The sequence below is a fragment of the Bradyrhizobium sp. 61 genome (assembly GCF_023073075.1).
Taxonomy (GTDB): domain Bacteria; phylum Pseudomonadota; class Alphaproteobacteria; order Rhizobiales; family Xanthobacteraceae; genus Bradyrhizobium; species Bradyrhizobium barranii.
Genome location: NZ_JADPIU010000084.1, coordinates 514,360 through 566,622 on the forward strand (window position 1 = coordinate 514,360; position 52,263 = coordinate 566,622).

31 protein-coding genes and 1 pseudogene (1 of these 32 only partly in view) are annotated in these 52,263 nt (G+C 63.0%); 19 read left to right on the plus strand and 13 right to left on the minus strand.

Annotated elements, in window-relative coordinates; genetic code table 11:
* Both IVB46_RS35810 and IVB46_RS35815 read right to left on the minus strand, forming a co-directional pair.
* Positions 1-154, minus strand: partial view of an O-antigen ligase family protein gene (locus IVB46_RS35810; RefSeq protein ID WP_247344630.1) — the start only. It extends 1,109 nt beyond the left edge of the window; only the first 154 of its 1,263 coding nucleotides appear in the window; its start codon is at positions 152-154; its stop codon lies off the left edge, out of view.
* Between the two features lie 29 nt (positions 155-183).
* Positions 184-2,682 (minus strand): glycosyltransferase family 41 protein, encoded by a 2,499-nt coding sequence (locus IVB46_RS35815; protein WP_247308487.1) that lies wholly within the window; start codon positions 2,680-2,682, stop codon positions 184-186.
* Between the two features lie 248 nt (positions 2,683-2,930).
* On the opposite strand from IVB46_RS35815, the gene IVB46_RS35820 reads away from it, so the two are divergent.
* Positions 2,931-4,277: an oligosaccharide flippase family protein gene (locus IVB46_RS35820; RefSeq protein WP_247308489.1), complete on the plus strand. Its 1,347-nt coding sequence runs from the start codon at positions 2,931-2,933 to the stop codon at positions 4,275-4,277.
* Positions 4,278-4,323: 46 nt separating this feature from the next.
* Here IVB46_RS35820 and IVB46_RS35825 read toward each other — a convergent pair whose 3' ends face one another.
* From IVB46_RS35825 to asnB, 4 genes are all read right to left on the minus strand, one after another.
* Positions 4,324-5,562: an acyltransferase gene (locus tag IVB46_RS35825; protein WP_247308490.1), complete on the minus strand. Its 1,239-nt coding sequence runs from the start codon at positions 5,560-5,562 to the stop codon at positions 4,324-4,326.
* Positions 5,563-5,587: 25 nt separating this feature from the next.
* On the minus strand, positions 5,588-6,973 hold the full coding sequence (locus IVB46_RS35830) for a WcaI family glycosyltransferase (protein ID WP_247344633.1): 1,386 nt from the start codon (positions 6,971-6,973) through the stop codon (positions 5,588-5,590).
* 534 nt (positions 6,974-7,507) lie between these two features.
* On the minus strand, positions 7,508-8,674 hold the full coding sequence (locus IVB46_RS35835) for a glycosyltransferase (protein WP_346016152.1): 1,167 nt from the start codon (positions 8,672-8,674) through the stop codon (positions 7,508-7,510).
* Positions 8,675-8,684: 10 nt separating this feature from the next.
* Positions 8,685-10,469 carry an asparagine synthase (glutamine-hydrolyzing) gene (gene asnB / locus IVB46_RS35840; RefSeq protein ID WP_247308496.1) on the minus strand — a complete coding sequence of 595 codons (1,785 nt, stop codon included), beginning with the start codon at positions 10,467-10,469 and terminating at the stop codon, positions 8,685-8,687.
* A gap of 510 nt (positions 10,470-10,979) precedes the next feature.
* Here asnB and IVB46_RS35845 point away from each other — a divergent pair.
* Positions 10,980-11,957: a hypothetical protein gene (locus IVB46_RS35845; RefSeq protein WP_247308498.1), complete on the plus strand. Its 978-nt coding sequence runs from the start codon at positions 10,980-10,982 to the stop codon at positions 11,955-11,957.
* A 47-nt stretch (positions 11,958-12,004) separates the two neighbouring features.
* The gene (locus IVB46_RS35850) at positions 12,005-13,390 is read left to right on the plus strand and encodes an MBOAT family O-acyltransferase (protein WP_247308499.1); all 1,386 of its coding nucleotides are present in this window, start codon (positions 12,005-12,007) and stop codon (positions 13,388-13,390) included.
* Positions 13,391-13,489: 99 nt separating this feature from the next.
* On the opposite strand, the gene IVB46_RS35855 is transcribed toward IVB46_RS35850, so the two are convergent.
* The 4 genes from IVB46_RS35855 to IVB46_RS35870 form a co-directional block, all read right to left on the minus strand.
* A complete protein-coding gene (locus tag IVB46_RS35855) occupies positions 13,490-15,259 on the minus strand; it encodes a carbamoyltransferase C-terminal domain-containing protein (RefSeq protein ID WP_247308502.1) in 1,770 nt (589 codons plus the stop codon).
* Positions 15,260-15,418: 159 nt separating this feature from the next.
* Complete coding sequence (locus IVB46_RS35860) at positions 15,419-17,614, minus strand: glycoside hydrolase family 55 protein (protein WP_247308504.1); 2,196 nt, start codon at positions 17,612-17,614, stop codon at positions 15,419-15,421.
* 45 nt (positions 17,615-17,659) lie between these two features.
* Positions 17,660-18,574, minus strand: coding sequence for a glycosyltransferase family 2 protein (locus tag IVB46_RS35865; RefSeq protein WP_085402769.1), 915 nt, complete (start codon positions 18,572-18,574; stop codon positions 17,660-17,662).
* Positions 18,575-18,624: 50 nt separating this feature from the next.
* Positions 18,625-19,554, minus strand: coding sequence for a peptidylprolyl isomerase (locus IVB46_RS35870; RefSeq protein WP_247308506.1), 930 nt, complete (start codon positions 19,552-19,554; stop codon positions 18,625-18,627).
* A gap of 537 nt (positions 19,555-20,091) precedes the next feature.
* Here IVB46_RS35870 and IVB46_RS35875 point away from each other — a divergent pair.
* The 7 genes from IVB46_RS35875 (at position 20,092) to IVB46_RS35905 (ending at position 40,053) form a co-directional block, all read left to right on the plus strand.
* Positions 20,092-21,594 (plus strand): substrate-binding domain-containing protein, encoded by a 1,503-nt coding sequence (locus tag IVB46_RS35875; RefSeq protein WP_071915583.1) that lies wholly within the window; start codon positions 20,092-20,094, stop codon positions 21,592-21,594.
* Positions 21,595-21,863: 269 nt separating this feature from the next.
* The gene (locus tag IVB46_RS35880; protein ID WP_247344636.1) at positions 21,864-22,658 is read left to right on the plus strand and encodes a hypothetical protein; all 795 of its coding nucleotides are present in this window, start codon (positions 21,864-21,866) and stop codon (positions 22,656-22,658) included.
* Positions 22,659-22,991: 333 nt separating this feature from the next.
* Complete coding sequence (locus IVB46_RS35885; RefSeq protein ID WP_247344640.1) at positions 22,992-36,593, plus strand: filamentous haemagglutinin family protein; 13,602 nt, start codon at positions 22,992-22,994, stop codon at positions 36,591-36,593.
* Between the two features lie 286 nt (positions 36,594-36,879).
* Positions 36,880-37,092 carry a hypothetical protein gene (locus IVB46_RS35890; RefSeq protein ID WP_071915580.1) on the plus strand — a complete coding sequence of 71 codons (213 nt, stop codon included), beginning with the start codon at positions 36,880-36,882 and terminating at the stop codon, positions 37,090-37,092.
* Positions 37,093-37,420: 328 nt separating this feature from the next.
* Positions 37,421-38,620, plus strand: a complete 1,200-nt coding sequence (locus IVB46_RS35895; RefSeq protein WP_223153637.1) for a polysaccharide biosynthesis/export family protein — start codon at positions 37,421-37,423, stop codon at positions 38,618-38,620.
* Between the two features lie 162 nt (positions 38,621-38,782).
* Positions 38,783-39,199, plus strand: coding sequence for a hypothetical protein (locus IVB46_RS35900; protein ID WP_247308512.1), 417 nt, complete (start codon positions 38,783-38,785; stop codon positions 39,197-39,199).
* A complete protein-coding gene (locus IVB46_RS35905; RefSeq protein ID WP_247308514.1) occupies positions 39,199-40,053 on the plus strand; it encodes a transglycosylase SLT domain-containing protein in 855 nt (284 codons plus the stop codon). The genes IVB46_RS35900 and IVB46_RS35905 overlap by 1 nt, the downstream gene beginning before the upstream one ends.
* Positions 40,054-40,101: 48 nt before the next feature.
* On the opposite strand, the gene IVB46_RS35910 is transcribed toward IVB46_RS35905, so the two are convergent.
* A complete protein-coding gene (locus tag IVB46_RS35910) occupies positions 40,102-40,335 on the minus strand; it encodes a DUF4880 domain-containing protein (protein ID WP_247308516.1) in 234 nt (77 codons plus the stop codon).
* The gene (locus tag IVB46_RS35915) at positions 40,316-41,104 is read right to left on the minus strand and encodes an RNA polymerase sigma factor (RefSeq protein WP_247308518.1); all 789 of its coding nucleotides are present in this window, start codon (positions 41,102-41,104) and stop codon (positions 40,316-40,318) included. The genes IVB46_RS35910 and IVB46_RS35915 overlap by 20 nt, the downstream gene beginning before the upstream one ends.
* A 177-nt stretch (positions 41,105-41,281) precedes the next feature.
* Here IVB46_RS35915 and IVB46_RS35920 point away from each other — a divergent pair, with 177 nt between their 5' ends.
* From IVB46_RS35920 to IVB46_RS35960, 9 genes are all read left to right on the plus strand, one after another.
* On the plus strand, positions 41,282-43,075 hold the full coding sequence (locus IVB46_RS35920) for a ShlB/FhaC/HecB family hemolysin secretion/activation protein (protein ID WP_247344643.1): 1,794 nt from the start codon (positions 41,282-41,284) through the stop codon (positions 43,073-43,075).
* A 54-nt stretch (positions 43,076-43,129) separates the two neighbouring features.
* On the plus strand, positions 43,130-45,016 hold the full coding sequence (locus IVB46_RS35925; RefSeq protein ID WP_247309111.1) for a MotA/TolQ/ExbB proton channel family protein: 1,887 nt from the start codon (positions 43,130-43,132) through the stop codon (positions 45,014-45,016).
* A 4-nt stretch (positions 45,017-45,020) separates the two neighbouring features.
* Positions 45,021-45,425, plus strand: a complete 405-nt coding sequence (locus IVB46_RS35930) for a biopolymer transporter ExbD (protein WP_027534659.1) — start codon at positions 45,021-45,023, stop codon at positions 45,423-45,425.
* Positions 45,426-45,434: 9 nt separating this feature from the next.
* Complete coding sequence (locus tag IVB46_RS35935) at positions 45,435-46,154, plus strand: TonB C-terminal domain-containing protein (protein ID WP_247308523.1); 720 nt, start codon at positions 45,435-45,437, stop codon at positions 46,152-46,154.
* Positions 46,155-46,206: 52 nt separating this feature from the next.
* Positions 46,207-48,006, plus strand: coding sequence for a putative porin (locus IVB46_RS35940; RefSeq protein ID WP_247308525.1), 1,800 nt, complete (start codon positions 46,207-46,209; stop codon positions 48,004-48,006).
* 2 nt (positions 48,007-48,008) lie between these two features.
* Positions 48,009-48,602 carry a hypothetical protein gene (locus tag IVB46_RS35945; protein WP_071915573.1) on the plus strand — a complete coding sequence of 198 codons (594 nt, stop codon included), beginning with the start codon at positions 48,009-48,011 and terminating at the stop codon, positions 48,600-48,602.
* The gene (locus IVB46_RS35950; protein ID WP_247308527.1) at positions 48,599-49,627 is read left to right on the plus strand and encodes a peptidylprolyl isomerase; all 1,029 of its coding nucleotides are present in this window, start codon (positions 48,599-48,601) and stop codon (positions 49,625-49,627) included. Before IVB46_RS35945 ends, IVB46_RS35950 begins: the two co-directional genes overlap by 4 nt.
* Positions 49,628-49,835: 208 nt before the next feature.
* Complete coding sequence (locus IVB46_RS35955; RefSeq protein WP_247308529.1) at positions 49,836-51,287, plus strand: undecaprenyl-phosphate glucose phosphotransferase; 1,452 nt, start codon at positions 49,836-49,838, stop codon at positions 51,285-51,287.
* A gap of 254 nt (positions 51,288-51,541) precedes the next feature.
* Positions 51,542-51,904, plus strand: a complete 363-nt coding sequence (locus tag IVB46_RS35960; protein ID WP_085402783.1) for a helix-turn-helix domain-containing protein — start codon at positions 51,542-51,544, stop codon at positions 51,902-51,904.
* 43 nt (positions 51,905-51,947) lie between these two features.
* On the opposite strand, the pseudogene IVB46_RS35965 reads toward IVB46_RS35960, so the two are convergent.
* Positions 51,948-52,263 (minus strand): annotated as a pseudogene (locus tag IVB46_RS35965) (GDP-L-fucose synthase); the annotation flags it as partial.

Genomic DNA, 52,263 nt, shown 5'->3' on the forward strand with positions numbered 1-52,263 from the left:
GGAAGGAAAGGAGGCCGCACCACGCCCAGAAAGACCCGATAACTGCAATCGTTGAAGGGCTGCGAGCGCGGAAAATTGCGGCAGCACCAGCGGTCAATCGGTGCTTGCCCGGGTTGGTCGTCGATCGATCGACGAAAGATGCTGGCAGGTTCAAGGAAATCGTCCCTCTTGCGGGTGCGCTTGTCAGACGGTGGTTCCCGGCACCCGGACGTGGTCCGGCGGCAATCCCGCCATGTGCCGCTCCATCATGGCCGCGTATGCCGTCTCCAGATCACGCGTGTATTGCTCCGTGTCGTACAAAGGTGTCGTCAGTCGATCGCGGGCCAGCTTCGCTCTCAGCGCCGCGAGCCTGGCGGGATCGTTCGCCAGTTCGATCGCCAATTGTTCGTAGGCCGCCGGCGTCGTCGTGATCAGTGCGGGCAGGCGGATCGCATTGAGCAAGCTCGCCCCGACACGCGCCGCGAATGTTTCGCCGAGGCAGGTCACGACCGGAAGTCCGGTCCAGAGCGCATCGCTGGCGGTCGTATGAGCGCCGTACGGAACTGTATCGAGGAAAAGGTCCGCGCAACGATGCCGCGCTAGGTGCGCGGAGGTGGGGAGCCGTTGGGCGAAAACCAGACGACGCGGCGCGACGCCCCTTGCCTGCGCCTCTCGACGCAAATTGTCCGCAGCCGTTGAATTGTCCTCGAACAGCCACAGCACGCTGTTCTCCACCGCGGCGAGGATCCGCATCCAGGATGAGAAAACGTCGGGCGTGATCTTGTAGTTGTCGTTGAAGCAGCAGAACACGAAAGTGTCATCCGGAAGGCCGTGCTCGGCGCGGACAGGAATCAGATCCGCAATTGCACGGTCGCGATCGTTTGCCTGATAGCTTTCGGGAAGCCAGGCGATTTTCTCCGCGTAGCAATCGAAATCGGGCTCGGGAATGACGTTTCGGTCTGCGACGATGTAGTCGATGAAGCCGGCACCGATGGTGCCGGGAAAGCCGAGATAATTGACCTGGATCGGCGCGGGACGCATGGCGAAGATGCCGGTGCGTGCGTCCTGGGTATATCCTTTCAAATCGACGAGGATGTCGACTTCCAGAGCCCTGACAAGCTCGGCGATTTGAGTGTCACTTTGCGGTTTGGCGTCGACAAAGCGCTCGAACGCGGCTTCGATCCGCCGGCGCATGTCCGAGCCGTCGTTTGGGCCGACCGAGATCGCGGTGATTTCAAAGCGCGTCCTGTCGTGATGTTCGAAGACGCCCGCCATCAGCTGCGAAGTCGCGTGCTGATGAAAATCGGCCGAGAGATAGCCGATGCGGACACGGTCGTGAGTGTAGCGCTCGCCGCGCCAGACCGGCGAACTCTGGAGACGAAAGTTGTTCTCGGCCCACGTGCGCGCGCATTGAAGCTGCTCGGCCGATGTGGACGGAATCGCGACGAACATGAACGGTGAGACGAGCTTCCCGCTTCGGACCGATGACCTGACCGAGGCACAACCACTCTCGAAATCCGTCCAATCGCATTGATGCAACTTGACGCGCAAACAGGCGGCGGCCACGGCGGACTGATCCGGATTGAGGTCGAGAGCCCTGTTCCAGGCGACTAAGGCGTCGTCGTAACGTTTCTCGAGGTAGGCGACCTGACCCTTCGCCAGCCAGGCGCTCACCAGGCCGGGATTCAGGACTGTGGCGCGGTCGAGAGCCGCCGCCGCATCGTGGTGACGGCCAAGGGACAGCAACACAGTCCCGCGCCCGAGCCAGGCCTCGGCGAAAGCGGCATCCGCAGCGATGGCGCGATCGAACGCGACCTCCGCATCGCGCTGACGGCCTGATCGAAGGAGAATATTGCCGTGTCCGGACCAGGCCGACGCGAGGTACGGCCCGATGGTGAGCGCATGGTCGTACGCTGCCGCAGCGTCCTCGAGGCGACCGAGATCGAGGAGCGCGTTGCCGCGGCCAGCCCATGCTTCGGGGAGGTCGGGTTTCAGCTTCAATGTGTGGTCCGCGGCAGCCAGAGCTTCGTCGCGCCGGCCCAGCTGGATCAGGGCGTAGCAGCGGCCGAGTGCCGCTGCCGCAAGGTCGGGCCGCAGCGTGAGGGCGTTGTCATAGGCCGAGAGCGCGTCGTTGTAACGGCAGGTCGCGAAGTGGATCGTTCCCTTATCGAGATGCGCCTCCGCGAGCTGTGGGTTCAACTGCAATGCCTGGTCATACGAAGCGAGTGCCGGTTCATATTGGTGCGACTTCGCCAGCGCCGAACCCAGCATGAAGTAGGCCGGAAAATGCCGGGGGTGATGTGCCAACAGGCGGGTCAGTTGCTCGATGGCCTCGGGATAGCGGCTCATTGCCAAAAGCCCGGCCGAGCTTCCATGCAGAAGTCCGAGGCTGGTCGGCGCGAATTGTAGTCCGTGCTGGCACAGCCGGACCAACTCGTCATGCTCGCCGGCCCGGTGGAGCACGGCCGCGTAATTCTCAATGAACTCCACGTTGACCGGCTTTGACTGCAACGACCGTGTCATCAGCAGTTTTGCGCGATCAATATTTCCCGCCGCTGCCTCGGCCACGCCCAGGAAGTGCACGGCGTGAAGATTATTGGGATTGGCATCGATGATGCGTCGATACAGTTTGGCGGCGGCCGCGATGTCCCCCTTGTCATGCAAGGACAGCGCCCGATCCAATATCCGTCGCTCGTCACGCATCGCTCGAACCGCACACTGCCTCAAAGGCCCGATGGCCGGGACGAACTCCCGCTCTGCTTGACCCGACCCCACTCCTTACGTTCCGAATTGCACAAGACTGTGACATCGGCGGCTGTAACGGCGAGCTATGCGATGATCCGCGAGCTGTCATCGGACCGGTTATGTGAGGTATCAATTCGTGTAACATTGGTCTACATCGGCGCTGCCAGCCGTAGGTTCAGGTAACGACGCCCGCCCCGGAAGACATCATGGTTGAAACAAGTGTCGCGAGCTCCAACGCCTCGGATGGAACGCGCAGCCCTGCGGCGTCTCGATACGGGCTTATACCAGCGCGTGTCGTCGGCTGGGTGAGAGCCGTCCATGGCCAATGGAGGCGGATTGCCAACATCGGGCTGCTGGTCGCCGGGTTCGGCCTCGGTCAAGGGGCGATATTCATTGTCCAGACCGTACTCGTGGCCGCAGGCGAGTACGAACTTCTCGCCGCATTCGGCACGCATTATTCCTTTGCCATTCTGTGCATCGTCCTCGTTGACGCCGGTGCGAGTACGACACTCGCCCGGGCAGTCGCCCGCTTACCGAGCGGCCGAGAGGCACGCGGCGAGGTATGGCGGACATTCTGCGAGACGAGCGCGATAAGGATCACGGTGGCCTTGATCGTCGGTGCCGCTGCAGCCCTGTATGTCTGGCGATTCTCGACTGACGAGTTTTCGCGATGGTACGTCGCCCTTGCGCTCCCCGGATTGCTGCTGTGGGCCGTCAACGGGGTTGGTCTGCTCGACGGCCTGAGACTTAGTGGCATCAGCGGAATCACGGGATCGGTGGCTTACCTGGTCACCGCCGCCGGCCTCGCCCTGGCGGCCCACAAGTCGGCTGCCGCAGCAGGCGCGATCCTGGGCGGCGCCTTTTCCATAGGCTATCTCGTGACGTTGATCGCGCAATGGACGACGCTGGCGCGCAAGGGCTGGTACCCGCGATTTCACAGGGTGACACGTGCGGGCCTGACAAGGGCACTGACGGACGGCTGTGCCCTGTCGTTCCAGATCTTGCCGGGGCAGGTCAACATGCGCGTTCAGTTGGTATTGAGCACGGTCTATCTCGGCGCCGAGACGACCGCCCTTTTCGTGTACGCCAAGCAGATCGTGACGGCATCGACCCAGATCGTAGGGTTCGTGCTGAGGGTGGAATTCCCAAGCCTCGTCGAGAAACTGTCGGCAGCCGGAAAGCAGAGCCTCGGCAATATGCTCGGGGCGCAGAGAATGGCGCTCTATTGCGCGGCGATGTTTGCAATCGGCGTTACCGTCGCCGCCGGCATCGCTGCGCAAGTGCCGGATTTCGGCTTGCACCGGGCTGCGATTGTCATCGCTGGCTTCGCGCCGACGATATTCACGATGTCGCTGTTGCTGATGATGATGCAGGCCCTGGCTGCGACGGGAGCGTATGGCCTCGCCGCCGGGGCTCTGGCGATCGGCTCGGTGGCGGGAATGCTGGTCAGTTACATGCTGGTTTCCATGCTTGGCGTCTATGCTTTCGTGGCGGGAGAGGTCGTATTGAATCTCGTTGGGCTCTATGTCGGATATCGCTATCTGCGCCGATGAGGGACGAGCCGGGACGGCCGAGCCCCGATCTTGTCGTCCCGTGATATCAGCTCACGTCGGCCGGTTTCGGCACCATCGCTATGGGGGGAGCGGAGACTGGCTTGGCTGCGGGCCCCCATGGTAACCGGAATGACAAAGGCCTCAGGAAATTTTCGGCAGCAGCGACGATAACCCTCTTCTTCGCCAGGACCTTCGATTCGACGAGATGCCAGGACAGCGCCGCGAACGCCAAGCTGAGGACATAAGCCATGGCAAAGCTGAGCAGCCAGTTCCTGTTCTCCGGAAAGAGGTGGACGAGGAGCTGCTGCACCGGCAGCCCATACAGGTACACTCCGTAGGAGTAGTCGCCCGTCCGATTGACAAACGTCTCTCGGAAGTTGGAAAGCCCGACGAAGACGGTGGCGTAGGCGATCGGGATCATCGCCAGATATTGCAACGCTCCGCCCCAGAGCAGGGCGTAGGAAAGCACGACCGACAGAGCGAACAGGTCAGCTCGCAGCGGAACCTTGTCCTTGAGCTCGAACAAGGACACGCCGATCAAGAACGCGAGGACGAGAGTCTCGATCTGCACTCTCCCGTCGCCTGCAGACCAGTCCGCCGGCGCATGAATTCCCAGTGCCTGCATTCCCAGCAAGCAGATGAACGTCGCCACGGTGACGAGCGGAACGGTCCGGCGCAGGTGTGCGAGCTGCAGGACGAGCACGGTAGCGAGGATTGCGTAGCAGTACATCTCCGCCGGAATGGTCCAGAGCTGCAGATTCACGACACGCGGCACAGGGTTGTTAAGAAAGACACCAGGCAGATAATATTGGATATCGCCGATGATATTGAGAGGATATGCCCGAAACAGGGGATCACTGAAATACGCGGCCAAGGTGAAGCTGGTCACGAGCGGACCGAGCACCAGCATTGCGAGAAGCGACTCGACACAAAGCGCCGGGATAATACGCAGCACTCTCAGCAACAGAAAGCCGATTGTCGTCTTTGAACGATGCAGACTTCCTGAAACAAGGAATCCGCTAAGGGCGAAGAAAGCCGGCACCACTGCCCAGAGAATTGGCTGGTAGATCGGGGGCTGCGCCACGGAAAACATGCCGACGCGGACCGTCGAGTCAACCAGCGACTTGAAGGTCTGGACATCTGCGCCCAGCGTAAACGTCTTGCTATGGATGAAGAGGACGGCCGTAGAGAGAAGTATCCTGAGGTAGTCGAAGCCTGTTGAATGACCCTCAACGGACTCCATCCGAGCGGAGATGCTTTCTCCCTTGGGCAGCGCGGAAGCCATCAGTACTGATCCCCGTCCAGTCTTGCTAATGCTCAGAGCCGACGCCCCTGGCGCGCGGACGCAAGGGCTCTCTTGAGGGCGGCCACCCTGACGTCTCTGGCCGGCGGCGGCTGCCCGTCGTGACATGTTCGATCGAGCGAACCGGCGTCGCCAATGGCGCGGTGCGCGGAGCAGGTGTGGCGGTCCGTTGCGGAAGGGACATGAATTCGTGTTCGAGCGAACGGATGATCGAGATGCGATCCCATTTCTGTTCGGCGCGTGCGCGCGCGACGGCACCGAGGCGATCCCGCAGTGCCTCGTCTTTGGCCAGCGTCGTGACAGCCGCGGCAAGCGCGCCAGCGTCGCCCGGAGCGATGACGAGGCCGGCACCTTCGGCCTCCGACGCAATGCCCGTACCAGGCTCGGTCATCGCGATGAGCGGTCGGCCAGATGCGAGCATGCCGGCCAGCTTGGACGGCAGAACCAGGTCGGATATCTCGGCCTTCTGCGGCAAGAGCTGAATGTCGGCGGTGCTGAGCAACTCCGAGACCCGATCGAGCGGCTGGAGATCAAGGAAGCGGACGTTGTGCAGACCGGCAGCCATTTGCACCAATGCCGGTTTGACTGGGCCATTTCCGCAGAGAACGAACTTTACCGAGGGCTGGCTGTCCTTCAATGCTGTGGCGGCTTCGATGATCAGCTCCAGTCCCTGCTTGTTCGACATGGCTCCCGAGTAGAGCGCCACGATATCGGTCGGCGCCAGCTGCAGCTCCGAGCGGAGCTGCGTTTGATTGCTTCCCGGCACGACGATGCTGGTATCGATCCAGTTCCGGAACTCACGCAATCTGGCAGGCACGATGCCCTTGTGCTCGAGGCGGCGTACCATCTGTATCGAGATGGTCGAAACACGGTCGAATGAACGCAGTATCCACCGTTCGACCGTACGCATCAGCTTGCGCGTGACGCCGCTGCGGAGCAGCCCGACCTCGAACGCTGCGTCGACTTCGAGGTCCTGAACATGAACCCAGGAGGATGCGCCGGTCATCCTGGCGGCCAATGCCGCCATGGGTGCGGAAAGCAGGGATGGTGCCACCACGAAGACGATATCGGGACGCCACCAGAGCGCGCTCGACAGAACGGGGACGGCTGCCGAAAGCATGAAGGAGGTGTGGTGAAGCAGTCGCTTGAGACCCGAGGGCCGGCTTGGCACGTAGATCGGCGCCCGAATGACGTCCACATCGTTCAGACGTTGATGGCGATACCATCTCGAACGATATCCCGGTGGGATGCTCCAGTCGGGGTAATAGGGCGGGGCCGTGACGACGCGAACCTCGTGTCCCCAACTGGCGAGACTCTCGCAGAATTCGGTGTTGTATTTCGCCACGCCGATCAGATCGGGAGCATAATTTATCCCTATCACCAACACCCGCATGACCGTCCTCATTTTCGGTCCAAGCGAAAGGCTTCGACCGGCCGCGACAAATCCCAGCCCGCCGAGCCGGTTACGGGTTCGGTCGTGGCGCCTGCAGGCCGGAGCGTGTCTTGGGGGTGAAGCCGAGTCCGAGATGATCCTGGATAGGATCGATCTCAGCGAGCATCCTCCTGCGTATTGTTATGTCTGATATCATTTCTTGTGTGACGTTATCGTAATAACGATACGACAAGTAACAGGGGGCGGCGTGGCGCGGCAATCCCGGGAATTGGATCGATCGGTGCAACACACGGCGATCGGAAGCCTGGCTCAGCGCGGGCGGCAAATCCAGATCGGGCCGGGGCGCGGATCGCGGCGGCGAAGTCGGGCGTCGCAGGTGTTGCGAGGCGGCACCGTCACTGCCGGCTACGGCGTTTCGGCAATCTGGATCACGCGTTCCAGATGACGAAAGATCGCGACATGCCAGGGCGGGTCATCGGCAACTTCAGACGTCGATCCGGCCGCCTGAACCGCACCAGATACCGGGTTCTCTCGTCACGAGCGCGGAGAGGCCTGCACCGCACGCACGACATCGATCAATGCCGTCGCCATCCGGTCAACACTGAACCGATCCGCGAACAGATCGTGGGTTCGTCGGCCCATGGCTGCCCGGTCTTCCGGAGACATGGCCAGCCATGCGCGCAGGTTCTTGAGTGTGCCCGCCAGCGAATCTTCGGCGACAAGACCTGCGCCGGCCGCTTGAACCTCGCGCCATATATTGACCTTGTCGGAAATCAGCACGGACAGGCCGCAACCCAGGGCCTCGGCGACCGAGATGCCGAAGTTCTCTTGATGGGAGGGCAGCACGAAGGCCTCGCTGCTGTGGAACGCGCCCCATTTGGCGTCGCCCTGCAACATGCCGGGCCATGAGATGCGATCGGCCACGCCCAAGGCGCGGGTCCGGGCCTTGAGCTGACCGACCCAGCCGGTCTGGTCCGGCCCGGCCATCAGCAGATGCAGGCGAGGCTCCTCGGCCGCCACGTGGGCGAATGCCTCGACAAGCAGATCGCAGCCCTTCTTGGCGTGCAGCCGCCCGAGAAAGAGCAAGACCCGCTTGCCGCGCAACTCGGGATGGGCGGCAAGGAAAGCCTCTCGTAGCGGGGGCGCGTCCTGCGGCGGCAATCGCGTGCCGTAGGACACCACGACCTCCTGCGCCCGGTAGGGCCAAAACGAGCGGCGCGCAAGCAACCGCTCATCCTCGCTCGTGAACAGCACAGCCGCAGCGTCGCGCAGAACCCGGTATTCGGCCCAGGGCCAGTAGAGGCACTTCTTCAGATGTTTGAGCGGATAGTTCTGCTTGAACCACGGATCAAGCATGCCGTGCGTGAACACGACGTAGGGCTGCCTCAGCTCGCGCATGACCTGCCAAACGGCAAAGCTGTGGTACTGCCAGATACCGTTCACAATGACTGCGTCATAACCGCCGGCGTGGGCGCGCAACCATGGCTGGAGCGACGTCGAGAAATGATAGCCGCCACGCGGCGGCCCGAGTGCATGCACGGGTAACGGAAAGGATTCCAGATGAGGCGCCCTGGGATCATCCAGACACGCTACTTCGACCTGGTGACCCATCTCCAACAGTCGCAAGCCACGCTGGCGCACGCCCTCGATGGGCCCGCCATTGCTGGGATCGGCGGAGGAAATGACGTGAAGCAGCCTCACTGGTGCCTCCTCAGGCTGCGGCAAAATGTCGATACAGCGTCATCGCCCAGTCGCGATGCCGCGTGACGCCGCTGCTCGCGCCCGGATTGAGCCATTGATGGATCGGCACCGCAAAGCCGGTCTTGGGCCGGTTCAGCACGCCTTCCGGCAATTCGGGCGCGACGCGCCTGACGATGGTGCGCTTTTCGCTGTTCGCGTCGAAATCCGGAAGCTCCACGAAGTGTTGCAGCAGTTGCAGATCGACCAGGGGCACGCGTATCTCGAGCGAATGCGCCATACCCGCCCAGTCGGCGTCGCGCAGCAACTGGTTGCGCATGTACCACTGCATCTCGAGAGCGGAGACCGCCAGCCGGTCGCTCTCCAGGCCCTCGGTACTGGCATCGAGGCGGTTCATAGTCGCGAGCTCCTCCAGGCCATCTCTGGCCATGGCCGGGTCCATCAGCTGCGCGAGCTCCCACGGCATGTGGAGTGCTCGCCGCAACAGATATGCCCCCGACAGGCTGTGGCCGTATTCGACGAGTCCCGCATATTTGGGCGACGGCAGTGCGGAGGCGAAAGGTTGGGCCAGATGCCGCAGCAGTAGCCCGGTTCGTTCGCCGACCGGTGCGCGCCGCATCAGGCTCACCAGGCGCGGTACCTGCCGGAAGCTCGGGTAAGAGCCGAACAGCTCGTCGCCGCCGAGCCCCGAGATCGCAACTTTCAGGCCTTGCGCGGCCGCGGCCTTGGAGACGAACCAGACGTTGATGCCGTCGATCGAGGGTTGATCCATCGCGTCGATCAGGTGCTGCCGGTCGCACTCGAAGTCGCGGGCTGAAATCCGATGCAGCGCATGTTTTGCGTGGAGCAGGCCGGCGACCTCGTCGGCCAGTCCGGCCTCGTCGTTGGGGCCGTCGGCATACTCGTTGAAGCCCAGGGTCAGCGTGCGCAACTCGCCGGCGCTCGCCGCACAGGCCGCGAGCATGGTTGAATCCAACCCCGCCGAAAGGAAGACGCCAACAGGCACGTCCGCCACCATGTGCGCGGCGACGCTGTCCCTGACCGCTGCGGCGATCTGATCGAGCGCGTCGTCGGTGCGAGCGCCGGAGGCCGTGGGCAGGCGACCCAACGCATCCACGATGCTTGCAAACCGGACCGGACGTCCGGCGCCCGCGGCGCTGAAGCGCTGCCAGTGCCCAGGCGGCAACGCGCGGATGCCGCGGTACAGGGTGTATGGCTCGGGTACTGACCCCCACAGCAGGAAGCCGGCGTGGCCCGCCGGTTCGGGCCTCCGGTCCACCGGGGCTTGCAGCAACGGCTTGACCTGGGACGCGAAGCGAACGGTGGCGCCGTCGTCGGCCACGTACAGAGGCTTGATGCCGAACGGGTCCCGGGCCAGCAGCAACTCGCGCCGACTCGCGTCCCAGAGTGCGAAGGCATACATGCCGCGAAGGTCGGAGAACATCTCTTCGCCGCGCTGGGCGTAGAGCTTGAGCAACACTTCGGTGTCCGATTGAGTTCGCGTCGCAACGCCGTCGTGGTGCAACCGGGCGCGCAACTGCTGGTGATTGTAGATCTCGCCGTTGAAGCAGATCCAATTGCCGGTTTCGGGGTCAAGCATGGGCTGCGCGCCGCCCTCGCTCAGATCGATGATGGCCAGGCGGCGATGTCCGAAGCCGACGCGCCCGTCGGCGGCCATCCACAGGCCGGCGCCGTCCGGACCGCGCGCGAGCATCGCGTCACGCACGCGCAGCAGCTCGGCTTTGTCGATGGGGGCCGCCTCGGCACGGTATGCGAAGGCGCCAGCAATTCCACACATGGTTCAGCTTTCGGTCAGCGAGGGACGTTGTCATGCACGATGATAATTGTGCGACGGTGCGTTACGGCGCCTTGAATCGTCCTCCCTGCGCAGGCCCTCGCGCAATGTGACGGGGAAGCCCGGACCAGCGGCCGGTTTATCTACTCAATGTTACCGTCTTCGGCAATGCGCTGCACGTATCGAGTGCTGCGATCTCGATATCGTCAAACTGTAATGTTCGTTTGATAGGACCTCGGCTGAAACATAACAGAATGATAACAGGGCTGCATGTTCTCCGCTCCCGAACGCACCACGCCGGCGCACGCGCGCTTGCAGTTCGGGCACGGCGAACGGCCCGTCACCACCGCCGGCACCCGATCATCCCAATGCTCTGTCCCGTGAGTTCCGTCGGATATGTACAAGCCTCGCCGGCGCCAACTCTCTGACCGGATTTCACTGGGCTCAGAGATATCGGAACGAGCTACAGCCACGGTCGGCTCGCCTCTGCCATCTCCGGAGGCCGCATCGGCCGTGAATGCAGAAGAGCCGGCCGCGATCGCCGCGCCGTGGCTCAAATCCGTCGTCGTCTTCGGGCTGTTGTTCGGCGCGGTCTGGCTCTCGCTGTACACCGCCTACGCCATGCTGCCCTTTATCAGGCCGGGCTCGGTCGTCATTGCGTACGCAAAATTGGATACCCTTGTGAAGGGCCGGATGTTCGGTCCGCAGGACCGCAATCGGGTAATGGTCTTCGGCAACAGCAAGCTTCTCTCGGCGTTGCGTCCATCCGACCTGGATGCGGCCGTCGGATCCGGCTTCCGATCGTATAACCTTGGGCTGCCCGGCGAAGTTCACTTTCTACCGATTCTTGAAGCCGCGTTGGAAGCCGGCAACGTTCCCACGCACGTGCTATTGACGATCCCTTGGGACGACAAGGGCGCATCCGATAATTTTGCTGATATCCTGCGCAACGATAATTTGTTGGCAAGCACGCTGTTTCCTTTTCGTAATTTGCCCCGTGAAGCAGCGCTGTTCGCTTTTCAGAATCTGGATCGACTGTCCGACGCGCGCCGCGATGTGGAGATCCAGCGCGCTGCAATGCTCCGCGACCGGGGCTGGTACTTCATCAAGTCGCAGAGCCATTACCCGGGCGATCGCCTTCCGGATGACTACGCCCTGCCGACCGATCATCCCACACGTATTGAGTTACGGATGATCCCTGAAAAGTCTCACGCTCGTAATCACCTCGAACGGCTGGCGAGCCAGTATGGCTTCCAGATCATGATTGTTCCGGGCTTCTTCCGCGCTGGCGAGGCTGCTCCGCTGCCAGCCGCTGACGACGCCAGGTCGATGATGATCTCGGATCGGCCCCTCATTCGGGTGTTTGGGCCGGACTATTTCATGTATCCGCCAGCGCTCTTTGCCGATCCGCAGCACATGAATCCGGCTGGGGCGCGCGCCTACACGGCCGATCTGGCCAAATTGCTGAAGGCCACCGGAGCATTCGACTGATGCTCTTCAATTCTTTCGAATTTCTAGCGTTCTTCGTAACGTTCCTGGTGGTGTTCTTCTCGTTGCCGGGGCGGACCCAGCCGCTGGTGCTGCTGATCGCCAGCTACATATTCTACATGAGCTGGCGCCCTTCCTTTGGACTCTTGCTCGGATTGACGACGATCGTGGATTACACGACCGCACTCATGATGGCGCGGGCTCGGACCGATGGCGGACGCAAGGCGGCGCTGATCATCGCGCTGTCGATCAACCTGGGCGTGCTCGGAACGGTCAAATATCTGGACTTCCTGATTTCGAACGTGCTCGGCGTGGTCGGGCTGTTCGGGTATGTGGTGCCGGACTATGCCCTTGGTCTGGTGCTCCCGCTGGGCATATCGTTCTACACGTTTCAGTCGGTCGGCTATACGCTCGACGTGTACAATCGCCGGGTTGCCGCTGAGCGCGACTTTATCACCTACGCCCAATATGTGAGCTTCTTTCCGCAACTGATCGCCGGTCCGATCGAGCGCGCGGCGCACATGCTGCCGCAGTTCCGGATCACGCATCGGCTTTCCTACAAAAATGTCACCGCCGGCCTGTTGCTCGTCGGCTATGGCCTGTTCAAGAAGATGTGCATCGCCGACGTGGTCGCGTCGGTGGTGAACGGGATCTACGCCAATCCGGCGCAGTATTCCGGCAGTTATCAACTGCTCGCGGCGGTGCTCTTCGCCCTCCAGATCTATTGCGATTTTTCGGGGTACTCGGACATTGCGCGTGGCGTGGCACGCATCATGGGCTTCGATCTCATGATCAATTTCGGGCAACCTTATTTCGCCACCAGCCTGAACGAGTTCTGGCGCCGTTGGCATATCTCCCTGTCGACCTGGTTCCGCGATTATCTGTTCATTCCGCTCGGGGGGAGCCGCGGCAGCGAAGGCTCCACCGCGCGCAATCTCATCATCGTATTCGCGGTCAGTGGTATCTGGCACGGTGCAGCGTGGAACTTCGTCGCTTGGGGCACGCTGCATGGGGTCTGCCTGGTTGTCGAACGAGCCTTTATCAGGCTTGCGAAGCCGGAAGCATGGCTCGGCGAGCCGGCTCGTCAACTGCTCGGTTGGGCCTGGATGCTAGCCGTCGTGCTCGTGGGATGGGTCTTCTTCCGGTCGACGAGCGTCGCCAATGCGATCGTCGCCCTGCGGAGCCTGGGCGACTTCGGTCCCATCTCCTATTTCACGCTGAAGATGCTGGATCTCGCGAGCGGCGAACTGGTGATGCTCGCGGTCTCGCTCGCACTTCTGTTCGTGATCGACTTCCACCTGTCGTTTCGGCCGCAGCGCCTTCGTGAACTGTGGGAGGTGCGCTGGCTGCCAACGGCTGCTGGTGTCGCGCTGGCGTATTACATCGTGCTGTTCGGCATTTTTGGACATGCCGAATTCATCTACTTCCAGTTCTGACCGCGGCCGACGCCCGGCCGCGAAGGTTGGGCGTGAGTATCCTGACCCGAACAACGAAAAGGGGGCGTCGCAACCGCCCCAATTCACGGCGTCAGCGGCCTACGCGTCCGACAACAGCTTGGCATGCTCGCCTTTCACCACCAGGTACCTGCCAAGGCAGATGGCGTCGAGGCCGGTGCGAAGGAAGCAGCTCATGGCCTGTTCGGGTGTGTCGACGATCGGTTCGTTCTCATTGAAGCTGGTATTGAGCACGATCGGTATCCCGGACAGTTCGCCGAAGCTGTGGATCAAGTCGTAGTAGAGCGGATTGGTGTCCCGCGCGATGCTTTGCAGCCGTCCGGTGCCATCGACATGGGTGATGGCGGGAAGTCTCTCGCGCCATTCCGGGCGAAGCTTGACGACATGCATCATGAAGGGACTGAACACATCCTGTTCAAAATAGGTCGATACCGCCGGCTGCAAGATGGTCGGAGCAAACGGGCGGAAGCCCTCCCTTCGCTTGATCTTGGCGTTGATCACATCCTTCATGTTGGCGCGGGTCGGGTCGGCGAGAATGGAGCGATTGCCGAGAGCGCGCGGGCCCCATTCGGATCGCCCCTGGTACCAGCCAACCACCAGCCCGGCGTGCAACAGGGATGCGACCGCCTTCGGAACGTTGCCGGGCGATAGTTCGCGCATGGGAGTTTTGGCCGATTCTGCTGCGCGCCGCATCGTCTCATCCGAGTGAGCCGGCCCCCAATAGGAATGCGTCATATGGAATCGTTCTCGTCCGCCCGCGACATTGTGCCATGTCCACAGGCCCGCACCGAGACACAGGCCGTCATCCGATGAGGCCGGCTGCATATATGCCTGCTGGAAAGGCGTGTCGCGCAACAGGCGCGCGTTCATGACGCCGTTGAGTGCGCAACCTCCGGCATAAACGACCTGCTTGCTCGGGACCAGATTGTGCAGGTTGTTGAAGCAATGCACCGCCACTTCCTCGAAGCGGACCTGACAGGAGCGGGCGATGTCCTTGTCCCGTTGCGTCAGCTCCTCGCCGCGCTGGCGCGGTGAACCGAATTTCTCGATCCATTTGTCGGTGAACAAGCGCAGCATTTCCACGTGATTTCGCTCGTCCATCTTTCCGCTTTCGCCGCCGCGGTGCATGCCAAAGAAGCCCTCGGCGAGCTTGAACCAGCCATCGGGCCGCGTTTGGACGAGTTCTCGCATCGTGTCCGCAAAGCTGTCGACGCCGTATGGCGCGAGCCCCATGACCTTGTACTCTTCGCCATATTCGGCGAAGCCGATGAACTGACAGCATGCCGTGTAGAAGAAGCCCAGGCTGTTCGGCAGGTTGACGCGGTCGAGCACGTCGATCCGTGTACCCTCGCAGCGCGCCGCCATCGCGCTGGTGAAATCGCCGCTGCCGTCATAGGAGAAACCGGCCGTCAGCCCGTCGAACGGCGAGCAGTAGTAGGAGCTCGCAATGTGGGACAGATGATGCTCCACGTTGACGACTTTGGCCTTGACCATGTCCGGGGCCTGCCCGGACGCCTCGGCGACCTGCTCGCTGATGCTCAGCTCGTCCTTGGCCCGCCGGATATGCTCGAGCGCCGCTTTGCCGCCCGAAAGCGGATTGCGCAAGACATACGAGACCTGGGCCGCGCGATTCTGCGACGGATCGCGCGCGACCGCGATGAAATCCAGATCCTTCGACGATATGCCGCCCATGGCAAGAACCGATTGGATCGCCTGCAGCGGGAAGGACGGGTCATGCTTGATGCGTTTGCCGAAGCGCTCCTCGGCCGAAGCTGCGACCACCTTGCCATCGATGATGAGCGCCGCGGAGGCATCGGGATGGTTGAGGTTGAGGCCGAGAATTGCGGTCATCGGTACAGTCTTTCAGGTTGTGAAGCGGCTGCCGGAGAGGAATTCCGTTCGGCCACAGCGGGAGATCGCAGCCAGAGCAGAGGTTTAACTAACAACGGAACTTATCATTCCCGTGACTGATCGAGAGGGAGCGCGAGGCGGGGGCGTTAGCTCGTAGCGCTATTTCTGGATACGCCGTTCTTCGACGTTCCTTCGGCCGAGCCACCACGCGACGCCGCGATCAATCGTCAGACCTACCCGTGATGGTCCCATGGTGTTTCCTTCGACGACCACGTCGCGGACGCCGGGCGAGGTCGCGGCAAAGCCTTTGATTTCGATGTGAGCGTCCTGATCGAGGCGATTGCCTCGAACGATCACCGCCTGCACCATTGGCGGTCGACCTGGAGCCTTTGCGATCTGGTTCGCCTGGACGAGAATTGAAGCCTCATTGGAGAAAATGCTCCGTTCGGGGCCGGCCCGGTAGACGTTTCCCTCGAGTATGTGATTGTCGAGGATCTGAATCCGCCAGCCGGGCTGGAAACTGTCGTAGGACAGTCCGAACACGGCAAAACCGCTGGTTCTGTTGGATCGATTGCCGGAGATGACATGCCCAAGCGCCGTCCCGTACGTCTGCGCGGCGACGCCCGTGTCCTCGAAGTCATTATCGATGATCAGATAGTTCTGCTGCGCCTGGGTGACGGTGATCTCCGAATTCGAGTCCAGCGCCACCTCGAGCGGTCGATCGAGCGTCACCGACAAGTCGGACGGCTTTTTCTCGAAGGCTTTGACCCTGGCGTATTGGCCGGCACCGCGTCCGTTGACCACCATGACGGCGGCGCCGGTCCAGTCCGTGCCGGCCGGATACGGATTGGCTGCATCCAGCAGCGACAACCGATCCGGACCAGCGCTGTTCGCGTGACCGAAGTAGAATCCGCCTGGCCCGTCCGACGTCATGGCTTCCCGATCCCAGCCATAAATAGCCTTGAACGTATTGCCGCCGACGAAGATGTTCTCGGATGCGCTGACCCACTTTGACAGCGTCGATATTCCTCCGCCCGTCCCCTGGAGGTCAGCGGCAGTCACCGTATTGCCTTCAAAGACGACCTGACGCGATCCCACGATCGAGTAGGAGCCATAGCGGCCGTTGGTCAGGATATTGCGGGCCACAATCGCGTTGGTTGCCTTGAAGAGGCGAAGCGAATGTCCGGATCCGAGAATGTCGCAATCGGATACTTCGATCCTGTTTCCGCTCAATCGAATGGTGTCGGGAGATCCATCGGGATAGATCCGGCGGAAGTCGTTCATTTGCTGCAGGGTGGCTTCAGCCTCCATGAGACCCCGGAAGGCCGAACCGCGAATGCGAACATGTCGGATGGCGATATCGGCCGCGTCAGGAATCGGGGCGTCGCCGAACTGAAAGCCCCCCGCGATGATGTGCGGGTGGTTCGATGCGTAGATTGTCAGGTCTTCGACCGAGAACTGCGACCTTCCCTGTATCAGTGCGGCCGGAAGCGTTGCCAGACTAGGCCAGACCAGGTTGACCAGATCGATGCGTTCCCCCTGCAACTTGACGCGGGGGGGAATGACGATCATGTCCGAGATCAGATAGCGCCCGCGCGGGAAGTACACGGTCCCGCCTCCGGCCTGGCTCGCAGCTTCGATGGCGGCCTTGACGGCGCGCGTACAATCAAACCTGCCGTCGCCGTTAGCGCCATATGCCCGTACATCGAAGGATTGCACAGCGTTCGCCTCGGGAGAGCGCACGACGACGCTGCCCACATCGACCCATTCGGCGTCGCCGCCGTCTCCGTTGGAGAGGCGCAGTCGGTAGCGGCCGGGTGAAACCTGATCAGGGATGCGAAACGCACCGCGCCACAGGTCGCCTTTGGTCAGGACGGCTTTCGTCGGTGCATTCCCGGCATCGGGCAGCAGCAACAATTGTGCGCGGCTTGCCTGGCGAACGATGTTGCGACCGAACACCTGGAGCCAGCCCGAAGGCGAGACCTCGTCGCCGAGGTTTCCCTGCGTCCAATAGATTGTTGGCAGGTTGATGCGGCCGCTGAGAGTGCCCTGGGGGTGGGTCAGGCTGAATCGGTAGATCCCGGGCGTGAACTGCTCCGGGATCGTGAATTTAAGGGAGAGGGGATTGGCCTGCAGAATCGGAACGGAGGTATCCCGTCCGCTCTCGCGGGAGGGGCCGTCGCCAATTCTGGCAACCGTCACAGATGTAACCTTGTCGAGCTCGGCGCCGGTGACGAGCACTGTTTCGTCCGGACCGACGGGATCGTTGAACCAGAACATCGCGGACTGTGCGGTTGCCTCCGCCATCCAAAGCAACTGGAACAGGGCCACGATGGTCGCGATACTACGCGTCATGGACCGGGCCCATTGAAATCATTCTGGCGTTCGAGCGCATGTTGATCAGAGCTCGATGACGAGGCCGGTCAGGCGTCGTAGCTCCGCGCGCATTTCCGCCGGATCTTTCAGATGAGAGATGGCGGCTTCCAGCTCTTCCACCTTTGCGCCGACAAGGAAGCGATACCAGAGACCCTGCAATCCGTGATAGACAAGGCCTTCCTTGCCGTCGAGAAAACCGAGCTGGAAAATCAGGCGAAACAGGAAATAGGCCGGCGCGCTGATTTGATAAGGGATACGGTTGTACAGCCGTTCCTTGATCCAGCGCTTGATGGCTGCCTGGCGCGAGCCTTCCTCCGATATCAGATCGACATCGCGCCCGAACAGGCGATGACGCTCGTTGATCACGTCGATTGCCTCGCGTGTGGCGTATTTGTTGTGCTTGTCGGTGAAGAACGTCAGATCGTTGAGATTGTGATCGGCGAACCCGCCATCGAATGTAACGGTCTGGCCGCCCCACAGAATCATGTGCTCGTCCATCCAGCGGTCTTCGATACGGCCGTGGCCGCGCCGCCAGATCCGCAAGAGGAGGAGCGGGTAGCGGCCACCATGGCGAATCCAGCGGCCAAGGAAGATGTGCTTGCGCTTGAGGTTGATCCCGACGACCTCGTTGCTCAGGCGCGGCAGTTCATCGCGAATTCTGGCGCCGAGATCGGCTTCGATGATTTCGTCGGCATCGAGCCGCATGATCCACGAGGCGGTGATCGGGGCATTCTCGAGCGCCCACTGAAACTGCTTCGCGTAGTTGACGAACCGGTTCTGCAGTACGGTCGCGCCTTGAGCGCGCGCCAGCTCGACCGTTCGATCGCTTGAGAAGCTGTCGACAACAAAAACCTCGGTTGCAATCTTGGCAACCGAGGCGAGAGCCCGCAAGATGTGGCGCTCTTCGTTGTGCGTCAGGATGATGACGGCAAGGCCCATAGCTTACTCACTGCCGGGATATCGCGGGGTTGGCAGGCAGGGCAGGGGCGCTACCTGACTTTGGCGCCTTCCTTGTCTGCTTTATGAATCTGGTCCATGCGCTCGATCTTCGCCTCGGCGCGTACTTTATCCACGAGCTCGATCTGCGCTGCAGAGGCGACCATCGCGGCCAGGCGATCACGGATCTTGTCGTAGTCGGCCGGTTTACGTGGACGCGTATCCTCGAGCTTGAGGATATGCCAGCCAACTGCAGTCTTGAACGGCTGCGAAACCTCGCCCTTTTTCAGCTTGATCGCCACGTCGGCGTATTCCTTGCCCATCTCGCCGCGCTGCCGCCAATCGTAGTCGCCGCCCCTTGCTTTGGTGACGGGGTCCTCGGACACGTCGGCGACTACGGCCGTGAAGTCCTCGCCCTTGTTGATCCGATCCATCGCCGCCTTGGCTTTCTGTTCGGCCGCCTTGACCGCGGCATCGTCCGCGGGCGGAGCGATCATGAAGACAAGGTGGCGCAGATGCAGTTCGGGCTCGGTTGTCACCCCATTGAGCACGACCTCCTGATACGCCTTGCGCATGGCCTCCTCGCTCACCGCCTGCTGACCAACGACAGTCAGAAGATGGTTGGTGAGGCCCTGATTGCGCGCGAAAATGGCGCGGCGCTGAAGATCGGCCGGGTCTTCTATGTGCCGATCGGTCGCCACCTTTGCGAGCAGCACGGCGTCGGTCACCATCTTCAGGAGGGTTTCGCGCCTCTCGATGGGGTCCTGAACAAGCAGATTTCGGCCGATGACTTCGTCCGCCAGCTCCAGATCGCTCTCATGGATCGGGCTTCCGTTGACGACGGCGACAACAGGATCGGCCGACGGCGATTGGCCAAATGCCGGTGCTCCGGCGCCGAGCATGACGGCCAGCCAGACGGTAGCTAAGCCGGCGCGTGCCGTCATTGCACGGTAAGGCATGCGGAAACCGGGCAGAGCGTTCATTTCGTAGATCCTTCTTGCTTGCTGGTCTTATCCGCGCAGCACTCACACGATGACGAACGATATTGTTGTGATACGAGGCATCATTTGCGGCGCGGACGGATTGCCGGGGTGCTTTTTAACGATGCGACATTAACGGTGATGTGATGTCGACAAGACAGGTCTGTGAAAGCGCGCCGGCGGCGTCACCGCCGGCATTTGCTCGCAGCGCGTCGTCAAGAGATGATCGTCGGATGTTCGCGCTTCAAGCTTCAGGATGCGTGAGAGGCATCCGATCCGACGGCGTCCACATATTTTACGATTGGCATTTGATGCGTGGATAACATTTGGCGAGGGCGAGAATTCCATGCTTCTGCTCGTGAAATCCTGAGCTTGTTGTCAGGTCGGCATGAAGATCGATCTCATTGTAGATGAGATGAGTATCATAATTCACAAAACAACAATCAAAGTCTCACATACCGCCGATAGCGTCCGCCTCGCTCCGGGGCCCGGCTGCTGATCGTAGCAGGCTTGGGGTATCCAAACAGGGAGACTGAGGTTATGCGAAACTTGAAGACTTTACTCTTGGGATCGGTTGCGTTCGCTGCGATGGGCGTTGCTTCCGAATCTGCTCAGGCGCAGTCGGTTGCGTTTGGTGCGGGCGCGACGTTCCCGCAGGTTGTCTATCGGCAGTTGATGGACTGCATCTACACCCAGGCGCAGGGCAGCCCCGGCAAGCCGGGTCCGATGGCCAAGGCTGCGAGCTGCGGTAGCTTCAACACCAGCGGCATCGGCGGCGCGATTCTCTATGCCGGTACCGGTTCGGGCAACGGCAAGACCGTGCTGCGCACCAACGACAAGACCCAGATCGGAACGCCTTCCTCTTCCGCTCCCGCCTACACCAGCAGCAACTTCGGCATCAACAACATCTCCGACTATGATGGCGTGCAGTTCATCGGCAGCGACGACGTCGTCAACGCCGCCGACATGACCGCCTGGAACACGGGCGGCGCCAGCAGCGCGCAGTCGAAGTTCGGTAATCTCATCCAGATTCCGGCGGTCATCGGCGCCGTTGCGTTTGGATTGAACGGCAAGGATGGTGCCGGCGCTACCCTGAACATTCTGCCGGCGACCCCGGCTGGCGGCAGCAGCGGCCTCAACCTGTCGCGTAACGCGTTCTGCGGCATCGCGTCGGGCCACATCACCAAGTGGAACAACGCGATCCTGACCACGCTCAACGGTGGCACGCTCGGCACCGGCAACATCACCTTCGTGCATCGTCAGGACGGCAGCGGCACCACCTTCCTGCTCTCCAACGCGCTGGTTGAGCAGTGCCGTTATGAGTTCGGACCGAACAGCGAAAGCGATGCGACCGTCGTGTCGTACGCTTTCCCCTGGACCGATCGTTCGCAGGCCTGCACCACTCCGCTGCTCGCGCGCGGTGCGAACCAGCTGAACTGGCCGGATCAGTTCCCGACCGACCAGTGCGGCAACGCCGTGACCAGCCCCGGCACGTTCGCCAACGCCTCGGGCAGCGGCGCCCTCGTCACCCTCGTCACCTCGACGAACGGTGCGATCGGCTACGCCTCCCAGGACTTCTGGCTGCCCGTCAAGGCCGGTGGCCTGAAGACCGCCAACCTCCAGTCGCAGTGGGACATCACCGGCGCGACCGGCAAGTTCCAGCCGCCGACCTTCCAGGGTGCGCAGAAGGCGATGGCGACCGCCATCCCGCAGTTCGACAGCGTCAGCCGTGCGAACCCGCTGACCTGGAGCTTGCAGGGTGTCAATCCGAATCCGGTGGTTTCCGGTTCGTATCCGATCTCCGGCTTCTCCTGGTTCGAAATCTACCAGTGCTATCAGACGCACGCGAACAGCAACAACGCGTTCATCTGGTTCAAGACCTTCCTCGACTACGTCTACGGCAGCGGCTCGAACGCCATCATGAACGACAACGGCTTCGCTCAGGTTCCGGCGGTGTGGCAGGGCGAAATCTACACGCTCCTCAACGACCCGACCAACGGTCTGAACGCCAGCGGCTGCACCGGCAAGGTCGGCGCTTACTGATCGCTATCAGGTCTCAGCCTGATCGACGATCGACAACACTTTGCACCCGGCTCGCGCCGGGTGCATTTTTTTGAATCGCGCCCGGCTTTGATCCGACATCGTGCCGCCAGTAGATGTGATGGCGGCCGACGATAGGGCGCGGGCACATTGATCTTCCATGCCTGCGATCTCGCTGACCGGCCTGGCGCATCGGTTCCCTGCTCGCAAATGTCACATGATTGATATTCATGACGGTTATCGCTCGGGTCCGATCAGGGACGGTCAGTGCCATGTCGACGCGCCTCCACATTGCTTTGCTCGCTGGCGTCCTTGCCGGGGGAAGCGTCCAGGCGTTTGCCGTCAGCGCGCCAGGTTCGATGGATTCTCCCTCCGCCGAGTCACGCGATGATCTGTTTGCCTCGAAGCCAGCCGGCCCGGCCCCAGCTCCCGCCGTCGTGCCGGCGCCCGCGACTGTCGAACGGTCGCCGGCGCCGCCACCGGCACAACGCGCGCTCAGCGACAACCCGCTGTGGGCTATCCCGCTCGGGCGTCTGACGGCCAGCCGCGAGCGGCCGCTGTTTGCGCCCACGCGACGGCCGCCGGCGCCTGCACCGGTTGTCGTGTCGGCGCCCGTGCAGGTAGCTCCGCCGCCGCCGGCCGAACCCGAGAGGCCGCAGCTCTCTCTGCTCGGCACCATCGTCGGCAGCGAAAAGATCGGCCTGTTCATTGATTCCGCCAGCAAGTCCGTGGTCCGGCTGAAAGCAGGCGAAAACCACAAAGGATGGACGCTTCGGGCGGTCGAGCGGCGCCAGGTGGAGTTCGCAAGAGGCCTCGATATTACCGTGCTGGACATCCCGTCGCCCGACATGAAGGCCGGCGCGGTTCCGGGCGGGCCAGTGCTTGCAGGGCCGCCGCCCGTTCCGGTCGCCATGCCGGTCCCGCCTCCGCGAGGTGGGCCGACCCCGGCTTCCGACGTCCACCCTGGCGCCAGCAAGAACCTGACGATCAACAAGAGCGCGCAGCCGGCAAATTTCAAGCTGCCGCCGGGTCTGCTTAGCCCGTTTGCCAACCAGGGCCAGCGCTAGGGCAGCCCAATCTCGTCATGCTTTAGGGCCATTCTGGCCGGGCCGCCGCAGCTCGCATCGACGCGATATCGCGTTGATAACAAACAATAACATAATTAATCGCACGCTTTCCTGCTGAAATTGAAGCGATTTTGCCGCGCCTCGGCCGGCGGAACGCGATGTCGCAGATGCACATAGTGCGTCAATGCTACAAATCTGACATATGAATGTTAGTAAACGAAAAGTAAATGCGGGGCGCGAATGCGCCTGCATCAGCGGCGTGCTCGACTGGAACTTGCAATCAGAAAGTGCCGCAGCGTGCCCCATCGCGATATCCTTGTTTCTCCCCCCGGGATGCGGCGTGCGTTTGAACGGACGCTGCTCTGCGGCGTCAGCCTGCTGGCGCTGTCGGTCGCGGGCGGCTTCGGCCATGCGCGCAGCCTCACGCCCGGCGCCAGCACGGTGGTGCCGACGGCGGCCGCGCAGCAGGCGGCGATTTTGGCCGCGCAGCAGGCTGCCGGCGCAGCGACCCAGGCCCAGACCTCGCTTGCCCGCGCGGCAGCAGCGCTTGCCGCCGCGCGCAAGCTCCAGTCGGATGCTGCCTCCGCCGCCCAGGCCGCTGCGTCGTCCGTCCCGAATGGATTGACCCCGGGCGGATTGATGCCGTTCGGCGGCACCGCGGGCGATCCATTGGCGGGCATCAAGGCCGATGCCTCCAAATGGCTCGGCGCGAATTTGCCGAAGCAGACGACGAGCGGCTCGAAGGTCTCGGTCGATATCCAGCAGACTCAGAAGAAGAGCATTCTTTACTGGGACACGTTCAACGTCGGTACCAACACCACGGTCAATTTCAGGCAGTCCGCGTCCGACTGGATCGCGCTGAACCGGGTGCAGGATCCCAGCGCCTCGCCGAGCCGCATTCTTGGCCAGATCAATGCCATCGGCGGCGTCTACCTGATCAACCGCAACGGCATCATCTTCGGCGCCGGCTCGCAGGTCAACGTTCACACGCTGATCGCCTCCAGCCTCGATGTCGGCAAGCTCGGCAGCGATCTGGCGACGCGCGACCAGTTTTTTCTCAACAACGGCATCGCCGATCTCAACTCGTTCTCGATCTATGACAAGGACGGCGGCGCGGCGACCAAGCTGATCGCCGGCGACATCAAGGTCGAGCGCGGCGCGTCCATCACCGGCAATATCCTCTCAGACCAGGTTTCGCTTGGCTCGCCCGGCTCGGTCTATCTGTTCGGCGCCAACGTCTACAATTCCGGCTCGATCACCACGCCCGGTGGGGAGGTCGCCATGGTGGCGGCGCGAACGATCGATGTCGTTCCGAACGGCTATTCGGCGCTGCCGGACAGTGTACTGGGCAAGGATGACAAGGGTAACACCATCAAATTCCGCGGCACCGAATTCAGGCTGTCGCAGTTTGCGTCGTCGTACTACGACGTAGCGGGAGATCCATCGAAACCCTTTGGCTATCCAACTGGTTCTGCGGGCACTTATCTGGCTGGCACTGGTGCAGTCAAACATGACGGTGTGATCGACGCTTCTCGCGGCATCGTGGTGATGAATGGCGATACCGTTGCGATCGGAAATCCCACAGATGCGAGCGGTCACGCTCTGGCCGACAGCGCCGGAAAACTGATCCAGGGCGTGATCTCGGTCGATACAAGTATCGACCGCAACAGCTTCGTGCTTCTCCGCGCGGCGACCAGCGTCACCATGAACGGCGTGATCTCGAGCCTTCCGGTCGACGACGGCGCGGCGGGACTGGCGAGCACGCAGAGCTTCGCGCCGGCCTATATCGAGATGTCGGCGCAAACCAACGTCACGGTCGGATCGAACGGGCTGATCTCGGCGCCATCGGCGCAGGTCTCGCTCAACGCGAAGCTCTTTCCGACGGGCGACGTACCAAACCTTTTCCAGCAGGGCAGGGTCGGCACGAGCGGAGGCAACGAAGGCGGCGTCCTTTCCAACTCGAACGCTGCGCAGAGCGTCCTGCTTTCGCCGGGTGCAACGGTCGACGTCGCCGGGCTCCAGAACGTCGAGCTGCCGGCGAGCTACAACATCATCTCGTTCCAGCCGCGCGCCGAGTTCGCCGACATGCCCTTGCAGCGCAACGGCGCGCTGTACGGCCAGACGATGTATATCGACATCCGCAACACCGGCACCCGCAGCGATGGCACCACGTGGGTGGGAACGCCGCTCGCGGACGCCAGCGGCTATGTCGCCAAGGTCCCGCGCAGCATCTACCAGCTGATGACCGTCGGCGGCAGCGTGTCTCTCGCGACGGACCTCTCCACCAGCAACGGTGCTGCCAGCGTCAAGACCGACGGCTCGATCATGAATGTCGCGGGCGGCAGCGTGAAGTTCCTGCCCGGCATGGTGAACACGACGCGCCTGATCGGCAGCGACGGCCGCATCTACAGCATGACCAACGCCGACCCGAACATGACCTATCTCGGGATCGCGGGCCAGTTCATCGTCAAGCATGCGCGCTGGGGCGTCACGGAAACCTGGTCCACGCCAACCCAGATCTATTCGGCAGGCTTCACCGAGGGGCATGACGCCGGACGCGTAAGCGTCGTGACCGTCAATCCGGCGCTGCTCGGGACGATGTATTTCGGCTCGACAGCCGGCGAGCGGCAGATCAGCGGCGGGCAGTTGCCGTTGCAGGGCTCACTCGAGCTGACGACACCGTCGAGCGTGCAGATCGGCGCGACGGCATCGGCCAATTACACGACGCAAAGCACCTATACGACGAATCTGTCGGCCGACATCCTGTCGGGTTACGGCCTCAGCTCGCTGAAGGTGACGGCGAACGATTTCGTGTTGTCGGATGGCAGCATGCTCAATCTCGCGGCCGGCGGCAGCCTTTCCGTCACGGCGGGTGGTGCGATCGATATCGCTGGAACGGTTTCGGCGGCAGGGGGAAGCGTCAGTCTATCAACGGATCGTGTCTCGGTTGGAGGCAAATTCAGTTCTTTGTTCAAGGCCCCAACCGATCAATCGGGTCACGCGATCGCCGCGAACATTTTCGTCGAGGGCACGATCGATGTCAGCGGTCGATTTGTAAACGATATCGGAAGAGTGGCGGGAGTTGACGCGGCTGGTCCCGCCTTCACCAATGGCGGCACAGTTTCGATTACCACAACCAAGGACAGCACAGCTGTCGTAGATGGCTACCTGGACGCGACCGGAAGCATCTTGTTAGCAAACGGTAGCGTCCTTGATGTATCCAGTGGTGGTTACATCTCGCCGCAGGGCAAGGCCAAGACCGCAGCCAATGGCGTGATGGCTGGCAAGGCAGGCAGCATTTCGCTCGCCCTGTACTCGGGTGGACAGTGGGAGGATATCAATGGCCCACATCATCCAACGCCAAATCTAGCGAAGCCGGCTGTCATCGGGCTCGACGGCACCCTGCGTGGCTATGGCTTCGAGAGCAACGGGAGCCTGAGGGTTGCCGCGGTCGGCACCATCCGGATCGAGGATAGTCAGACGTCGTCGATCCGCATCGGCGGCAAAGCGAGCACGCTGCCTGTCTCGTTGCTGACGGGCGGCGGCTTCGGCTCCTACATCATCGAGACGGTGAGCGACGACTGGTCCGGCGCGGACGCCCAGATCATCGTCTCGGCCGGGACCAGCCTGACCCTTCAGCAGAAGAACCTGGCGAGTCTCGCCGACTACACAGCGACGCCGACCGGGACCAAGCTCGGCCAGCAGCCCGCGCCGCAACTGGCACTGCTTGCGGACGACCGGCGCAAGCCGGTCGATCTCACGCTCAGGGCCGACAAAATCAAGCTCGATACGGGTTCGAAGATCATCACCGATCCCAAGGCGAGCATCACGATGGCTGCGGTCACAAAAGATCGCAGCGGGTCGACATCTACCAGTCCAAAGCCAAGCACTCCGGATTGGAGCGTCCCAGCGCAGTCCGTCGAGCTGCGTGGCACGATCATCGACCATGGCGGCTCCGTCTTCATCAACTCGCTGGCGACGCATCTTTCGTCCGACGCGAAGATCGACCTGTCCGGGACATTCGTCGCCAATTCCCTGTTCGGGACGGTCAACGGTCCAAGGACGAGCGGTAGCTACATCGCTGGCGGTACGTTCGCGGTGGAAGGTGGAGCGATTACTACGGTCAACACCTACACAGACCCGACAGATACCAACAAGAACAAGTTCTATTTCGCTTATGGCGCTCCTGGCTCCGCCGGCACCCCGCAGCAAACCTACCTCGTCGCCGATGCCGGCGCGGTGGTCGACGTCTCCGGCGCGGCCGGCAACATCCAGGTGGCAGGCGCGCGCGGCGCGACTACGTCGCAATGGTCCTGGAGCGACGCCGGCACGGTGAGCGCAGACGTCAGCGGATTTTCCTGGGGCGGCAGCTTCGCCGCGGCCGGTGGCCGTTATGTCGCCGGCGATGGCACGGTGCATGCTGACGCGCGCGCCAATGGCGGGACCATCCTGCTCGGAGGCGGCAACATATTCCTGCAGCAGGGCGCCGCCGGCGTCATTAGCGCGCCGACGACGCTCACCGTTTCGGCCGATCAGCTCGCGCCGTTTGACAACGTCTATCTCTACGCCGCCGCGGCGCAGGGCGGCGCCGCGCGCATCTTCACCGATGTGCCCGGCACCACCTACGGCGACAGCGATCCGTCATGGAAAGCGCTCACGATTTCCAGTTCGCTGAACTGGACCGTAACCAGCCGTCTGCACATTGCGGCAGGTGACATCAAGGCGCCGGGATCCGGCTCGATCGATGCACGCATTGCGGCGCCCTATGTCGTGCTCACCGGCTTCTCCAGTATTAAGCCGGTCGCCGGCACCAGCACGTTGACGGTGAATGCACAGACGATCGATCTGGAGAGTGGAAGACCGTCCAATTTCAAACCGGGTGACGCTCAGCCGGGCCTCGACTTCTCGGGCTTCGGCCAGATCAACCTGATTGCGAGCGGCGACCTCCGCCTCGGCACGCTCAAGGTTGTGAACGGTCTCAAGACCAATGGAAACGACACCAGCGCGACGGCGGAGCAGTCGAGTTTCACCGGCAAGCTGGTCTCGGCCGGCGATCTCCTGCTCTCCGCCCAGCGAATCTATCCGGTCTCCGCCGTTAACTTCACGATCGAGACGCCGGGGAACGTAAAGTTCGCCGCGCCCGCCAACAGCTACACCGGGATTCCGCTATCGGCCGGCGGCGGCATCACCGTGTATGCCGGGACCATCGAGCAAGCGGGCAATCTGTTCGCGCCGCTCGGCAAGATCGCGCTCGGCAATACCGACAGTGCAGTATCCAAGATCATCACGCAGTCGGTGGTGCTGGAGGCCGGGAGCCTCACCTCGGTGTCGCTGGCCGACACGACCGTTCCCTACGGTGCGACGTCCGACGGCACCAACTGGTACTACAACGCCAATCTCAATCCGCTGGCGCAACCGCCGTCGAAGGGTTTGATCCTGGCCGGATCGAACGTAACGCGCGCCGACGGTTCGACGATCGACCTGCGTGGCGGCGGCGATATCCAGGCCATGGAGTGGATTGCGGGCAAGGGCGGCTCGCGCGATAGCCTGACCACGACGCCTTCCGGCCAGACCGTCTACGCGCTGTTGCCGTCGCAGACCGATCCGATCGCTGCGTATGACATCCATTTTGCGACCGCGCGCAGTGCCGATGCGGGCAAGACCGTCACCGCCGGCGACGCGATCCCGCTGGCCGGCACCCAGATCACGATCGACGGCGGCAACGGCATCCCGGCGGGGACCTATACGCTTTATCCGGCGCACTATGCGACGCTGCCGGGCGCTATGCGTGTCGTCGTCTATTCCAGCGACAACACCGGCAAGAACATTGCCACGGGAACCAAACTGCCTGATGGCACCGTTCTGGTGACCGGTCATTACACGCAGTCGACCGCGCCCGGAAAGCAGTCGTCCGGCCAGACGGTGTTCGCGGTGCAGACAAGCTCGGTCTGGCAGCAATACAGCGAGTACAGCTTCAACGGCGCCAACGCCTATTATGCCCAACTGGCGGCCAAGAACAATGTCACGGCGCCGCGGCTGCCGATGGATGCGGGCCGGCTGTCGATCTCCGCGCTCCAGTCGATCGTGATGAACGGCGTTGCGCGGACGCTGCCGGGACAAGACAAAAACGGCAACACCGGCCGCGGCAGCGAGCTGGACATAAGCGCGCCCAAGCTAGCGGTGGTCGGCCATGCCGGGTACGTCAACAACGACATTCCGGCCGGCTATGTCGGCCTTGACGTTGCCCAGCTCAACGACTTCGAGAGCATTCTGATCGGCGGCAGCCGCAGCGACTTCGCAACGGGCACGCTGATCACGCCGACGGCCAGCAATGTCGTCGTGGATACGCGCGGCGAGACGTTCAGCGCGCCGGAGATCCTGCTTGTCGCCCAGCAGGTCGGCCAATGGCAGGAAGTCACGCAATCGGTGACGGTCGGATCGCAGTCCGTCCTGCTGGATCTTCCGGTCTATGTCCCGGAGGCCGGTAGCGGCACGGTGACCATCAATACCGGCAGCATCATCAAAACTACGGGTGTCGTTCATGCCGGGCTCGGGCGCCATTACGTCGTTGCTGCGGACGGGCAGGCGCCTGTCACGGCCCAGAGCCTCGCCGCGGCTTTAGGCGGGACGCTCTCTGGAACGGAGATCGTGGGTGCCGATCTTGCAAAACTCCTCGATCCCACGAGCCCCGCGCGGCTGGCTCTCGGTTATTACGCGAACGGCGGTGCGCAACAGCCGGGGCGCGGCGCCTTGTTCGTGGCGAGCAACGACCCGACGCTGCAACTGACGGGGCCGACTGCGACCGGAGTTTCGGCGCCAGCACTCACGATCAAATTCAAGGATGTCGCGACCGCAACGGCCGTGCTGCCGGCCGGGCCGGTGACCGGAAGCCTGACATTGGCGGGCGGTGACACCAGCAACAGCGGGAAGGTGGCGATCGCCGACGGCGTCAAGATCTCGACCAACACGCTGACGCTGCAAGCCACCGCCTCCAACAACGCGATCGCCATCAATACAACGGACCTGCACGCCAATCTGGTCAACCTGATCGCGCCGACCATCGGCGTCGGAGCGGCCTCGGCGGTTGCCGGCAAGAGCCTGGTGCTGCCGGCCAACAGCACCCAGTTCGCCGACGTGCAGACACTGGCCCTGCGCGCGCTGTCTGGTCCGGTTACGGTGTATGGCGATTTCAATTCCGGTGCGCGCAGTCTGTCGTTGGACGCCACCGGCATCGCGCTCGGCAGCGAGGTGCTCAATCCCGGCACCAGCCTGAATCTGCGCGCCGGAACGGTGCTGGCGTTTTCCTCCTCGGCGACGGTCGAGTTCAGCGTCGGCGTCACCGTCACATCCGCCGCAGGCGTCGCCACGACCTACGCCGCCAACACCCAGATCGCGCTCGATCCGAACAGCAAGGTCAGCGTCGCATCTGCCGGGACGATGACGGTTGCGGGTTCGGGTGGCGCCACCCTGACGCGGGACGGCCTGATCTCGGCGAGCAACAACATCACGCTCAAGAACACCGGGGCCAGCCCGCCCTTCAGCGCTCCGGCGGCGAACGGCAACAGCCTCGAACTGGCCGCAAAGGAAATCGACCTGGGCAGCGGCCGGGTCAATGGGAATGTCGTCAACGGCAACTTCACCATTGCCGGTTTCTCCAAGGTCAAATGGTCGGCCGACGACAGCGTGGTCGTCAAAGGCCCGGGCACGATGACGCTCGGCGCGAACGGCGACAAGACCGACCTCACCGTCAGCACGCCGCGCATTCTGGTCTCCGGCGCAACCGCGGGAACTCCTCAGGGTTTTGTCCTGACGGCGTCGGGCGATATCTCCATCGTCGATCCGGTGACGCGCGGCTCGGCCGCAACTGCGCCTGCCGACAGCGACGAGACCGGCGGCATTCTCACGGTCACGGCGTCGAACATTGCCGTCGGCAGCACCATTCAGGCGCAGGCCGGCACGATTACGCTCGGTGCGATCGCGGGGAACGTTACCCTCAATCCCGGCGCGTATATCTCGGCGCGCGGCTACAAGAAGACGCTGGTCGACGTCGACACCTATCTGTCAGGCGGCAAGGTCGTGCTGTATGCCGACATCGGGTCGAACGCCACGGGCGGAGGCCAGGTCATCACCGACGCCAGCAGCACCATCGACGTCGCGACGACGAGCGGTGGTCAAGGCTATGGCGGGACGATCGAGGTGGACGCGCTCCGCGGCGGCGCGATGCTCGCCGGCCGGCTGCTCGGCACCGGCGGTCCCGGCCTCGGCGGCCGGTTCAAGCTTGATACAGGCGGTGCGGCCGACCTGACGGCGCTTGCGGACATTCTGCTCGCCGGCGGCCTCACCGGCGCGATCGACATCCACACCCGCACCGGCAATCTCGAACTGGCGGCAGGGCACACGCTGAAGGCCAATAACATTACGCTTACGGCGGACGATCCGACCTGGATTCCCATCTTCCAGGAAAGGCAACTGGGTCAGGTCATCATCCGCGGCACGCTGGATGCCACCGGCTATGGCGGCAGCACGATCGACGGCACCGGGCAGGCCGGCGGAAAGGTCGCGCTCTACGGTGCCAATTCGGTGTTCCTGGCGAGCAGCGGCGTGATCGACGCCTCGACCACGCACGCCGACGAGCGTGGCGGCGACGTCACCATCGGAATCGGCTGGGACGCCAAGTCGAAAATCTGGCTGCAACAGGGTACGCAGATCAACGTCTCCGGCGGCACCAGGGGCGGCCTGAGCGGCGGCACCGTGACGTTCCGCGCCCCTCTGGACGGCAACAACGACGTCAAGATTGCCGCGATCAGCAATGTCGCCAACCCGTCGGGCACGCACGGCATGAACTTCTACGCCGACGGCGACAAGACCTTCGACGCGCTTCCCGTGATCGATGCCACCAACAACATCAACGATCGCTCAAAGGTCAGCATCGTCGGCGCGCGCTCGGTCGCCGTGAACGGCTTCATCGCGTTCGACACCACCGCCGGCCGCTACGGTATCGACGGGTCGAGCCTCGGCTGGTTCGGGACGATCGACCCGGCCGGCTGGTACAAGGGCGTGGACCAGAACGGAAATCTGATACCTGCCACGGACGGGACCTGGACCAACGTTACGGGATTTCAGCTCGACAAGACGATAAGCGGTGGAACGGGGCTTCCCAGCGTGCCGACGTCCGTCGCGGTCAAAAACAGCGCAGGAATCCAGATCGCGACTATCAATGTCTCCGGCGGGATAGATACTTTTCTTCCGAACACGACGACGCTGTCGCAATACTTCGGTCAGAGCGATATTCCCATCACATTCCCGCCGCCAGCTACGCCTGGAGGCAGGACTGCCCAGGGCCGCGTGTCGTTCAGTGCAAGCGGTGACGCGACGGTCACCATCACGGATGCTGGTACCGGTTACCTTACACGAGTTACGAGCGTTCAAATCGGCAATGTCACGGACGTGCCGGCTGCGACCGGATTGTTCGGTCGTGTGCTGTCAACCGTCAAGATCGTTTCAGCATCCTTGTCGCTCGCGCCTGGTTCCACCGGTTATGATGGCACTTCGCTATCCGTTTCCCTCGGCGTCAGCGGTAACAACGGCCAAGCGACGGCGACATTCACAAAAGTATCGAACATGTCGGGCTCGACCACCTTGGTCAATGGCAGCCTGCAGTTCGTGCCAACCACAAACGACTACATTCCACTGACGTCGAGCGGCGTCTACGCGGCGTTCGATCCGGCCAACCAGGGCAAGCCGGGCGTTGCCTCCTTTACCGGCGGCGCCGGCACGGGCAATGCCTTCTTCGGCGACACGGTCTCCCGGATCACCAAGGGAACGTGGAGCTACAACGGGCAGAGCTACGGCTTCACCAACCTGTTCACGCGCCTTTCTCCATTGGTCAACAGCCTCGGCGCGGACGTCGTGCACGTGCAGCCGGGCGTCGACCTGGTGAACTCCAAGGGCGACATCACCGTCAGCAGCAACTGGAATCTGGCGGCGGGCGTGGTCGATCGCGGCAAACCATCGCCGACCATCTTCAATCCCGCTTCGGACTATATAGATTTCACCTACCGTCTCGCAACGCCCTGGGGCGGTCTGGACGCCGGCGTGCTTTCGCTGCGCGCTGCCGGAAACATCAACGTCAACGCCTCGATTTCGGACGGCTTCTTCCAGTTCGCGAACTATCTCGACCCGGTCTACGCGGGCAAGGTCAACGACTATTTCGCGTCAAATAGCGGTTTACGCGCGATCGATTTCAATTCGATCTATTTGAACGACCCTACCAGCAATACGCTTCTGATCGCGCCCTACAGGGCCGGGGACGTCGGCAACGGCATCAGCCCGACTTCGCAGGATCTTGCGAGTGCTGACCTGTTCCCGCACAAATTGCTGGTTTGCACGATCGATTGCAGCCAGGCGAACATCAAGGCGGTGACGGCGCCATCGTCCTGGTCCTACATGCTGACCGCGGGCGCCGATGTGTCGAGCGCCAATCCGACTGCCAGAGTCCCGCTTGCGAACGACAAGGGCGACGTGATCGTCGACAAGCACGCAAGCTACGACCAAAAGGTGGTGGGAAGTACCGCCTCTGTTTCTGTCAATATTCCGACCATGATCCGGACAGGCACCGGCAGCATTACTGTCGCGGCCGCTCGCGATGTGATCATGAAGGACACCGACGCGCCCGGCGTGATCTATGCAGCCGGCGTCAATACGGAAACTTACGCCAATCCGTACAGCCCGAGCCTCGCCGTCAACGATCCAAACGGCTTCTTCGAGCCCCGCCTCATGGCGTACGGCAACGCGGCTGCCACCGCCGCGCCTGAGCTCTACTACGGACCGCCAACCGCGGCGGCCTTCCCTGAAAAGGGCGGGGACGTCGTCATCGACGCGCAGCGCGATGTCGTAGGCGGCACCAAGGTAGTCGCAATAAAGGATGCGAACGGCAACACGGTCTACAAGAAAGTGCCTCAGTACTATCAGCCTTGGCTGCTATCCAGTTCCGGTGTGACGCCCAGCGCCGGTGCTTCGATCCTCGGAGCCGGTGTCTTCGCGCCGGTTGGAACGCAGATCGCCTCGCAAACCGCGTGGTGGATCCAGTATGGCAGCTTCCAACAAGGCTTCCTGAGCGCAGGCGGAAATGTGAGCGTTCTCGCCGGGCGCAATATGCTCGATGTGTCGGTGTCGGCTCCGACGACTGGGCGCGTCACCGGCGGCCTGTCGGCGAACAGCACGCCAGTGACCCATCTCTACGGCGGCGGGAACATGGTCGTGCGCGCCGGCGGCGACATCCGGGGCGGCTCGTTCTACGAGGGATCCGGCCACGCCAGCATCGTCGCGGGCGGCGACATCGGCCAGAACGATTATGTCTACAGGTACGCGAACAGCACGCTCAAGCTTCCGAACCTTCCGCTGCTCGCTGTCGATACCGGCCAGATCACGATGACGGCAAACGGCTCGATCGCGATGGCAGGTGTCGTCAACCCGGCTGCGCTGCACGCCCAGCAACCGAGCAAGGCGAATCCCCTGGAGCCGAAGCCCGACCCGACGCTACCACTGTATTTCGATGCCTACGGCTCCGCTAGCAAGGTTCGGTTGGTGGCGCAGTCGGGCGACGTGACGATCGCGATCGCGCCCACCGCGATCTCCATCAATCCCGCCAACAGCCTGAATGTTCAGGCAGCTCCGGCGACTTATCCTGCGAGCTTCGAGGCCATCGCGTTGCAGGGCAATCTGATAACGACCGGGATCAGCAACATCCTGAATCAGAATGCTTCGGGTGCTTCGGCTGCGGTTCCAGCGCCGGGCATCGTGCTCAGCCCATCCGAGCACGGCACTTTCAATTTGTTGGCGCAGGGCAGCATCGACCTCACGTTCGGTTACCCGCAGACATCGACGTCGCAATCGATCTCACGCCCGCTTATTTCCGCCGGGCCGTCTCTGATCGACGCTGCGTTCGATCCGTTCCGTCCCAATAGCGGCAATGACGAGTCGTCCAGCCGTGCGATCCTTGCGCATGAGAACGATGTAGCCGACGGTCTCGACACGACCGCCCGCATTTACGCCGCGACCGGCGATATCAAGGCAACGGGAAGCTACGGCAAGAGGACCACCAGTTCGACTGAAAATGTCTATCAGCGCATCGAGATCAATCGCCCGACCAGCATCTATGCGGGGCGCGACATCGTCGATCTCAACATCATCGTGCAGAACATCCATACCAGCGACGTCAGCACGATCGCAGCCGGCCGGAACATCACTTACACCGGCTTTAACAATGGCGGTGGCTTGCAGGTGGCCGGACCCGGCTTCCTCGTGGTTCAGGCCGGCGGCGATATTGGCCCGTTCCTCCCGGCCGCGTTTGACAATGCGACCCAGGCTCCGGTTCAGGAGGGCATCGTGTCGGTGGGCAATTCCAGCCCGACGCCGGTCGGAAACATCTATATTTCGGAAAAAACGGGAGGCGGTTCGGTCGGCATCTACAACCAGTCGCTGCTCGGCCCGGCGACTAATCCGCGGCGCAATGCGACGCTGACGGACGCTGCCGGCACCAAGCAGGGCGCCGACATCATCACGATGTTCGGCACCAAGTTCGGTGTCGATTACCAGGCGGTGACCGATGGCTATATCAATCCGGCGAACGCGGCCGCGGTGCCTCACAATTATGCGTTCAACACGGATGCGCTCCGCAGCTACCTGAAGGGCGACGTCGTCTACAATTACCTGAGTACCCCGGCTGGTCGAGACGCTCTCAGCCGGAACAACATCAATCTCAGTGCAGACGGAAATCCGAAAGTCATCGATCGTAACAAGTTGGACCAGTACATAGACCAGTTGACTAGTCCCTGGAATTTCTTTGCCGGCGTTGTCCCGTCGGAGGTCCAGCGTGGGTTTGTTGATCTTGGCTCTTTCCTGCTTCGCTTCGGAGTGCTTCCCCAGGATCAGGCGAGCGCTTGGGTGACGTTCCAGGCCTTGCCCGCCGACCTCCAGCATGTCTTCGCCGACCAGGTATTCTTCGCCGAGCTCAAGGCCGTCGGCATCGGCCAGAAGGACGGCACGTCGTCGAACACGCAGCGCGGCTACCGCATGATCGAGACGATGTTCCCGGCGCGGCTGGGCTACACGGCAAACGTGCTCGGCAGCGGGAGCAACGGCGCCAGCCAGCTGGTCAAGACTGGCGACATGAACCTGCTGCATGCCACGGTTCAGACCCAGCTCGGCGGCGATATCTCGATGTTCGGCCCGGGCGGCAACATCATCGTCGGCTCGCTTGCGGCCGAACCCAACTCGGCCCTCAAGCTGCGGGATATCGGCATCCTCACCCTGGGTGGCGGCGCGATCAACACCTTCACAGACCAAAGTGTGCTGGTGAATTCGAGCCGCGTGCTCACGACCCAGGGCGGCGACATCCTGATGTGGAGCTCCAACGGCAATCTCGATGCCGGCCGCGGCTCCAAGACGACCTTATCGGCACCGGCGCTGCAGGTGCTCTATGATCAGGATGATTACCAGTCGATCGATCTTGGCGGCTTCGTGACCGGCGCGGGCATCGGCACGCTGCAGGCGTCGTCGCAAGCAGCGGCGTCCCAGCTTTATCTTCTCGCATCGCGCGGCACGATCGATTTCGGCACCGCCGGCGTGCGCGCCTCGGGCAGCGCAGTCTTCGTCGCACCCATCATCGCCAACGCCAGCAATTTCCAGGTGCAGGGGAGCACGACCGGAATTCCGACCGTATCCGTTCCCAATATCGGCGCGCTCACGGCAGGCTCGAATACGGCCGGCGCGGCCGCCAAGTCCGCGGAAACGCCAACCGCAACCGGGGCCCGCAGACAGGGTTCGATCTTCATCGTCGAGGTGATCGGCTATGGCGGCGGCGACGGTCAGGATGACCAGGCGACTGACAAGAAGGAGTCCGATACGACGTCATCGGGGAACGACAAGCAGTGATGATCCGCGCGTTCAACTCGAGATTGATAGGCTTGCGGTCGCGGTCGACAGCTCCGTGTCGCCGCCATCCATCACGATTGAGCGAGACGCCGGACAAGCTGAGCACACCCGCCACCGAATGAACGCTTTTCGTCCAGAAATCTGACTTCTTGTTTAGGATTGGTCACAGCAACGATAAGAAACAGACCTACAAGGTCGGCAACAGGCTTCTGGGAGACGGGCAGTGGGCTGCTGTCCGTCCCATTTTGGAGACGGCCTGTCTGTAATTTTTGTTTTGGGGGTTGAAATGCGCGCGACGAATCCGACCGAACCGGTCTGCTCCGAGTCCGCGCTGCCTAGATTGAAGGCCAACGTCTACGATCTTGGTCTGAAACAGGACGAGGACGGCCGGCTTCGCCGCATCAGAGATCTCGAGCACGAGAATGCATTGTTGATGCGTATGGTCTCCGAAACTCAGATCGAGCTCGCGCGCCTGCGCGAGCTGTTGTCCTCGAACTGATGTGATCCGGGGCCTTTTCGGCCGCCGCGTCTTCGCTGATTTGAGCAATCGATCCGCCCGAGCGACAGCTGCGGGGCGTTGACACGTTCGGTTGACCGATTCCGTCGGGTTCATCGGCCGCGCGCGAAACGCGCGGCGGCGTCCGCGGGATTTGTGGCCCCGAAGTCTCGTCGGCTACCGTGCTCGTTTTCGCAGATGCGTTGCGCCGAGCGTCTACTCAGCAGGAACCGCACATCACCTGCGCCGGCGGCGCGGGAGGCATGCTCCGCCGCGAGGCGTCCCGCAAGCCGGTCCAGGTGTGCGTCAGCTTGGTGTGAAACGAACGGTCATGCGATTTTCGAAGTTCTTGTTGATCGCATGCTGCCTGATCTCGTCGGCCGTGCTCGGCGGCTGTGGGTTCATTCCGATGTCAGGGCCGGCAAGTCTCGACATCAGGAACGAGAACACGACGGTGCTGCCCTTTGCCGTCGTCAAGCTCAATCCCGAGGTGCTGCAGGTGCTCGAGAAATACGAGCCAAACGGACTATCCGGAAATCTCGCGGACACGCGTCCGCCCTCGAGCATCAAATTCGGCATAGGCGACGTCATCAGCGTCACGATCTTCGAGGCCGCGGCGGGCGGGCTCTATGTGCCGCTGGAAGCCGGCGTGCGCCCGGGTAATTTTGTGAATCTGCCCGATCAGGCCGTCGACAACGACGGGAACATCACGGTGCCCTATGCCGGCCGGATCCGCGCCGCGGGCCGCACCAATGTGCAGGTTCAGGAGGACATTCTTGCGCAGATCAAGAAACGCGCGATCGACCCGCAGGTCGTGGTGACATCCAGCCAGCAGCGCTCCTCGCTCGTCAGCGTGTTCGGCGAGGTCAGGACGCCGGTGCGATTCCCCATGCCGTCCGCTGGTGCGCAGGACCGCATCACCGACGCGATCACGCGCGCGGGCGGCATCAGCGGCGCCGGCTGGGAGACGTGGGTCGTGCTCGAGCGCGGTGGAAAGCGCGCCACGGTGCCGTTCGGTAATCTCGTCTATTTCCCGGCGAGCAACGCCTTCGTGCAGCCTGGAGACCGCCTTTATCTCTACCGTGAGCCGATGAAATTCATCGCGTTCGGCGCCACCGGCCAGCAGGGCGAGTTCAATTTCGACGCCTGGCGTATCAATCTGACGCAAGCGGTCGCGAAGGCGCGCGGCCTGCTCGACCTCCAGGCCGATCCGGCATCCGTCTTCCTGTATCGCCGTGAGCCGCGCGAGGTGGCGCAGCGGCTCGGCGTCGACTGCTCCAGGTTCGACGGCGATTCCGTGCCGATCGTCTTCAACGTCAACTTCCAGGATCCGGCCGGATATTTCATCGCCACCAAGCTATCGATGCGTCCGTTCGACGTGCTCTACGCCGCCAACGCGGCGCAAGTGGATGTCACGAAGGTTCTGACCTTCATCAACACGGCGCTCGTGACCGCAGAGAGCGGAGTGAGCCTCGTCAACAACATCCGCTTCCCGGGGCCGACATCCTCGACGACCACCGTCCTGCAGTGAAGCCGGGCCGGGCATTCTGATGATGGAGGCGGAGGAGGCGTCTTGACGGCGGGTCCGCAAATGTTACTCATCGTGCAGGATACGATCCGACGATATCGAATTATGTTAATGCTCGCCCGCGGCCCGGCCAACGAACCTGCCGGTTGGTGGAGGAACAGGGCTATGAGCCGAGTTTTGCATTGGTCCGCGCGTACGGGGGGCCGCGCTCTCGCGACCGGTCTCGTCGCGCTCGCGGCGGCGGGAGGTGCGGGGGCCCAATCCGCCAATCCGGGCAATCCGCCGGCAGAGCGGCAGGGCACCATCATCGGCGGGCAGGCGACGAAGCCCACATACGAACGCTGCGTCGATGTGCAGATCGGAAACGAGAGCGCGTTCGGTTGCATCAATCAGCAGCTCAAGCGCGAGGTCAACAAGGTCAATCCTTCGCTCAACCTGCCACCGGTCGACGCGCGCTCGTCCGATGTGCGTGTCGGCAACCCGAACGAGGCGGCCGTTCGCCAGCAATATGGCTCAAATTACGGTCGTTCGGCCGTTCCCTTTCGGCCATCCGCTCCCACCATCGTGCCGCCGCACCGCTGATGCCTAGATCCGCTTCACATCTGCAAGCCAGTCGAAGCATACGCCGGTCGTGGCGGGTCGCAGCGCTGTGCCTGCTGATCGTCGCGAGCGGCGAGGGGCGCGCCCAGGAGCACGAAGACGGCAGCAAGGCCGAAATCGGCCGCGTCGCGGCTTCCGTGGACGACGCGGATGATGGCGCTGTGGAGCCTTTGGCGCTGGAGCCGTTTGCACCGCGCCCGCTTACCGCCGCCGATTTTCCTCCGGCAAATCCGCTGCTCGCCAATTTCACGTACCGCACAAGCGCCATGTTCGGCCGCGACTGGCGCGCCGGCCGTGCCGAGTACCGGCAACTGGTCGAGCGCGAAGCGCTGGCTTGCGGCCTGCCGCCCGCGCTGGTCGATGCGGTGATGGCGGTCGAGAGCCGATACAATCCCGCCGTGGTCGGCATGGACGGCGAAGTCGGGTTGATGCAGGTGATGCTGCCGACTGCACGGATGATGGGTTTTGCCGGGACGCCGGCGGAGCTGGCTTCGCCCGAGGTCAACGTGCATTACGGCGTTCGCTATCTCGCCGGTGCCTGGCGCCGGGCCAACGGCGATCTCTGCACCGCTACGATGAAATATCGCGCTGGCCATGGCGAGACGCGATTCTCGTATCTGTCGGTCGAGTATTGCACACGCGTCCGCGCGCATCTGGCCGCCAACGGCGTCGCCGTCACCGGCTCCGTTCCACCACCGACGTTCGGACGGACTTCGGCAAGCAGCGCGCCCGCACGTGGTCGCGTCCTGACGGGCGGGAGCGCGATCAATTTCGCTGCTCTGAACACGCGCCTGCGCAGCGTAGCCGACCGCAAGACGCCGTCTGATTTGCATTGACGGGCTGCAGGAAAAGGAACCTGCGGCTCGCAGGTCAGGCCTGAGGCATTAGGTGCGCGCTTTGCCCTTCGATGCGCGCCGCCGCCGGCTTGCCGGCGCGGGACGGCCGGTTGCAAGCGCCTGGCCGATGGCGCGCCAGCACTTTACCGCATCGCGGAAAGCATTTTCATGCGCAGCACTTCGCCCGCGCCAGTCCATAAGCTGTTCGGCATCTGCAAGCGTCGCCTCGCCCGACTTGAGGCGCATGATCCATGAAAGGGCTTCACGGATTAAGGGATCCAAGTGATCGACCTGATGGCTTCGCTTCGTCACGATCCAGCGCTTTCCCGCACACGCCGGGCGTGAGCGGATGCTCGCGATCGGCATATCTATGTACGTAAGACGAAGCTGGACGCTGAAAACCGAATTTGGTCCGCACGGGACGTTTGAGACGATCAGCGCAATGCTCGACTGCCTGCTTGAGGTCGGTCTCGACAGTGCGGACGGTGACGCCGAGAAGGGCCGCGATCTCTCGGTTCGGCATGCCGTCGATGCGCGAGAGCATCAGCACGCGTCGGCGGCGCTCGGGAAGCTCGGCGATTGCGTGCCTGAGCAGATTGACCTCGGAGCGATCCTCGATCACGCGCGCGGCGTCGGGCCGGTCGTCGGGAATTTCGAGCAGGGCATCGACCTCGTCGACGGTGAGGCGGCGCTTCTCGGCGCGGCGGCGGTCCGCAGCGATATTGAGCGCGATGCGGAATAAATAAGCCTTCGGGCTGCGCACCGGCCCAAGCTCGCGCATGCCTTCGAGACGAAGGTAGGTTTCGTTGAGCGCTTCCGAAGCAAGGTCCGAGGAGCCCAGTCGGCGCGTCAACCTGCGATCGAAGTCGACATACTCTGCGAGCAGAAGCGTCCGCAAGCTGCTGATGCTGTCGATGGTCATGCTACGCCCCACTTCACTCAGTCCCCAATTTGTGGCCGGACGGTAGTAAGGCCGCACAACGGTAATGTGACGAACTGTTATCGAGTAACAGACATCGAGTGATAGTGGTGTTATGTTGCGTGAAATCATCACACGAACGATCGAGCGGTGTCGCGAGCATCGTAAAAAGTTTTCGCTGCGCCTGCGCGCACAACGTCTATCGGATAAGGCCCTCGCAGACCGGCGTCTCGGTCGGTTTCGGGCTGTCCGAAGGACGCTGCGGTCGCCGAAGGGCGTCTGCAATGCGAGCATGATATCGAGGCTGTGGTGAATTCGCGTCGTCTGTATCATAATGGCGCGCGCCGTCATGCGCCGCCGCCGCTGCGCGCTGTGCGGAGTGGTCGGTCTGATGCGGCATGTGCCTCGCGTCTCGCCATCTGCGGCTTGATCATCTGCGCGATCTGCACGAAGCCGGCCGCGGCGAAATCCGAGGCCGACGCGAGCAAGCCGGCTGCGGCGAAGCCTGCTGCTGCTGCGCCCGCAAACGCCAAGCCGGCCAAGAGTGAGGCGGAGGCGGCCAAGCCGGCAGCACCGGAAACCCGTTTCGATATCGACGAGTATCGTGTCGAGGGCGCGGACAATCTGCCGCAGATCGAGATCGAGGCTGCGGTCTATCCCTTCCTCGGTCCGGACAAGAGCTCGCAGGATGTCGAGAAGGCCCGCGTCGCGGTGGAGAAGGCCTATCACGACAAGGGCCTTCAGACCGTCAGCGTGGCCGTGCCGCAGCAGGATGCGCAACGCGGCTTCGTCGTGCTCAAGGTTACCGAGAACCGGGTCGGACGCCTCCGCGTCAAGGGCTCGCGTTATTTCGACCTCGACAACGTCAAGAGCAGCGCGCCATCACTGAAGGAAGGAACGCTGCCGAATTTTCAGGACGTCACGAAGGACATCGTCGCGCTGAACCGCTGGCCGGACCGGCGCGTCACGCCGGCGCTGCGAGCTGGCGTCGCGCCCGGCACCGTCGACGTCGATCTCAACATCGAGGACACGCTTCCGCTCCACGGCAGCATCGAGCTGAACAACAAGCAGAGCCCGAGCACCACGCCGCTGCGTACCAGCATCTCGATGCGCTACGACAATCTCTGGCAGCTCGGTCACTCCATGACCTGGACATACCAGGTCTCGCCGATGAACCCGAAGGACGCCATGGTCGTGTCGGGGTCGTACCTGGCGCGAACCGAAATCGACTGGCTCAGCGTCCTCGTCTATGGCCTGACCTCGGACAGCTCGGTCGCGACAGTCGGCGGCTCGAACGTTGTCGGCCCCGGTCAGGTGGTCGGTGGACGTGCGGTGCTGACGCTGCCGTCCAGGGGCGAACTGTTCCACACGCTGTCCCTCGGGGTCGACTACAAGGATTTCAAGCAGTCGCTCAAGCTCGGCTCCGATGCCTTCGACTCGCCCGTGACCTATGTGCCGCTCGTCGGCACCTATGGTGCAACCTGGCAGGGCGAGGGGCGGCTCACGCAGCTCAACGCAACGATCACGGCAGGCTTGCGCGGCATCGGCTCCAGCCGCGACGAGTTCGACGCCAAGCGTTTCGACGCGACCGCGAGCTTCATCACGCTGCATGCCGACATCTCGCACACTCAGGATTTCGCCGGCGGGTTCCAGCTCTACGCAAAACTGCAGGGACAGGCGGCGGATCAGCCGCTCGTGTCCAGCGAGCAATTCAGCCTCGGCGGACAGGACACGGTGCGCGGTTATCTCGAATCCGAGGTGATCGGCGATTACGGCGTCGCCGGGACGCTGGAGCTGCGCACGCCCAATCTCGCACAATATTTCGAGCAGAAGCTGCCCAATCCGCTCGGCGAATCCATCAAGTACAACGCCTTCGACGACATTCGTTTCTTCGCTTTCGCCGACGGCGGCAATACCAGAATCCACAAGCCGCTCATCGATCAGGAATCGCATTTCGACCTCGCAAGCTACGGGGTCGGCATGCGCATGAAGACCCTTCGCTATCTCAACAGCATTGTTTTCGTCGGTATGCCGCTGACCAGCCAGCAGGTCACCGTCGCCAACCATCCACGGTTCAGCTTTCGGGTCTGGGGAGAATTCTAGATGTCGCTCCTTCGCTTTGGATCACGCCCCGGACTTCGCCTGAGCGCGCCGGTGATGCTCGCCTTCGTCTTCCTCGCCGCGCTGTGGCCGTCGCCCGCGGCGGCGTGGTGGAACGATCAGTGGACGCTGCGCAAGAAGATCACGATCGACACCGGTCCGTCCGGTGCAGGGATCAGCGATGCCATCGGCACCACGCCGATTCTCGTGCGTCTGCATGTCGGCAATTTTCGCTTCGGTGGGGCGAAGGAGGACGGCGGCGACCTTCGCTTCGTTGCCGGCGACGACAAGACGCCGCTCAAGCACCATGTCGAGAAATACGACTCGCTGCTCGGCGAGGCGCTGGTCTGGGTCGGCGTTCCCGACCTGAAGCCGGGGACCAAGAACGACATCTGGCTCTACTACGGAAACCAGAAGGCGCCGACCGCGGTCGACGCGAAGGGCACCTACGATCCCGACACCCTGCTGGTCTATCATTTCAACGACCGCTCGACGCCGGCGCAGGACATCACCGCCTGGGCGAACACCGCCCAGAACGCGGTCCCGGCTGCTGACGGCGCCATCATCGGGCAGGGCGCGCGCCTTGACGGGCAGACTGCGCTTACGCTTCCCGGCTCGCCCTCGCTCGTGACCGCCGAGGGCGGCGAACTGAGCTGGTCGCTTTGGATCAAGATGACCGCGCCACAGCCGGGCGCCGTGTTGTTCGCTCGTAATGAGGGCGCGAACGGGCTGACGGTTGGGTTGGACAACGGTGTGGCGTTCGTGGAGGTCACGAGCGGCGGCAATACGCAGCGTGCCGCCGGCGGGACGGCGATCGCGGCCGGGACCTGGCACCAGGTCGCATTCTCCGCGAAGGGCGCCCAGATCATCCTTTACGTCGACGGGAGCCAGGTCGCGACGCTTGCTGCGGCCCTGCCCACCATGACCGGCGTGGCGCAACTCGGTCGCGCCGCTACCGCGGCAGCTCCCGCCGCGGATGCAGCCGCGCCCGCAGCCGACGCGGCTCAGGCAACGCCGCCCGCGGCCGCGCCTTCTGGCTCTGCCGCTGGCTTTGCCGGTGACGTCGACGAGCTTGCGATCGCGAAGGTCGCGCGCTCGGCCGGGTTCATCAAGCTGTCGGCGGTCGGGCAGGGACCCGACCAGGCCAAGCTGATCTCCTTCAGCGTCGACGAGGAGAACGCGGGCTGGTTCAGCGGCGGCTATTTCGGCGTGATCCTGCGCTCGGTGACGCTGGACGGCTGGGTCGTCATCGGCCTGCTCGGGATCATGGCGTTGATAAGCTGGTACGTCATGGTCGATCGCATCTCGTATCTGAACCGCGTCTCGGCCGGCAACACGATCTTCCTCAAGCATTTTCGCGAGACCTCGACCGACATCGGAGGGCTGCTCCAGCTCGACAATCAGGAGAACGATCCCAGCTTCGGGGGCGAGCTCGGCAAGAAGCAGCGCAAGGTGGTTCATGCCGCGCCGCTCTACCGCCTGTTCGCGGCCGGTGCGCAGGAGATCCGGCGCCGCTTTGCTGGCGGCGGTTACCGCCGGCTGTCGCCGCAGGCGATCCAGTCGATCCGCGCCGTGCTCGACAGCGGCTACGTGCGGGAGAGCCAGCGCCTCAATCGCCTGATGGTGATGCTGACGATCGCGATTTCCGGCGGCCCGTTCCTCGGCCTGCTCGGCACAGTGGTCGGCGTCATGATCACCTTCGCGGCGATCGCGGCCAGCGGCGACGTCAACGTCAATGCGATTGCACCGGGTATCGCGGCCGCGCTGGTCGCCACCGTCGCAGGCCTCGGCGTCGCGATCCCCTCGCTGTTTGCCTACAACTACCTGACGATCCGCATCAAGGATGTCAGCAGCGAGATGCAGGTCTTCGTCGATGAGTTCATCACGCGGATCGCTGAGTCCTACGAATTGCCGGAAGAGCCGGTGAAGCAGGCGGCGGAGTGAACCCATGCAAGTCCAGTCCGAAAGCAAGCCGTACGACGACATCAACATCACGCCGATGCTCGATCTCGCCTACGTGCTTCTGGTGATCTTCATCATCATGACCACGGCGACCGTGCAGGGCATGAAGGTGAACCTGCCGAAGGCGAGCGCGGCGCCGAGCCTCGCACAGCAGACCACCAAGGCGATCACGGTCGCCAACGACGGCAAGCTGTTCCTCGACACCATTCCCGTGACGCTGCCCGAGCTCGAGCAGCGACTGGTGCAGCAGCGTGCGCTGACGCCCGAATTTCCGATCGTCGTGCGCGGCGACAGCCAGACTCAGTACCAGAACGTCGTCGACGTGCTCGATCTGCTCGGCCGCCTTAACTTCACCCAGGTCGGCATGGCGACCAAGCCGTCGGCGCGATGAGACGGGACGATGGCGTGGGACGACGACAGCAACGACGACGACGGCCCGCCGGCATGGCGGCGCTATCTGCTGCTCGGCGGTTCGGCGCTGGTCGTGATCGCGTTGGTGGCCGGCGTCGTCATCATGGTCATGAGTGGCGACAAGGATCCGCCGCGCAAGGTGAACGAGCTTCAGGTGACGATGGTGCTTCCGCCGCCGCCGCCTCCGCCACCACCGCCGCCCCCGCCCGAGCAGCAGCCGGAACAGCAGCCCGAGCAAAAGGTGATGGAGCAGACGCCGGTCAAGGATGTCGCCGAGGAGAAGCCGGTCGACATTCCAAAGGACGCGCCGCCCGATGCCGGACCGGATCCGACGCCGGGCCCGCCGGATCTCGGTCTCGGCACCGGGCCGGGCAGCGGCGGCTTTGCACAGGGCAAGGGACGCGGGGGCGGCGGAGGCGGCGGCAACAGCCGCTTCGGCTGGTACGCGAGCATGCTGCAATCGCAGATCGACGCGGGACTCCAGGCGAATGAAAAATCTCGCGACGCCGCGTTCCGCACCGTCGCCAGGGTGTGGCTCGACAATTCCGGCCGGGTCAGTCGCGTGCAGTTGTCGCCTTCGACGGGCGACAATGCGCTCGACGTGGCCATCCGGGACCAGGTGGTCGGCGGCCTGCGCGCACGCGAGCCGCCGCCGAAGGACATGCCGATGCCGATGATCATCCGCCTCACGGGCCAGAACCGGGGGTGAGTGCGGTGAGACGAGTGACTGTGAGTGAGTTGAGAGCAGAAGAGGTGATGTCATGTGGCGTGAAATGAAGACGCGAGAACTGGCAGCGACGGCAGCGGTGCTGCTTGCGTTCGCAGTCCCCGCCGCGGCGCAGGACGACGGGATGCCGCAGGGCAAGCGTCCGACCGTCTCGCGCGACGCGCCGCCTTCATCGAACGCGACGGTCAACCTGATCAATCTGCTCGTGAAGCAGGGAACGCTGAGCGAGGAGCAGGCCGCAGTCCTGGTCAAGCAGGCCGACGACGAAGCCTATGTCGCCCGCCAGGCGACGCGCGATGCCGCGGCCAAGGCGGAAGGCGCGGAGAAGAAGGCGACCAGCGCTGCCGACGCAACGTCGCCGCCCGGCACCAAGCGCGTCACTTACGTGCCCGAGATCGTGAAGAAGCAGCTGCGCGAAGAGATCAGGGCCGAGGTGATGGACCGCGCTCACAAGGAGAACTGGGCGTCGCCCGGGAAATACCCGGAATGGGCGCAGCGGATCCGGTTCTACGGCGACATCCGCGCGCGGTACGAGGGAGATTATTTCCCGGCGGGGAATAGTGGGTACCTCGAGAACTTCAACGCCATCAATACAGGTTCGCCGTTCAATGAGGATAACGCGACCAATCCTTACTTCCCACCGACCTACAACGCGACACAGGACCGCAACCGCTTTCGTTTTCGTGCGCGACTGGGAGCCGACGTTGACTTGTTCGACGGGTTCACCGCTGGCTTGAGGATCGCGACCGGGGAGAGCAGCTCACCCGTTTCGACCAATCAGACGTTCGGCGGAAATGGCGGCAACTTCTCGAAGTACGCAGTTTGGCTTGACCGCGCCTTCGTCAAATATGAGCCGGTACGGGACTTCGTCAGCTCTGTCGGCCGCTTCGACAATCCATTCTGGTCGCCGACAGATCTGGTCTGGTACAAGGATCTCGGTTTCGATGGTTTCGCAATTCAGGCCAAGCAGGAAGTTGCAGAGGGTTTCACGCCCTTCTTCGTCGGCGGCGCCTTCCCGGTCTTCAACACTGATCTCAACGCGGGGCTTAATACTGCCGACCTGTCGGGACCAGCGAAGATGCCGAGCCGAGACAAGTGGCTGTTCGGCGCCCAGGGTGGTTTCGGCGCAAGACTAGATTCCGAAACCAATCTCACCTTGGCATTCGCCTACTATGACTTCACTAATTTGAAGGGCAAACTTTCCAGCGAATGCTTGGTCATCACTGCGAGCGATATCTGCGACACGGATGTGCTGAGACCTTCCTTCGCGCAAAAGGGCAACACGTATATGCGCTTGCGCAACCTTGCGTTCACGCCCATCACTACGGCGCAATATCAGTACTACGGCCTTGCCAGCGACTTCCGGCCGGTGGTCGCGAGCGCGCAGCTTGATTTTACGCAGTTCAACCCGATTCACATCATCCTGGACGGTGAGTATATCTGGAATACGGCATTTAACCGGAGCGCCGTTGCCGCTGTCGCGGTGTTTCCGAACAATTTCAGCTCAACGACAGACGGCAGCGCGAGCGTGTACAACGGTGGCAACCAGGGCTGGCTTGCGCGCATGACCGTCGGCAACAAGGAGATCAAGCATCTCTGGGACTGGAACGCGCATGTCGGCTACAAATATCTGGAGTCCGACGCGATGGTGGACGCGTTCGTCGATTCCGACTTCGGCCTCGGTGGCACCAATCTCAAGGGCTATTTCATCGGCGGCAATGTTGGCCTCGGCGAGAACATCTGGGGATCGGTGCGCTGGATGAGCGCGAACAACATCGCCGGCCAGCCGTACAAGGTCGACATCGTCCAGCTCGATCTCAACGCGAGGTTCTGATCATGCGGCTGTTGCGTCTGTCGTCAATTGCTGCACTGGCGCTCGTCGTCGCCTCGGCCGCCCATGCCGACCAGGAAAGCGATCGCTTGCGCGAGGCGCTGCGCAGCGCCACCGCGCAGGCGCGGGCCGCCGAGGATCAACGGGCCGCAGTCCAGGCCAAGCTGACCGCGGCCGAGCAGGAGCGCGACCGCCTGCGTAAGCAGATCGAGGGCTATCGCGCCCAGGTCAAGGAAGCCGAGCAGGCCTATCGCCAGGCGGTGAAGGACTTCAACGAGCGGATCGCCGAGCGCGACGATTCCCTGGAGAAGTGGAAGGCCGCCTATGGCGAGGCGGCGGGCGTTGCGCGGACCAAGGACGCGGAGCGCTCCAAGTTCGAGGGCGAGGCGACGAGCTGGAAGGCGAGCGCCAAGGCCTGCGAGGCCAAGAATGTCCGTCTCGTCAGGATCGCCGACGATACCGTCAAGCAATATGAGAAGATGGATCCGCTGGAGAAGGTGATCCACCACGATCCCGTGATCGGGTTCAAGCGGGTCGAGCATCAGAACGCCGCCCAGGATCTTCGCGACCAGATCATCGAACAGAAGGCCAAGCCATGACCCGGAACGTTTTCAAGCTCGTGCTGCTAGCCGGTGCGCTCCACGCCGCGGCGTCATCGCCGGCACTCGCGCAGACGCGCAATCCGCCCCAGCCCCCAGCCCCGCGCACAACGCCTGTACCGGCGGCTCCCGCGGCGGCCCAGCCAGCTCCTGCGGCACAGGACAATGCGGCCGTGAAGGGCAGCGAGATCATCGCCCGCGTCGGTGACAGCGACGTCACCGCGGAAGAAGTGCGCGCCACCATCCAGCTTCTCGATGCGCGCCAGCAGGCTGCGATGGCGCGTGATCCGGCGCTGCTGAGCCAGACGGTGCGCGCGATCCTCGCCAACCGCCTGGTGCTCAAGGAGGCCGCGGCCAAGAAGTGGGACCAGCAGCCGGCCGTCGTGACGCAGCTTGCGCGCGCACGCGACACCTTGATCGTCGAGAGCTACCTGCAATCGGTCACGGCGCTCGGCGACAGCTATCCGAGCGAGGCCGACATCAAGAGCGTCTACGAGGCGAACGCCAGCGCGTTCCTCGTTCCCCGCCGCTTCCGCCTGGCCCAGATCGTGGTCAACCTCGCCAAGGACGCCGACAAGGCGGCCGAGGACACGGCGCGTAAGAAGCTCGATGACATCGTGCGGAAGATCAAGCAGCCCGGCGCGGAGTTCGGTCCGATCGCGAAGGCATCGTCCGACGATGCGGCAACCGCGGGGCGGGAAGGGGAGATCGGCTGGGTCGCCGAGCCCGATATGCGCAGCGAGATCCGTGGCCAGGTCACCGGCCTGCCGAAGTCGGGCATTGCCGATCCGATCCGGCTCGAGGACGGCTGGCACGTCCTGAAGCTGCTCGACACCGAGGCGTCGCATACGCGGCCGCTGGCGGACGTGCGGGAGGCTCTCGTGCAGCGGATGCGGGCAGAGCGCATCGAGGCCAACCGCCGCGCCTATGTGGCGGAGCTTTTGAAGCAGACCCCGCCCGTGGTCAACGAGATCGCGCTGTCCAGACTGATCGAGCCTAAACCCGACGCTGCGCCGTCGCGCTAGTCGAACAATCACCTGAAGCGCGATGACGATTCAGCCTGATCTCGTCGCGCTTGAGCACGCGGCGGATTGCAGATTCATGTCAATCGGATGACGAGGCGAAGGCGCCGTCATCCACGAATGATGCATTGGTTAATCGACAGTAAAAGTATCATAATTATGGTACAATGCCCGTGGTATCCGGATCGCGAACCGACCCCGGGGGCGAATTGTGACCGACCTGACCAATGCGGGTGAGCCGATATCGGCGTTCGAGGGCCGATCGCGGGTCCGTCTGGCGATCCCGTTCAGCTTCATCGAGCCCTTGTTCGCGGCCGTCGACGGCTCGATCATCGTCGCAGCGGGCGCCATCGGCGGCATCGCCTATCAGCGCGCGCTCGGTGGCACCGCCGACGGCTCCTTCTATGCCGGGCTCGGTTTGGTGGCGAGTTTCGCCTATGTCCTGGTCGCGCATTTCCTCGGTCTCTACCGGTTGAACCAGCTGCTGGACGACGAACTCGACGGCGGGCGGGTCCTGGCCGGCTGGTGTCTTGCCGCTCTCGTCCTCGCGGTCGTGCTGTTTCTGTTCAAATCCGGCGGCGACGCATCGCGTGGCTCGGTCGTCTGCCTCTTCGCGATCGGCGGCGCCGGCCTTCTCGTCGCGCGCTGGCTGGGGAAACGACGCCTTCGCTCGGCGCTTGTCGCCGGCACGATCCGCGGGCGGCGAGTGGTGGTGATCGGAACGCAAGGCGAGCTGGCCCAGTTCGGAAGGAGCGACCTGCTCGCCAGATTTGGCCTGCACGAGGTCGAGCGCATCATTTTGCCGAGGAACGAAGCGCCAAAACTCTCTGCTCCGGGGAGGCACGAAGACGAGCTGATGCAGCGCATACGGGAGGCCGCTGCCGAGGAGATCGTGCTCGCGCTGTCCTGGTCCGGTCCCCGCGACATCGAGGCCTTGCTCGACCGGTTGCGCGTCATTCCGCTTCCGGTGCGCCTGTTGCCCGATCGCGCGGTGTCGACCGTGCTGCGCCACCAGACCTCGATGCCTCAACGGCTCTACATGGTGGAGGTGCAGCCGGCACCGCTGTCGGTTCTCGATCGCCTGACCAAGCGACTGCTCGACATCATCGTGGCGGCGACGTCGCTGGTCGTGCTGTCTCCCGCACTGATCCTCGTCGCAGCCGCAATCAAGCTGGAGTCGAAGGGGCCGGTGATCTTCCGGCAGCGCCGCCATGGCTTCAACGGCAAGCCGTTCGTGATCTACAAGCTGCGCAGCATGAGCGTCCAGGAGGACGGCGGCACGGTCGTGCAGGCGACGAAGCAGGATCCGCGCGTGACCCGGGTCGGACGCCTGATCCGCCAGACCAGCATCGACGAGCTGCCGCAGCTGCTCAACGTGATCCAGGGCCATATGTCGATCGTCGGGCCGCGCCCGCACGCGCTGGTGCACGACTACGAATACGGCAGCACGATCGCGAACTACGCGTTCCGCCATCACGTCAAGCCGGGTATTACCGGCTGGGCGCAGGTTCAAGGCTATCGCGGGGGCACGCCGCGGCTCGAGCTCATGGAACGGAGAGTTGCACTCGACTTATGGTATATTGATAATTGGAGCCTGATATTGGATATTCATATCATGCTGAAGACGGCGTTCGAATTGATCCGGCCGCGCAACGCATATTGACCAGAGCTTCCCGGTCGCAATCGGCCTCGTCGCACGAGTTAACATTGGTACATTTGGGAATGATCTGTTTGGCGGCGCGACCGGTTGGAGCACGGGACCGCGCTTTATGATGTCCTGTCGCATCGGCGGACGCATGCGCTGACGGGTCAGCCGGCTGATAGCCGGTCCAGGATTTCTCGCTGGCCTATTGAAAACGTTCACGATTCGCGCTTACTAAGTCCGGACTGGCAAGATTCTGGCCGGAGAGGACCACGATGGTTGGCAAGAGGCATGCCTCGGAGGAGATTTCGGCCAAGCTGGCGCAAGCCAACGAACTTGCGGCCAAGGGGAAGACCCAGCGGGAAATATCGAAGGCGCTTGGCGTCAGCATCATGACCTACCACCGCTGGAAGAAGATGCCCGACTCGTCCGAGCCGGTCGGTGGTCGGCGCGGCGAGGCCGATGGCCGGCCGCTCGGTTCGTCGGACGCCAGCAGTGTGGACACAATCAAGCGGTTAGAGCTCGAGAACGCGCAATTGCGACGTCTTGTGACCGACATGCTGCTGGAAAAGCTGAAATACGAAGAGGAGCTTCGGGCGCGCCAGGGAACGCGCTTGCGGCGCCCCGACAGCGGCTAGTGCCAGAACCGGCCTTTCGGGCCGCCCTATAATCCGTACTCGTCTAGCGCAAGACCTCAGACAGCTGGCGTACCGCGGCTGGATGGCTCGACAGGAACGCCTCGTAAGCGCGCCTCACACCATCCTCGAGCGAGGTTGTGGCGCGCCAGCCGAGCTTTGCAAGCCGGCTGACGTCGAGCAGCTTGCGCGGCGTGCCGTCCGGACGCGAGGTGTCGAAACTGATCTCGCCGCCGTAGCCGACGATGGCGGCCACGACGCGCGCGAACTCGGCGATGGTGATGTCCTCGCCGGTGCCGATGTTGACCAGCTCCGCGCTCGAATAGGTCTTCATCAGGTGCACGCAGGCATCCGCCATGTCG

Bases quoted from the DNA above. Each gene is read 5' to 3' on its own strand.
- IVB46_RS35880 (WP_247344636.1), top strand. From the start codon at position 21,864: ATGTCGACGCGCCTCCACATTGCTTTGCTCGCTGGCGTCCTTGCCGGG.
- IVB46_RS35940 (WP_247308525.1), top strand. From the start codon at position 46,207: ATGTGGCGTGAAATGAAGACGCGAGAACTGGCAGCGACGGCAGCGGTG.
- IVB46_RS35820 (WP_247308489.1), top strand. From the start codon at position 2,931: ATGGTTGAAACAAGTGTCGCGAGCTCCAACGCCTCGGATGGAACGCGC.
- IVB46_RS35950 (WP_247308527.1), top strand. From the start codon at position 48,599: ATGACCCGGAACGTTTTCAAGCTCGTGCTGCTAGCCGGTGCGCTCCAC.
- IVB46_RS35900 (WP_247308512.1), top strand. From the start codon at position 38,783: ATGAGCCGAGTTTTGCATTGGTCCGCGCGTACGGGGGGCCGCGCTCTC.
- IVB46_RS35960 (WP_085402783.1), top strand. From the start codon at position 51,542: ATGGTTGGCAAGAGGCATGCCTCGGAGGAGATTTCGGCCAAGCTGGCG.
- IVB46_RS35905 (WP_247308514.1), top strand. From the start codon at position 39,199: ATGCCTAGATCCGCTTCACATCTGCAAGCCAGTCGAAGCATACGCCGG.
- IVB46_RS35875 (WP_071915583.1), top strand. From the start codon at position 20,092: ATGCGAAACTTGAAGACTTTACTCTTGGGATCGGTTGCGTTCGCTGCG.
- IVB46_RS35865 (WP_085402769.1), bottom strand. From the start codon at position 18,574: ATGGGCCTTGCCGTCATCATCCTGACGCACAACGAAGAGCGCCACATC.
- IVB46_RS35895 (WP_223153637.1), top strand. From the start codon at position 37,421: ATGCGATTTTCGAAGTTCTTGTTGATCGCATGCTGCCTGATCTCGTCG.
- asnB (WP_247308496.1), bottom strand. From the start codon at position 10,469: ATGTGTGGAATTGCTGGCGCCTTCGCATACCGTGCCGAGGCGGCCCCC.
- IVB46_RS35855 (WP_247308502.1), bottom strand. From the start codon at position 15,259: ATGACCGCAATTCTCGGCCTCAACCTCAACCATCCCGATGCCTCCGCG.
- IVB46_RS35815 (WP_247308487.1), bottom strand. From the start codon at position 2,682: ATGCGTGACGAGCGACGGATATTGGATCGGGCGCTGTCCTTGCATGAC.
- IVB46_RS35825 (WP_247308490.1), bottom strand. From the start codon at position 5,562: ATGGCTTCCGCGCTGCCCAAGGGAGAAAGCATCTCCGCTCGGATGGAG.
- IVB46_RS35870 (WP_247308506.1), bottom strand. From the start codon at position 19,554: ATGAACGCTCTGCCCGGTTTCCGCATGCCTTACCGTGCAATGACGGCA.
- IVB46_RS35885 (WP_247344640.1), top strand. From the start codon at position 22,992: ATGCGGCGTGCGTTTGAACGGACGCTGCTCTGCGGCGTCAGCCTGCTG.
- IVB46_RS35830 (WP_247344633.1), bottom strand. From the start codon at position 6,973: ATGCGGGTGTTGGTGATAGGGATAAATTATGCTCCCGATCTGATCGGC.
- IVB46_RS35860 (WP_247308504.1), bottom strand. From the start codon at position 17,614: ATGACGCGTAGTATCGCGACCATCGTGGCCCTGTTCCAGTTGCTTTGG.
- IVB46_RS35945 (WP_071915573.1), top strand. From the start codon at position 48,009: ATGCGGCTGTTGCGTCTGTCGTCAATTGCTGCACTGGCGCTCGTCGTC.
- IVB46_RS35925 (WP_247309111.1), top strand. From the start codon at position 43,130: ATGCTCGCCTTCGTCTTCCTCGCCGCGCTGTGGCCGTCGCCCGCGGCG.
- IVB46_RS35935 (WP_247308523.1), top strand. From the start codon at position 45,435: ATGGCGTGGGACGACGACAGCAACGACGACGACGGCCCGCCGGCATGG.
- IVB46_RS35890 (WP_071915580.1), top strand. From the start codon at position 36,880: ATGCGCGCGACGAATCCGACCGAACCGGTCTGCTCCGAGTCCGCGCTG.
- IVB46_RS35915 (WP_247308518.1), bottom strand. From the start codon at position 41,104: ATGATTTCACGCAACATAACACCACTATCACTCGATGTCTGTTACTCG.
- IVB46_RS35930 (WP_027534659.1), top strand. From the start codon at position 45,021: ATGCAAGTCCAGTCCGAAAGCAAGCCGTACGACGACATCAACATCACG.